Raw genomic sequence first — 57,671 nt, 5'->3', positions numbered from 1 at the left:
GATCTGATGACCACCGAAACTCACAACGATCCGTGGCAAGCCCAGCTTCAAGGTATGGAAACGGCATAGAGCATGATTTCCTATTTAGCAGTCCGAACGGGACCCGAGAAAGGGCGCCAGTTTCCACTTGATCCGGCGCGGCCCATGCACGTCGGTCGCGGGGCAAGTTGTGAAATCATGCTGACCGACCCGGTCAGTTCCCGTTTCCATGCCGTCGTCTTTTACGAAGATGGCAACTGGCACCTACGTGACACGAGCAGCCGCAACGGTACGCTCGTCAACGGACAAAAAGCCGAGAGCGCCCGACTGCTCGACCAATCCGTCATCACCATCGGCGGGACCGAAATGCAGTTGGTCGAACCCGACCTCGACTCGCACGACGATTCGATGAACACGCTCGCGATCTCGAAAGAGATGATGCAGCACGGTAGTTGGCGATTTGATCTGGAACATTCCGAAAACCAACAAGTCGTCGCCGAACACGTGATGGACTTGTACCAACTGGCACTGCATCTCCTCACCGGTGAACAACCTGACGAAGTTCTAATCACGGTCTTAGAACTACTCAAGGATCGCACCGGAGCCGATCTGGTGGGCCTATCCGTTGAGTCAGGCGGCGGACGTCTAAAATGGCTTCGCGTCGTACCCGTCGACAGCAAGTGCACGACGCTGGTTCCAAAATCAATGGCCAAGCGAGTCATCCAAGGCAACGAAGCGCTTTGGATGAACGATTGCAATAGCGATGACACGTCGGTGAAGTCGCACAAAGAATGGTCCGACGCCATTTATATTCCTGTCGCTACCGACGAAACGATTGGGGTGCTGTGTCTTTACCGACGCGAACCTTCGTTCAAAGAATCGGATTTCGATTTCGCTGCCTCGGCGGGTCGTCTGTTGGCGATCGGACTTTCACGAGTTGTCGAACACAGTCAACTTGTGGCCGAAAACAAACGCATGGCCTCGCGGACGGCGGAGTGCGATGAACTGATCGGCGAATCACCGATCATGCAAAGGCTTAAAGCGAAGATTGCACGAGTGGGAAACGCAAACGGTTCTGTATTGATCCGTGGCGAAAGCGGTACCGGCAAAGAACTCGTCGCCCGCGCCGTTCATCGCGCCAGCCCGCAAGTCAAACGACCCATGCTGACGGTCAACTGTGCCGCAATCCCTCGCGACCTGATCGAAAGCCAACTTTTCGGTCACAAGAAAGGGTCCTTCACCGGCGCCGATAAGGACCACATCGGTTGGTTCGAACAAGCACACACCGGAACACTGTTCCTTGATGAGATCGGCGAACTCACTCTCGAAGGACAAGCCAAACTGCTTCGGATCCTCGAAGGCCACCCGTTCTTGCCGGTCGGTGCGACCGAAGAAGTCCTCGTCGATGTCCGAGTGATTGCGGCAACCAATCGAGACCTCGCGGAATTTGTCCGCGAGAAACAGTTCCGCGAAGACCTCTTTTATCGTCTTAGTGTATTCGAGCTACTCGTGCCTCCGCTGCGCGATCGTGGTGACGATTTGGACATGCTGATCGATCACTTCCTCGACCACTACCGACGCGAAAATGGCCGCAGCACTCTCGAGATCTCAAACGAGGCCCGCGTCATGCTGCGGGAATATCCGTGGCCGGGTAACGTCCGACAACTCCGCAACGTTATCGATAGCGCTGTCGTTATGGCTGACGACCCCACCATCGAACGCGACGACCTCGGACTTCGCGATGCGGGGCTCAGTCGACTTGATACGCTGCGAATTGACCTGTGGGAAGAACGGCTAATTCGAAAGGCCCTCAAACGCACCGAAGGCAGCATTCCCGAAGCCGCCAAGTTACTCGGAATCAGTCGAGCGACGGCGTACCGCAAGATCTCTGACTACAACATCGATCGGTAACGCACGTGAAGGCGATCCTTTCGGCTCCCGGTTCCCGCGGAGACGTCAACCCGATGATCGCCATCGGAGCAGAATTGCGTCGCCGAGGCTGGGACGTCGTCATCTCGCTCGCACAACCCTACGCTCACCTTGCCACCGAGGCGGGATTGATCCCCGAGCCCGTGATCACCAAATCGCGGTTCGATGAACTGCTTGCTAACGGAAACGTATGGAAACCAATCCGTGGCGCAAGAACAATGATCGGCGAAGTCGCAGCCGAGTTCCTAGACCTGCACCTCGAAGTGATCAACCGGAATCATCTCGACGGCGAAACGGTGCTGGTCTCACATCCTCTCGATCTGGCTTCGCGGATCTTTCGCGAAGTTCATCCTCATACACCGCTCGTTGATGTTCATCTTGCGCCGTCCATGTTGCGAACCTATGACGATCCACCTCGCATGTCGCCGTTCTGGTGGGAAGTGACTCGCCCTAGCTGGCTCGTTAAATTCGCTTACCGAATGGTGGATGCGGTTGCAGTCGATCCAGTGATCAAGCCTATCGTCAACAAGACACGGTCCACCTACGGCTTGAATCCCGTGTCTCGAATCATCAACGATTGGTGGTTGTCGCCGGACCTCATTCTTGCGATGTACCCCCGCTGGTTCGCACCCGCGACTGAATCGTTTGAACCGCGGTTAGTGCATTGCGGCTTCCCTCTTCAGGACATCGATGTATCTGACGCCGCACTACCAGAATCGCACTCAGAATCGCACTCGAAATCGCAACCAAGATCACACCGTCCCATCGTTTTCACCGCCGGCACGGCCCACCGGCATACGCGACCGTTCTTCGATCGAGCAATCGAGGTTTGCCAACGACTACAACATCCGGGCTTGCTGGTTTCCACGCACGCCGAAAACTTCCCCACGGACCTTCCTGATCTTGTCTCTACCTCCTCGTACGTCTCCTTCGCCAAACTCTTCCCCACCGCCAGCGTCGTGGTGCATCATGGCGGTGCTGGCACCACTTCACAGTGCCTCGCTTCGGGAGTTCCACAAGTAATACGACCGATGGCGTTCGACCAATTCGATCACGCAACTAGGATCGAATCTCTTGGTGTAGGCAAGTGGCTTCGGAATGATCGTAAGCTCACCGAAACGATCGGTTCGCTACTAAACGATAAAGCGACTCTGGCTCGCTGCCGTGAAATTGCAACTCGGGTTCAAGGCGATACACCGATCACAAACGCAGCCAATCGGATCGAGCGCCTGATCAAATAACAACGAATCCTGCGAATTGCTCTAACGCCAGCTCGATCGCGTGAATGAGCAAAACCCAAAATTAGCAATTTGCACCTGAATAAGCACTGCTAGACTCCTCGACCCGCAACCGATCCAACGGACTCACCACCACCGGTCCGACTCGGTTATCAACGTGCGTATAGATCATCGTTGTCTTGACGTCGCTATGGCCGAGCAGGATTTGGATTCGTCGGATGTCGGTCCCCGTCCACAATAAGTGCGTTGCGTAACAATGGCGAAACGTGTGGCTGGTGACATGCTTGGTTAATTTTGCTCGCTCAACCGCGACGCGTAGATGCTGCGGAAACGTGTCGGAATGCAAGTGGTGGCGATGAAACCTGCCTGTCCGCGGATCTTTCGATAAACGCGAAGAAGCAAACAAGTACTGCCAACGAAAATCCGAATGGGCCGACGGATACTTCTTCGCCAATGCGTGCGGCAACCAAACCGATGCCGTTCCATCAGCAAGATCGTGCTCGTGCAACGCACGGCGAGTTTCCATGTAACGCCCTAACGAGCCGACTAACTCTTCCGGCATTGGAACCACTCGACTCTTACTGCCTTTGGACTGGTGAATCTCGATTCGACGATTCTCAAAGTCCAAGTCCTTGATACGCAAGCGGATCGCCTCGCTGATTCGCATCCCGCATCCGTACAACAGCTCCGCGATCACAAGATGCACTCCTTCCAAATTTCCTAGCACCGCCGTAACCTCGCGAACACTCATCACCGTTGGGATCATCTTCCCTTTGTTCGCTCGAATTGCCTCGATCCGACCCATGTCTCGTTTCAGAACTAAATCGAAGAACGACAATAAAGCATGAAAGGCCCCGTTCTGGGTCGACGGGGCAACATTGCCGTCGACCGCCAGATCCGTCAAATGCGACTCGACGTCCGCAGCCGTAATCTTTTGAAAATCGTCGAGACACGTCAAACCGCGAGCGGCCATGAAAGCTTTCAGCTTGCCAACATACGCTCGCTCAGTTCGCAACGCCTTGCCAGCTTTCCGCAACCCGCGCCGGAACGCTTGAATCGCGTCTTGTTCCTTCGGATCAATCAGTCCTACGACGTCATCGATCGAATCGTAACCCTCTTCACGAGCCCGTTCGACCATGATGATCTCTTCCATCTTGGACTGCAGCGGCACAAGATCGTCATCCGGTCGATGCATCACGAGACGACGGTAAACGATTAAGCCTCGGATCACCGCCATGCGTTTCCAAGCGGGAGAGCCCGCGTCGCGTTTGGCTTGCAGGAACGCAATCACATCGGCCGATGTGAATTGCCAATCAGACTCTGGATCTTGATTATGGAATCCACAAAGTTTGCGAAACCAAATCGTTGCCCACTTCAACTCCTGTTCCATCTGCCCAGGCTTAATAAACAACTTGGATGCCATCGGAAACCATCTCCTAACTTAAATCACTCAACGCACTAGCGAGGTGCTAGCGAGCAACATCACTGCGCCGAGTTTCGCATTCCAAACGCGTTGTCGACGGCAATCCTCGCCAACCGGAGGCACAAGTGTACACCACTCTCAACGCCTTAACCAACCCGAAATGGCCATTCACGTTCTCTCCATACTTCAGCTTCGTTTGCACTCTGCCTACATCTCCATAGGCAGCATTCCTACACGCGTATAAGAGGGCTTCCGTCATCAAACACAGTGCCTCGCCTATCACCCGAAACATCAAACTGAGTTCACCCCAAAACTGGCCCTCAACACCAACCGAAACACCGACAAGAGGTGGTAAAAGATCGAAACACCCCAACGCGCCTGAGAACTCCGCCTAGCGTGCCGAAAATTGCTTGCATTTTGCTTGACGCGGGATCAGCCAACCGGTGAGAATAAGTGTCTGGCCGGTGGGTCGTATCAAAATGAGGACTACCACCCACGGTACCGAAGGTCCGCTTGCCGGTGAGAACAAGTGGCATTAACCAGTAAGAACAAGTCAAAACCAAGTATTCCCACCCTCTCCCTCAGGTGAGAAACATAGTTATCCGGCTGACTCGAGTTCATCGTACGCAACGTACATATTTCCAACTTGCTCCCGACGGTTGTTCGTATTCATCGTGCTACCCAACGGGCGGAACGCCGCCTGCCTCGCGTTTGTTTGACTGCCAACAATCGTAGGTCCAACGATCGGTCAATCTCGAAATTCAATGTCCGATCCATCGTATCGCCGTTCCGGCGTTGTTTTCTGCTCGCGCAGATCATGCTCGGTGCCGACCGGCGACGTTCCGTCGTTGTTTTCCCGTGTGGGCCGTCGCTGCCAACCTCAGTCCTCTGCAATTCTGTTAAACTCACTATCCGTCAACTGTAAACGTGCATTGTCGATCGCCCCGAACGCCACTTTCGCCTGATAACCATCGGATGCACACGGAGCGACGGTGGTCCAGTTTTCCGTTTTACAAGAACGCGGTTTCCCGTCGCCCGGTGATCCGCAACGTTATCCGACTGAGGTAATACATGAAGATCAGCGGACTCGCAAACCAATGGAAGACTCGCGACGGTCTTTTCGCCAACTTTGACACTGAACCATATGTCAACGCAGATGGTCGGCTCGACATCCGTGGTCCAATGATAAAGGACCTGCTTACTACCCTCGAGTCACGGAACGGACGCGATGTTTACGTTGGCACCTCCCATTCGTTGCTAAACTTCAACACGCGCGACGTTTCATGCGACTCGGACCGCGTCCCGTCATTCGCTCGCGTCTACATAACATGGGGCTTGCCATCGCACGACTGCTGGGTATTCCGGGTTTCAGCGAGAAAGCTGGATCGTGGGCGGCCGACAGATATCTGGTACGATATCCACTGTGCCCACGTAGCAACTGCAGCGGATCGGATCGTCGATGCACTTGCGTACGCCGACCTACCGCAAACGCGCATCTGACGGATAACCATGGATTGCACCGGAGTCGGGCTTGCGAGCTTTTTTCTAATGGTTGACTTTACACTCCCGACCCGGTGAATGCGGACGTTATCGCACCTTAGTTTTGACCCGCGAAAGTTTCGCCAGCGGCGATGGCTCATCTTTTTGATGGTTGCTGTCACCTAAGGGGCCGAAGGCTGTTCTGACTCAACGCTTTTGATCACTCCGCTTCAGCGTCGACGGTGTGCTTGCACCGATACCTTTATCATTCCGTTCGGTGGCCTACTCGATCACGCATTAACGTCCACGGTTTTCGCCAGAATTCACGCGTCCGAAACCCCTTCACCATACAAGCTTGACCTCGGTCCTGATGTTACACTTTGTTCGTGGTGCCACCTTGTCGAATGGCTCTGATAAGAGCGATAACCAAGGGTTGCACACGGAGCGGGCGTATATCGATGGTTCGCTTCGCTCTGCCAACTCTCTACCCGCCCGGTGAACCCGACCGTTATCCGACTGAGGTGAAATTCTGATGAAACGAACCATAGCTGCGCTATCTATCGCCCTCATTGCCGCGTCGATTGCGCTATCATACGACCACATATCATTTCCGCTTAGCAAGGTCGTCGAAACACCAATTACAAAGGCAGCAATTGCGAACGCTCCAAAATGGGATGATTCTCGTGAGAATCCTCCAGTTTCCGCCCGTAGTGCGATCAGGATCGCAACGAAAGAACGAGACCGAATTGATGCACTACTTAACTATGACCGCAAAGTCTGGTCATGGAAATTGAAGGCGGTTTCGCTCAAGCCATTTGAGACCGGTGGATGGTACTGGCTAGTTCAGTTTGAGCAATTTGGGCCCGACATTGCTGGGATGGTCCCATTCTTACACATTCCGGTTTTGATGGATGGAGAACCTGCGGTCGATAAGGTGCGGGATGGCACATCAGCCGATTTTATGTCTGGACCATAAATTCACGATCGCGGATAACCATCGCATGCAACGGAGGACGGGTGGTTCGTTTTTTCGTCTGCTTGCGAGTCTTTCGCCCGTCCCCGCTGATGCGTAACGTTATCCGACTGAAACCCTCTCTCCCCCAACAGACTGGAAGAATCATGCCCAAAGCATACGACCGTCGCTACTTTGCGTTTTTTGCATTTTTGTTCTTTCTTGCGTTTCTTGGCTTCCTCGGCACAACTCATTACCGTCACCTTGCTTGGCTTGCATCACCAGCCTGTTTTGCATCGCTCTTTTTTCTCATTTTCGTTCCGCGTTCGGCGGATCGTATTCCTGATCGCTTTCGTCTCCATGATCAACGCGACATCTACCGTGCGTTAACGGGACGAATTTAAAACTGCGGATAACCATCGCATGCAACGGAGCCGGGCTTGCGCGTTTTCACAAATGGAGCATCGACCTTCCCGGCCCGCTGATGCGTAACGTTATCCGACAGAATCGCGATGAATGAACCTCGCATCACTATTGCGCGTCCGGTGGACAACCGCAGATACTGCATCGAAATCGCCGGTCTTGGGTCCACGACCCTTGCGTTCTTTATCTTCGCCGCAATGGATTCCGAAAAGTGGATATTTTATCCGTTAGGTATATTTCAGCTTGTTGGCTTGCTTGTGATCCTCTTCCGCCGTCCGAGTCCATCCGTCATCGTGGAACGCAATTCGATATCTTGGTTCGGCTACGGACTTCTTGGGCCGACCTCAAATCTTGTATCCTTTATTGAGATTAGCTCGGTCGAACTGCTCGACGATGGGTCGCGTTCCAAAGTCTTGCTGCATAACCGTTACTCCGGTCCGTGGACTATTGGCGACAATTGCTTCATTGACGGGCAGGCCGTGGTGTCTGCAATTCGCCAGTTTCGCCCGGACATGCCGATTTCCACAACGACGGATAACCATGTGGTTCACCGGAGCGGGCCTTGAAGCGTTTTCGACGTGGATACTTTAACCTTGCCCGCCCGGTGACCACCAACGTTATCCGACTGAAATGCCCCAAAGATTCTGTGTAGCGATCGCCGCTTTCATTGCGCCGCTTTGCGTTAGCTGCGAACAACATCATGCGGCGTCGCGAACCCCAACGTTAAGCACTGTCGAAGTCCGGACGACCGCTGACGCCATCGTTTTTTCGCAACCCGACATCGTCGTGTACAACTGGCAAACCCACACGATAACATTAAGAAGAGGGCTTCGTGCTGAACTGCGTGACCGCTTCAGTTCGCATCTAGTAACTGGCGTTCCATTCTCTATCTGCGTTAATGACACTCCCGTGGTTAAGGGCACAATGACTACGTCTCTTTCATCTGCTGCTTTTGATGATATCGTGCTAAATCTCGACCCAATTGATGCTGTCAACGAGAACCAAGTCAAAATTTCCCTTGGCTACCCCACTGACGCCTGGTTCACTGGTGATGATCTTCGCGCGTCGCCTGTGCTCTATGATGCTTTGGTGTCCCTTTCTAAAATCCGTGACATCAATGACGAAGTGGCAGCCAAACGCGATGCTGACCACTGGTAGCGGATAACCATGGCGTGCACACGGAGCGGGGCTTGCGGCCGGATTTGAAATGGAAAACTTTACTCTCCCCGCCCGGTGACGCCGGACGACTATGAAGTCCGTGGTTTGACCAGTGGCGACTGGCCGCTTTTTGTAATTTTTCTCTACATCGGTCTGTTGGGCATTTCTTTACGTGGTGTTGAGAGCGGGTTGGCTTGGCGGAGGCGGTGGAAACTGCGGCGAGGTGAGAAAGTCCGGCTGGGAACTATTCGACTATTCGAGGTGTCGACGCTGAAGTGACAGGTCACTTGTTTGGTGTGCATCGTCTCATCATTTCTTACAGGCGTTCCAATCGGATTGAATCGTTTGGAATACTCTTGCTTGGGCCAGCCACATGCTTTATCGCGGCGTCTCCCGAGACTCTAGCTCAACGCTGCAGCGTTGGACGCGTTTCTCGGTTGCCAACTCTGGAGAGTAGTCATGGCCAAAGGGGAGTCCTGCTCGGGATGTTTCTCATTTCGCTTGGGTGTCTTTCGCAACTGCCGCTTCGTCAGCTCGCTGCGGTCGGGGCGGTTGTAAAAGGGTGATCGTTAGATGGTTTAATAGGCTGCTCGGGAGCGTCGCATTCATTATCTCGAGGTCAACTTTTTGTTGCAGTGCCTCGGGCAGCGATTCGCGATCACTCCAGAGCGGCCCGGCTCGCAAGACAGCGAGCCTTGGTCGGTGTCATTTCAGTTGAACGGTTTGGGTGCGACGGTTGCCGGTTCGGGTGCTACGGTTGCCGGTTCGGGTTTGGCGTTTGGGCTTCATCGTTAAGTTGGCTTTGCGGTGCGCGACGCCGGATGACTCGTCGCTGTGCACGGGGCCAGGTGGTTTGGGTGGCTTGCGTTTGATCTTCAACTTGCCGTTGTCCTTGGCCTCGTCTTGGGGCAGCAGCTTGCTGGCGTCCCAGTTGGTCTGGTCTCGCATCATCGCCCAAGCGATCACGCCGAGCTTCCGCGCCAACGCGATGCCGGCTTTCTTGCGACGTGTCTTGCTGCCACCGGTGATTCGATCGTAGGTCTTCTTGCTCCACTTGTTGTATCTGAGGCTGCACCAAGCGCACTGCAATAGCATCGTGCGAAGCAGCTTGCTGCCTCGCTTGCTGATGCGTCCGTTGCGGTCGATCTCACCGGACTGATGTTGTTTAGGTGTCAGTCCGAGGTAACTGGAAAGATGCTTTGCGTTCTTAAAGCGATGCGGATCGTCGATGGCCGCGACGATCGCTTCGGCGGTCTTGCGACCCACACCGGGGATCGTCATCAGCCGCACGATGTTGGGATGCTCGGCGGCGAATTCGTCGAGCTTTGCTTCGAGTGATTCGAGCTTCCTGGTCACGTCGTCAAGACGTGAGAGCTGCATATCGAGTTGGCCTCGCCACAACTCATCACGCGTGCAGTCTTCGATCGGCTTGCGGCACGAGTTGATGTGCACCGGTCCTGTGTTCCAGGCCCGCTCGCCGGTGTCGATCTCGATGCCACGGTTGGCGAAGAGGCTGCGTATCGAGTTTTTCAGTCGGTTGATGTCCTTGTCGACACTCTTGCGATACTTGATGAACGCTCGTTGCTCGCGAATGTCTGGCTTTGGCACATGGACCGGCACGAGTCGCCGCAGCAGGGACATTTCGGCGAGCTTGAGGACATCGTCGCGATCGGTTTTTCGCTTGGTGTTCTTCCAACACCACGCTTCGTCGTTGGTGCTGAACACAATGGTCTTCATACCACGAGCCCGGCAAGTTTCGCTGATCCAACCGTTCGGTCCGCAAGCTTCCATGACGACCAGGTCGATGTCGGGCCGAGTCGTCAGCAGGTGCTCGAAATGCGAGCGCCGAGTGGCGATAACCTGGAACTGATGCTGCTGGGTGGCCGGGTCGAAGAAGCAGCAGACACTATTAAACTTGCCAAGGTCGATGGCGCATGTCACCCTAAGAAGTCTCCGTGGTTTGGGGTGTCAACGTGTTAGAAGCGATTGATTGTGATGTCTCGAAAGAGAACGATCACCGCCTGGTCAGCAGCGCGAAAGCATCCGACTCGCCTCAAACCACGGACTTCATGAATTCTTTATCCGACTGAAATCCGACTTCAATGACTATCGACGATCAACGCATTGACGCAATCCTTGTGATTTCTCGGCCAGAGCGTGCGACTGACCGCTCGCGAACGTCTATTCGCCTTGCTGTCGAATCTGCAGATGAGTTCGCCGACTCGTGCGTTGACTCATGCCACATTCTTTGCGGCCTACTTCGCGAGGGTCAGGGCGTTGCATCGCATATCCTCCGTCGACAATTCGATATGACCCTCGAATCGCTGGATGCGGCGATGGTTGCGCGGTCACGCATCGACAATCCAGACGAACTTGTCATCGCGCCCGACGTCAAGATCGTGATGGATTCAACGCTAGACTTTGCGACTCGACTCAATCACTCCTACTTTGGCACCGAACATTTGCTCGCCGGTGTAATTGCGTCTTCCACGCAGTCAGCCATGCTGCTCGAAACGCTCGGGCTGACCCACGACGCTATCGAACATGAAATAATTGGTTTACTCGGACATCTCACGTAGATCCAGGGCGGCGGAAAACCATCGCGTGCACACGGAGTCGGGCTTGCGGCCGTTTTCAAATGGAACAACAAATTCCCGACCCGGTGATCCCGGACGTTCGGATAATGAATCGTGGGTATAGAATTCATAAACATAGAAAAAGAATATTCTTCATGAAGAAGCACAAAATCCATGTCTTGGTCATGCGAAACGCCATGTTGTTTTTCCTGACCGCCTCTCCGCAACTGGCACTGGCTCAAGCCTACGCTCCCTTGGGCCAGCCATCCGAAGAACCAGTTGGCGGTCAGCCTCCAACCGGAGCGAATCGCTCGATAGAGGACTTCGACTATCAGCTCAAATACCAACGTGCCTTCGAAACAGCGGTTTGGTCGATGCCTGCTGTGGTCATCTATCGCATGCGGGATTGGGCGTTCGAGGAACTTGGCGCGGAGAACAACACGATCTTTTCCTATTCTGAAACCGCTGGTCCCAACCTTGAAGTTGCCACGAGCAATAGCAGCACACCTTATATCGGTGGCTACACCGACCTAAAAAACGGACCGGTCTTGCTGGAGGTTCCGGCGTCGGGGGCGGATGGCACCCTTTACGGTCAGGTAGTTGATGCCCGGCAGTTCACCATTGCTGACATCGGCCCCTCCGGTATGGATAAGGGCCAAGCGTCCAAATACCTGTTCACTCCGCCGGGCTACACAGGCGAAGTCCCTGAGGATCACCTCCATGTGGCCTCGCCTAATTACCGCATTGCCTTCGCATTCCGCTCGGTGGTGTTGCCTGGTAAGACCCAGAGGGACGCTTTCGACTACGCGCACCGTTTGAAAATGTATTACCTGTCAGAGGCAGCCGACCCACCGGAACAGAAATTCATCGACCCATCGCACGACCGTTACGCGGGACTGCCCCGTTATGACGAGCGCTATTTCGATGACGTCTATCAAATCTTCAGCGTCGAGCCGGTGCGGGAAGAGGACAAGGTCATGATGGGCATGCTCGCGTCGCTGGGAATCCAACAGGGCAAGCCCTATACCCCCGACGAAACGGCGAAGCGCGCCATGCGGCAGGCGACGATCGACGTGTGGTATCATATTCAAGACTATTTCGACAACCTGCCCGCTGATCGTCTTTACTGGCCCGATCGGCACTACACGTCGCTGCTCATGAGCGACGAAAGGCGCCGTTTCGAATACAACTACCCTGACAGGATCGACACGATACCGCGTGCCGCGCAGTTCGCATGGTGCACCTATGTCCCCGTCCAGATGAGCGATTCGCCCGCAACGCAATACCTTGTTTCCATGGCCGACAAAAACGGCAGTCAACTCGATGCGGGCAAAACCTACAAAGTTGACGTGCCCAAAGACGTCCCGGTGAAACAGTTTTGGGCGTTGACCGTCTACGACCGGGCGACCTTCAGCTTTATCTACACCCCGGACCGCAGAACGACGCTATCCTCGTATGACTTGTCAAAGATGAAGTCGAATTCGGATGGCTCCGTGTCCATCTTCGTGGGTCCCAAGGCACCTGCAGGAATGGAATCGAATTGGATCAATACCGCCGGAAAGCGGCCCATGCCCATGTTCCGTTTCTACAGCCCAGAAAAAGCCCTTAACGACAAGACGTTCAAAATGCCAGACTTCGAAGTGATTGATCCCTGATTTGAAACTGGGAATGAAACGATAGGGCAGCCAAAGTAAACGCCGAACACAACAGTGCACCTGAGTGGACGGCTGGGGACGAAATTGCAGTCAACGTCGCAGGCGGCAACTCGGTGATTTTAGACGTTCTTTGGCCAGCGCACTCAGTCATTAAGTACGTAGCAACCAAAATGAACGCGACTTCATCGACGCCATCACGAATGGACATGATGCTCGATTGGTAGAGCGTCTTCGTTCTTGTGACGGCGACCAGTCGTTATCCGATTGAACCTTAGACGACACATGAGTCACAATCCCTACTCGTCACCCAACGCTACGATCGTCGACAGTGAACGTAAGGGTTCACTTCCATGCACCATCATGTTTTGGCTGTCGTGTGTCCTCTCCCTTGGGATGTTTGCCATTGCAGCAATTAGTGGCTACCAATACTGGGTGTATGCATCGCAAGGGGGAGTCAAGTTGCCGCCGCATATCCTCGCGGTCACGGTTTGCGTGGCGTGCAGTGGACTCGGCATGCTCTACTCCGCAATACGGTGGCGCCGCCAATTGATCCGCGCGGCTTCCGTGTCGTTCGGTTGTTCGTTGCTTGCTTTTTTTGTCGCCCCAAAATTGTTCCGCCTTTTCATCTGACAACAAGCCAATGGCGGTTGCAAATGAGCTGTCCTAGTACGATCCATGATAACCCGGGTTTCTTTACTGCGACGCCGTCTGGGTGATAGGGAATTGGATCTGATGACCCGCTGTGGAATCAGCGGTTACCTGATCACGGCGGTCGAACGAAAAACGGGATATGTGCTGATTCGTAAAGTGCAAAGCAAGCATGCTGGCCGCGTCGTCGAGGGAAAGCGTTTCGACAATAGTCAGTTTTTTCTCGCTACCGAGTGTTTGCAACCGTTATCGAAGATTTGTTCGAACAAGCCGGTATCGAAGCGTATGGATAACCAGTCTCGGCAATTGAACCACTAAATTTCAGTTTTTGCCTACGATCACTTTTACCTTCTTTGTCCGCTTGCGAGTCACCTTCCGCCGTCTGCGAAACTTAGTTGGTATACGAAAGATACAGTTTCAGGATGCGTCCGATTCCCTACCAACCGCCATTCGATGAAACGGCTGGTCATAGAGGTTGGTCCTCCATCGGGCTTCGCGGTGGTCCTTCGATCTCATGCGATAAACGAACATGTCAGATTCGTCAAAGCAGGATCGCTACTATCACAGTGATGAACACACATGCACATGCCAGACTGCTGTAAAATTTGGTGGACCGGATAGTATCGCGATGGATACGATGACTAACACGTGATCACAGTGCGTCAGCGGATCTCCATGGGTTAAGCCCAAGCAGCGGTGGCTCACGGTTTCGCTTGCTGGCAGCTCATCTGCATTGCCCATTAAGCCTGAGCAATCTTTCTTCACATGCTAACGAGACTGTTGCTAATACCCGTGCTGATTGTCATTGCATGTTGCGCTGCTGGCGCGTACGGCATGCTGCACAATCAGGTTTCTTACAGTGTGTCACCTGAGTACTTTACGCAATTTAAGTTCATTCAGTTTGAGATAGATCCGACGCTTCCCAATCGTCTCGGAGCGGCAATCGTCGGTTGGCACGGTGCATGGTGGATGGGTATGGTCATTAGCTATTTGCTTATTCCGCTGGGATTGATCATTCGCGGCGATGCCAACTACTTCTGGGGCATGCTACGCGTGTTCTGTGTTGTAGCTTTTACTGCTATCGCATTTGGGTTAGTAGCGCTTTGCTACGCGTTTGTGGCAGTTGATGCAACGATTGCAGGCGAAATCGTCATCTACGGAAATCAAGTGAAGGACGATGTCGGGTTTGAGAGAGTCGGTTTCGTGCACGACCTGGGCTACATTGGCGGGTACGCAGGAATGGCGACGGGTGCCCTGGCGATCATCTGGGAACGGCGGCGTTCCATCGAACCGATCGTCGAGTCCAGGGCTTAGTCTGATTTGAACTGTTCACTAGCATCACGGCGTGCGTGAAATGTGAGACAAGAATAGAGCCACCAAACCCCGATTTTATGAAGCGATCACGGTCGGTAGAAACCAGAGTCATTTCGGGTGCAACGACTTGCTTTCCCTGACAATTGCAACGAACTATCTGACTTGAGTGTCGAGTTCCTGCTTCAGATTCTCACTCGCGATTCGAACGTTGGGGTTTTGCGAGAGAGATAACCATCCATTTGTGTCGGCATCAACGGATAGATTTGCCCTGGCGAAGTAGTCTCAGGGCGAGCCAGCGTCCAGTTTCGCAAACTAGGTCCTGCACCGCGGTGAAGATTGCGGGAGCTTTGCATTCTTGATTTTCTCTTTGCCCTGCGATGCCAGCCATTGTCCAATGTATCTATCTGCCACGACAGCGTAGCGCTCACTATCAAAACTCATTACCAAACCATCCATGGCACCAATAGAAATTAGCAAACGCATGCTTACACCTCGTGACTGGTTTGGAGTTGCCGTCCGCTGCATGGGCCTGGTGTGCTTCTACCACGCGGTTTCATACTTCTTGTACTTTCTCGACATGCGGCTTGGTCTTTCCGATTCGTTTGGTACGGTCGAGCCCAAGGTCCCAACCGGCTTCCTTGTCTACGTTGCCGCATACGTTGTCTCTGGAACGTTTGTATTGCGAACTTCCGACGCCATCGTTGCGTTCACCTACGGATCAGACGAGCGAGCAACCGAATCGAACGAATGAATGTTTGAATGATTGATTTTCGGTTGTGGCAAAGCGGCTATGGCTCGCCGTTTCGTCTGTCCGAGCGGTAACTCTAGCAGCCTAGCAAGATCTAACGTTCTGTCGCCAAGTGGTAAACTGAGTCGCGTTTATCGTCCTATCGACAGTCTTCTTTCTTGCTGCGTGACCGCGAACATTATTCGACTCGCTTTCATCAATCCAAACTACAACCTCTACGGAATCGCCATGCCAACCGCGCCGAAATGCGAATTCATTCCATACCTGAGTATTTCCGACGCCTCAAAAGCCGTTGATTTCTACACGCGAGTGTTCGGGGTAGAACCCTATCTTCTGCTCAACATGCCGGACGGACGCGTGATGCACTGCGAATTCCGTATTGGAGAGGCACGATTCTTCATCAGCGAAGAACTTCCTGAGCATGGAGGCACGCCCAGTCCCGCACGACATGACTGCACAACAGTCGCGATACACCTTTACGTCATTGATTGCGACGCGATGGTTGAAACGATGGCAAACAATGGCGCCACTGTCTTGATGCCTCCAGAGGACGTTTTTTGGGGTGAGCGATTTGCTCGGGTGCGTGACCCGTTCGGGCACGAGTGGGGAATCACCACTCAACTTCGAGAGATGACTCCCGATGAAATTCAAGCGGAGGCCGCAAAGATGTTCGCTGCCATGAAAGAATAGGAACGACGGCTAGCTATCGGTTGCTCATGCCTGGAATCTAGCTTGGACGATTGAAGATTTCATTGTTAGCAACGTCGATGATTTCGCGATCGTTCTTGTTAAAAGCAAAGACGATTTTGCTGGTCGGACCAGCGGTCCCTACTTGGATAGACCTATCACGAGTGCGGTGCACCCGGGCAGCGAGTTTTTGACTAGACTCGTTTGCTTGTGCGACCAAGCATATTAAAGGATTGTCAGGCTGCCGCGCAACTTGTTTTCAATTGCGATAGAAGATTCTCCGTTCAGCCTTCGCTCATTCTTCATTGCAACGACTGGCCATTACCAAAACGTGCTTGCGTACTTCATTCTGGTGTAGCCTCATCTGCGAAGCCTAAGGACGATCATGCGGATGGAACACCTTTGTTGCCAGAAGCCACATCCGGTGCGAAACGAAATTCGAACTCCCTTTGCGCCTAGCAATGCTCAAATGTCCACCCTGTTCCATCGCCGTGGCTTCCAAGTAAGATTCTCTGGGTATTCAGCAACCACCCATCCTAGACGCTGTCTCGCAAATTGTCAGTGCGGCGGTTGAAATGGGATAGAAAGCATCGAGAAATAGCTATGAAGTCTTATTCGATTCGTCGTATCTCACAATTTTTTATCGCCCTCGCTTTGTTTATCGGCATGGCGACTTCTGCCGTGGCCAACGATGTTTTGATCCGGATTGATGGACAACAACTGACGATTGCGGGTGACGACGATGGCAATTTCCTGACCTTCCGCGTCAATGGCGCCGGCGACCCCTTCATCTTGTCGCTTCGCGGGACAACGATTAACGGGACGTCGACGCGTTTCAATTTGAGCGATGCCGACATTACCTCTGTGGTCATGTTCATGCGTGGCGGCAACGACGTGGTGATCATTCGCAATGTTTCACTGTCGAGCAACGGCAGTGCGACGCCGGTCATGTGGTACGACGGCGGTTCGGGGAACAACCGCTTCGTCGCTCGCGGCGTGGCAGGCGAATCATTCTTTGACGGTTCAGTTCGGTTGGACGGTGGATCGGACAACGATTTCATCGATATCAGCGACTACCTTGTCACCGGCGACGTCGACATCAGGGGGGAACTCGGGCGTGATCGGGTGGACATTCAGGCGTCGCAAGCCTTGGGGCAGCTCAGCATCGTCACGGGTAGAGGACTTTCGTTTGTCGAACTTGATGACGTCGTCGCCGACAGTCTTGTCGTCACCGGCGGCAGGGACATTAACCGTTTCAAATTCTTCAACGTCAGCGCGACGACGATTGAAATTTTGACAGGGATTTCAAGAGACCTTTTGACGATGCAGTCGATCAGTAGCAACAGCGTGTCGGTCGACCTAGACAACGGTCGTGACGACGCCCTGTTGGACTCGTTCTTGGTGGGTGTCTTCATCCTCGATTGCGGCCCGGACAACGATTTCGTTGCCGCGACCAACATTCAAACTTCGATGCCCAGCTCAGGTATGCCCAGCCTCTTGAACGGTAGCTTCGGCACCAGAGATACTCTGCTGATCGACAGCGCGAGTCGGGCGTTTGTCGAAATTGAAAGCTTCGAAATCCAGGACTGACTCCCGCTTGAGAAACGAAACGACTAGAGGGTTCAGGAATAGAAAACGATCATGCCAAACCGAATACAGTTTTTTCGCCGCTCGGCCGCTGTCTTGTCGGCCTTCGGCCTGATCGCCAGCCTGCTGTCTGGCTTCGCCACCGCGCAAGACGGGTCCACCCGGGTGACATCCACCGCGCGTGAGTCGTCGATCGCTCCACTCGATGGCCCAGTACTGGTTGGCAAGCCGGTGACGTTCGAACTTACTGGCAATCCGAGCAACCCACACTGGTATTTCAACGACGCGTTCACTGCTGAAGGCACTTCGGTCACCCACACTTTCGAGCAACCGGGTGTTTACCGCGTTGTCATGGGATCCAAGGAGGGCAACCAATTCAACGAGCACTCCTGTGCCATCGTGCGGGTTCACACACCGGAAACACTGCACCTGCCGCAGGTCCTGCTCGACACCGACGCACGCAACGAAGTCGATGACCAGCACTACATCGCCTACGGCCTGTTCAGCAAACTGGACGTGTTGGGCATCAACAGCGTCCATCACGGTCCACACCGCATCAATCACTTTGGCGATGCTCAGGAGCCGATCAACTATGGCGAGATTCTCTACATCATCGAGCTCAGTCGCATCAGCGGACTGTTGACACATCGAACCGAGAATCAGATGCCCAAGGTGTTCCACGGTGCCAAAGTGCCGTTGTTGGTTCCCGCCACTGGCATGTGGGCGGACACGCAACCTATCCAATGCGAAGCCAGTGAAGCGATTCTGGCGGCGGCTCGCGGCGCTTCGCCCGACAATCCTGTGTGGGTCCTGCCGGTCGGGCCATGCACCAACATTGCCAGCGCGATTCTTCTGGCACGTCTAGAAGGCTTGGACCTAAAGAGCCGAATCAAAATCATTTGGTTGGGCGGCGGACCCGAACGGGTCGATGACAAGAGCTTCAACGGAGGTAGCGACCCGTGGTCGGTCTATGTGACCGCGCAGAGCGGCCTCGATTTTTGGATCATCCTAGAAAACCCTACGGGGGCCAGCATCACTATGGACAAACGCGCCGAGTCGGGCCTCTATCCCGATAACCGACTGGGCCAATACCTGGAAGCGATCACGCCTGCTCACGAAAAATCCCTCTACGACGTGGCGACGATCTCGATGGTCATCGGCAACCACCTGGGGAAGCCTTGGCTGACATCGGTCGAGCCTTCCGTAGTGCTCGGTCCGGATGAGCAGTACCGATGGAAGCGGGGCGACTCGCCAACGAGCGTTCACATCGTTCGCGATATCGACCAAGAAGCGATGAAAACCGATTTCTTTAACACACTCAACGGCAAACCAACCACTGTCCATTAGGGCTCTGCGGGCCAGTAGGAACTTCGCTTGGGGCAGACTCGGGTTTCAGGGTTGATTCCGTGCTGAGGAACCACCGTGAGCCAAAGAAAAATGCCGACCGATGTACAACCCGTTGCTTGTGCCAATCGCGCTTACGCCGGCTGGTTCGATGAGCACGCATGATGGGCCGAGACGCGAACGTTGTCGTTCGCAAATACCAGATGCGCAAATCCGATTATCAAACCCGCATGAGCTATGGCAATGACAATCATACGATCCCAATCGACAAACCACTTCGGCCGGATTGAATGGGCCAAGTAGAGTACCAAACGTATCCTGAATTCATCATGATTCGTGAGATAAAAATACAAGTTGAGCACAAAGGATTCCGAACTACCGATGAGCTCTGCGACGTGCTGTTTCGTTGCTGCTTGCAACACGTCGTCGGCAGCCGACCGGATCGCTATGAACCGCGCGTCCTAAAAACGGCGGCAAAAGAAGTGCAAGCTGATGCTATAGCAAAAACAAGATTACATGTCAGGACAGGCGCAGGACTTACACCGATTAAGTTCCATTAGGTCCGGTGTATTCTCCCGAACAGGCAACGTTTTCGATACACAACGACTCAGAAAGGGTAAAAAGTGTGTACTAGGACTAAGTGTTTGCGTGACATCTGAGGCTCGCTAACCAACCGAGCTTGAAAGCGATGCCAAGTGGTGCTCTAGATGTGACACCGTATTTGTTTCGTGATCGAAAGCCTAATTTCAGGAGGAAGAATGCCAACTTGGATCGCTCTGTTCCGCGGGATCAATGTCGGCGGCCACAACAGATTGCCGATGGTCGATCTAGCTCATACGCTCGAAGTCACTGGATTGCGTTCGGTCCGGACCTACATTCAAAGTGGAAATGTCATCTTTGAAAGCTCTTCAACGTCCAAGCGCAACATTGCTAAACAGCTTAGTGACGCTGTCGAAGACAGCTTTAAATTTCGCCCCGGTGTTCTAGTTCTGAGCGGCGATGAGTTGTCCGCAGCGATCGACAGGAATCCCTACACCGAAGCAACCGTCGACCCTAAAACGTTACATTTCTACTTTTTGGAGACTGTTCCAGATTTGCCTCCTGACGAGGCAATCTCTAAGATGGCTAAGTCAACCGAAAGGTATCGACTGATTGATACGGTGTTTTACTTGCACGCGCCAGATGGTGTCGGTCGATCCAAACTTGCATCGGGTATCGAGCGTCAACTTGGAATACCGACAACTGCCCGGAACTACAATACGGTCGCGAGGTTGGCCATGATGCTTGATGTTGGCTAAGAAAGTCTAAGAACGCACCACATGCACCGGAGATATCTGGTCAGTTTGGAAACTACCGAACAGTCGATTCGCTTTTCACCATTCCCAAGGACTTCGCAATGACACGCCTCTTTCTTGCTACGACGTTCGCAACCTTGTTGATAGTCACCGCATCGAGTGGCGTTGCGGACACGCCTGCGAGCGCTGAGGCGAACCTTGCGAATCGGACTGCGGCAAGTGCAGTATTGAATGGTGAAGATGCGAAGAGGCTTTCCAATGCTGAGCTTGAGTACAGCGCCAGGCTTGCCGAATTCAAGGACGGTCGATCGCCAGCAGATGTGTCGATCCGCGCAAACAAACGACTTCTTCGTGCCGCATTGATGGCTTCGTCCCCGAACGCGATTTCGGACTATGATCAGCGAGCGTCGCTTATTGAGTCGATTGCGGAAGAGAACCTGAAGCTTCGCACATCGACGCAGCGTGATGTGAAGCAGGCGAAAGCTGCACGACTGAGCACGTTGTTATTGGACGCTCTTTCGCCCAATGCTCAATAGCGTGTTTGGACTCTGGCAACTTGCTGCGATTGAAGAAGTTCGTTCGGCACAGGTAGTCGGCCCAGGAATATGTGCGAACTGAACCTCGGTGCTATCCGATGTCGATATTGAAACCCTCACTTTGTTTGGACCGAGCTACACGATATAGATCGAACGGCAAAACGCAGACCGGAACATCCGCCTATGGCTAGCAAACGCAAGGATCCGAACACGAAGTTTTACTACTTCATCGATATCGACCTTTACTCTCGGCAAATTATGTCTTGGGACTCTGACACTCAGAACAACGTTGACTTCAACGAACTAACTAACGGATGCTACCGAGTTTTTCTGAGCAAAGGTCAGTACAGTAAACTAGTAAAGCAACTTGAGGCGGCCCGTTAGTCGACAAGGTCTCGCCCGACTTCGATGGGGCGTGAAGCCCTGGCAACCGCTTCACCATCAGTCGTCAATCGCAACAACATTCGATTCGTAAAGACAGCTCTCCCTCATACCATTCGTTGGCTCAGAACAATGCCCGTAATCACGACACTCGGCTTCAACGGGCGAACGGAAGAAGCGATCAAGTTCTATCGCGACGCAGTCGATGCCGAGATCGTTTTCATGATGCGGTTTCGCGATAGCCCCGATCAGTCACACACGAAATTCGGTATGGAAGAGATGATCTTTCACGCTACGTTTGTGATCGAAGGAACAACGTTTATGGCAAGCGATGTCGGGTACACCGACGGCGGAGCCTCGGCTGAATTCTCGGGGTTTTCTCTCGCCATTGGGTTTGATTCGCTGGAACGGGCTCGACGAGCTTTCGACAACCTAGCCGACCAGGGTCAAACCGTGATCCCGTTGGCCGAATCAGCGTTCACGTCGTGGTACGGGATCGTGATTGATCGGTTCGGTCTTTCATGGAAGATCAATGTCACCCAAGACCCTGCATCATGAAGCGATCGTTTCCTTAGATTTGCGATTGATAACTGCGGCTCGTGCCGGCCTCGGTTGCCCACGTTATGCTTATCAATTGGCAAGTCAGCCCTTGCCGTTTGAAATTTACCGGTGAAGTGGATGACTGAGAGATACCCATGACGATGCAAGAAACACGAACAAGCCGATTGGTATTTCGATGGCGTATTGGATTGTGCGTTGCTGCGCGATTCTTGGCTGCTGTGTGGTTTTTGGCTTCAGTAGCTACCATTGCTACAGCTCAAGACTCGGTACCAGAGTCCGCAAGAACACATCTTCCTTCGTTTCCGGGTGCGGAGGGTTACGGTTCGGTAGCTAAAGGAGGACGCGGCGGTAAAGTGTTTACGGTCACGAACCTCAACGACTCAGGCCCCGGTAGCCTTCGTGCCGCCGTGAAGTCAGACGGTCCGCGCATCGTGGTTTTTGGGGTCTCGGGAACTATTGATCTGAAAAGCAGACTTAGCATCCGCAACCCGTACATCACCATTGCCGGACAAACTGCACCGGGCGATGGAATTGCGATTAGGCGCTATCCCGTCACGATTGATGCGGATGAAGTTGTGATCCGATATTTGAGACTTCGGTTAGGAGATGAGTCAGGAGAAGACGCCGACGCTCTTTCAGGCAGGTATCACCAGAACATCATCGTCGATCACGTTTCGGCCAGTTGGAGCGTGGATGAAACGCTATCGATCTATCATTGCAAAAACGTGACGGTGCAGTGGTGTCTAATCGCTGAAAGTCTTTACCAATCGATCCACGCGAAGGGTCCTCATGGGTTCGGAGGTATCTGGGGATCGAACTACAGCACTTACCACCACAATCTGCTCGCTCATCACTCCAGTCGCAATCCACGGTTTGCATCGGGGTCAGGGTACACGGACTATCGAAACAATGTCGTCTACAACTGGGGACACAACAGTGCCTACGGCGGGGAAAAGCAACAGCAAGGAAACCCAGCTTATGACTTCTCAACCATCAACATGGTAGCGAATTATTACAAACCAGGCCCTGCTACACGCACTGGCTCGGTGGGACATCGGATCATTAACCCCTCTTCACGCGATGGTGTGAACGACCTTGGTCAATGGTATGTGGCGGAGAATTACATGCACGGCAATGCGGAAGCGTCCGCTGACAATTGGTCCGGTGGAGTCCAGCCACAAGGAGGCGATGAACAAATCGAGTCATTGAGGCTCGCTACACCATGGCAATCAATGCCCATCCGGCAGCATCGTGCTGAAGAAGCCTATCGCCATGTGTTACAACATGCAGGCGCGTCTTTGCCCCGGCGTGATTCGGTTGACGCTCGAATCGTAGAAGAGGTTCGCACCGGAACTGCAAAATTTGGCGAGACTTACGGCGGCGGAGGGAAAGGAATCATAGACTCGCAGAATGAAGTCGGAGGCTGGCCGGCCCTGTCATCGGTTCCGTCAAGACCGGATTCCGACGGCGATGGAATGTCAGATGAGTGGGAAATCAATCACGGTCTCGCTCCTCACAACGCAGCCGACGGATCCATGGACACTGACAGCGATGGCTACACGAATATTGAAGAGTTCATCAATGGCACCAATCCGAACGTCTACGTGGACTACACAAGTCCTGAGAACAATATCAGTTCAATAGCAAACTGAACCTAGTCCTCTATCTGCAAGACAAGCATGAATGAGCCGGCCTCTCATCGAACAGGCCCCGAAACACAGCGTCTTCTTCACCGAGCCTTCACGGTCGAGGACGCAGTGGTTGCGTTTGAACTCAACAGCAATCCCGACGTCATGCGATATACCGGCGATACGTCACTTAAAAACGTGGCGGAAGCACGACGTTTTATCGCGAACTATCCGGACTTTGAACGATATGGGTTTGGCCGCTGGGCGTGTGTCCTGAAAGAATCGCAAACCGTCATCGGATTTTGCGGCCTGAAGTACCTTCGAGATCTGGATGTTGTGGATGTTGGCTATCGTTTCTTGCCTCAATATTGGGGACAGGGTCTAGCCACCGAGGCATGCATGGCGAGCCTTGATTTTGGGTTTAGCAAGTTAGGACTAGCGAGGATCTTCGCTTTTGTCATTCCCGCCAACGTGGGCTCCGTGCGAGTACTCGCAAAGTCCGGAATGCAAGTCGACTCAGAGTTCGATTGCGACGGCATCGCTACGCATCGATATGTGAAGCATCGCCCAACGAGCGCTCATTCTTGAATCCTGCGCAGTGGCGAATTCCAAAACTGGGGGCGAATTCCAAAACTGGGGGCGAGCAGCGCTGCGTTAGCTAAGACCTAAGTCGTTCAGACGGGAAAACTCGCATACAAGAGCAAACGAATCTTGCTGAGCGTGCAAACAAATCCGCACACCATGATGGATGTTGACGGACGACAAGACGGTTGCGAGCGCTGACACATTGGTGATTGTTCACAACATGGCTGCCGATTCGAGCGAGGCTTGTTGCAACTTCCCCATTCCGTTGTGCAGGCGTCACTACGTATCGAGCGCTCGCCAATCGGGTTTCGCGACACATCCTATCGAAGTACCGCGAGCGGTGAAATGCAATCTGCAAGACATCGTAAGATTGCTTTTTTTTACCTGCTCCAACGCTGCGTACAGCTTTCCTGGACCACTGGTTTCGATTAGTTTTTCTTCCATTCCCATCAAACTCTCCTCGAACTCTCCCTTTCAAGAAAGGTCCTTTCATGACGAAAACTTGCATTGCCGTGATGTTGTTTTTGACCACGATTCCCCTAATGCTTTGCCAGGGACAGTCCTTGGGGTACAGCCAGAATCGCATCGCGATGAGCTTTGACGGTAACAGCGCTCCGGACAACGAATACAAATGGCCAACGGGAGATCCCGACGATTGGGGCGCACTTCCAGCGTCTTGTGCGATCATCGCAAAGCTAGGTCTGCAGGAACAGCTAGTTCATTGTTCCTACAACAACTTCATCGATGCACCGCCCGGCCCCGATGCTGAAAACCAACTGAAGATCGGCGCCGATGGCGCGATCAAGTACTGGGGCTTCAAGCCTGAAGCTTTCTTCGACGTTACCACTCAACAACGGGAAGCCATTGAGAGCTTGGCGAGCGAGATGGCGAAGTCGACTCAGAGTGATCCCCTGTACTTTATTCATGCTGGACTATCCGAGTTCGTTTACCTGGTGGTTGATGAGGTGGTTCGAAACGGCAACGTTGATTCGCTATCGCATGTCCACTTGGTGTCACACAGTGGGTTCAATGAAAACGAGCGTCGTCGCCCTCATCATCACACTTGGAGCGACGTCCAAGAACTCAGTGGAGGCCGGATTCAGTATGCGAAGATCAAAGACCAAAATCATAAAGAAGATCCGAACCACCTTTGGCACTCCGGGAAAGACTTTTCCGTGTGGCATTGGATGCGCGATCATTCCCAACCAGACGTACGGTGGATGTATTCGAGACTCGAAGCCCACAGTGGTAACGTTGCGGATATTTCCGACTGCGGAATGTTGTTTTACTTGCTGGTAGGTGACGATGACGGTAGCCCGAAGAAGTTCGAAGCGTTCATTGGTGACGGAGTAGCCCTCGTTGGACAAACCGACCAAGGCAACACAAACGGAAAGGTGGCGACCGCCCCAGTTTCGCTCAATGCGCTGAAGGACTTCGATGAGATCACGGTCGACGGTTTCGCACCGGCCTATCGTGACCCAGCGCGAAAAGCTCTCGCGATTGATGCATCAAAACACCAAGGTGTGTACGCGGCCGCGACAACGCGATTCCCGGGAGACAGTGGAGTCTACGATGTCACGTTGGAAGCACTGACGGAGCTCGATGGCGAGAGCACGTACCGGTTGGTGGTCGATGGCAATACAGTGGGAACGTCCCAAAATCCTGCGACCGAAAAAGACTACCAACCTCACCAGCATCATTTCCGCAGTGTCGAACTTAAAAAGGGATCAACCATCCAGATTGAGTTCAACTCCCAAAGCAATGGCAAAGTGCCCGAGGGCGATGCATTCGCGTTTGCTCGCGGTCGATGGCGCCATCTTTCATTCGAGCCGACAAAAACATTTTCGCAATCCACCGTTGCCGGCTCACCCGCAACCAAGGAATCTGCTTTTAACTCACCAGACCAAGCCTTGATAATTATCGAGGCTGAAGACATGGAGCGGACGACGGGATGGCGGCTTGCGAAAGGCGAAGCCGCTTCCGGCGGCAAGTACGTAGTCTATGAAGGAAACAACAGTTTCGCTCGAACGACTAAGCATCGCATCAAAGCTACGTTCAAGGTAGAGAAAGCCGGAAGCTATTCGGTTAAATGGAGCATGCGTCAGCCTGACGATGTGCCCGGTGACCAAGCAAACGATGCTTGGCTCTGCTTTACTGATGCAAAGCAACTCGCACGACAAACTCAACTTACGGGCTTTCACAAGTTTGTGGGTCGTAGCAAAGGCTCCTTTGGCCTCAACGGTCAACTCGATCTAGAAGGTGACCAACCTTGGATGACGGTTGAATTTCCCAAGCCCGGCGAATATCAACTTGAAATCGCTGGTCGGTCCCAAGGCTTTCAACTCGACCGCGTGGTGCTATACCAAGGGATTGATTTCGAGGACTTAAGCAGAACTCTGCAGTAACTGCGAGTTGCGTTCGTCGGGGTTGGCTTACCACAATGAAAGAAATACGGGTCGTCGAAGCGACTCGGAGCTACCCCATCGACTTTGGTGCTTGAGAGTTCGACCAACTTGTTACGAGTCCATGGTTTGGGGTGCGAATCCTTATGGGCAGATTGCCTATTCATTTTCAACACGATCGAACCACTTGTAAGATGAGCTACAACGAGGAAGTCTTTCCCACCGATCCGCCTTTGACCCAGCGTGAAGAGATCAATGCGGCGCTTTTGCGCCGCTGGTTACTGGCCGGATGGGAGGCAAACGACAGTTCGCTTGTTGACGAACACTTTCATCCGCAATGCATAGTCAGCGGATTGGCTCCCGAAGTCATCGAGGGTGTTGACGAAATGCGCGCTACTCACCGAGCGATGTGTGCGAGATTGAACCATCGCAGTGCAACTCTGCATTTTTTGGTCATCCGTGGCGATCAGTTTGCGGTTTCAATGGAATTCGAAGGACGTCAACAAGACTCTGGCATTGACGTTGCTTTGGAATCCGCGTGCTTTGGAACGATGAAGGATGGGCTGATCTACAGGGCACACAACATCATCGACTACACTGGCCTGTACTCAAAGCTCGGCTTGCTTGACACGCGTAAGCTCGCGGAGCACTTCGGCTAGGCATCGTTTATCTATCGAAGCAACGGGCAAGCAATTTGTTTAGCCCAGAATCTTTGTTTTCTATCCCGGTGCTCCATTACCAAGGAACTTCCAAAATGAAACGCCTCTCGATCTTTGTAGCACTGGCCATAGTTTCGTTGCTTGCCGACGCTCGAACCGCATCAGCCGATTTAGTTGTCAGCTTTACCGAAATGGGTGGGAGCGTTGTAACTTCCATCTCCGGGTCGATTGACCTTACCGGCCTTTCAAACGTGGGCGATGTTCCGGAATCGATTTCGGTAAGGCCGTCAAATGGGACGTTTTATGTAGGTTCCACGTCCGGCATTCCCCATGAGCACTATTTCGTCCCTAGTTCGGTTGTCAGGACGGGGCCACTATCCTTTGGCAGTGGTGGGTACACCGCAGCGACATCTGGAAGTGGTGACTTCATTGGCTTCACCGCCAACAGTGGAAATTTCAATATCTATCTACCCGAAAATTACGTCTCCAACACCTTGGTTACAGGTACGGCGAACTACGCTGGCGAAAGCTTCGCATCGTTGGGAATCGATCCTGGCGTCTACACGTGGAACGCTGGTGCCAACCAAATCACTGCAACGATCGCAGCAGTGCCAAAACCATCGTCTGTTGCGTTCTTGATGATTGCAGGGTTGGGTGCAGGCGTTGTTCGTTTTCGACACCGACGTCGAACCGCGTAACGTTTGACCCGGTTGCCCCGGCGTGGTGACTTGCGTGATTATGCTGAAGGGGTGACCGGCTTTGCGCTTACCCCTGACGCACTTTGGCCCCCCTGACGCACTTTGAAGACGTGCTTATCGTCTTCGTTTCGTTGCTATTTTGCTGGGCCGATGAGCGATAGATCAGCGGTGGTATTGGGCGCGATGTCCATTGGTGGACGCGTTGGGTCGATGGCTTTGCCTTCCCAAATCCAACGGCCGTCCTTGAACTCTAAGATTCGCGAGTGACTTGCTTTCGCTAGGGGGCGAGGATCAGCGATGTAAAACTCGCGAAGTCGTGAGGCCGCTTCGGCGTGCTTGGAATCATCAATGATATTGGAGTACTCGTTGGGATCAGCGACCATGTCGTAGAGCTCCTCGCTTCCATCGGCGTAACGAATCAGGCGATAACGTTGATCCCGAATCGCGTAATTGCCCGGGTTGTGTTCGGTTACCGCCGGACGCCGTGATTCCGATGGGTCAACGACTTGCGGTTTCAAACTTACGCCTTCAAGTTCAGCGGGCACTTCCAAACCGGCGAGATCTGCCAGGGTTGGAAAAACATCGAGTAGTTCAGCAGGTTGTTCGCAAACACCGGACTCGATCCCTGGGCCGACGAAGATCAGCGGCACGTGAGTCGATCGCTCCCAAAGGGTATTCTTGCCACTGATGTTCTTCTCACCCAAGTGCCATCCATGGTCGCTCCACAAACACACGATCGTGTTGTCGGCGTAAGGAGATTGGTCTAGTGCTTCGAGCACACGAGCGATTTGTGTGTCCATGAACGTAATGCAAGACAGGTAGGCCCGAACCAAATTGCGGTGTTCGTTGTTATCTTCGAGCCAACTCAAACGCGGTTCAGGTAGTTCCCAATGCAGGTACCAAGAGAACGGTGAGCAGTCCGATCGCTCTACATGATCGATCGGTGGCATGATCAACGTTTCATCGGGATACATGTCCCAATACTTAGGCGTCGTGTGACAGGGAACGTGCGGCAAGAAAAACCCGCAAGCCATGAAGAACGGCTTCGATGATTCCATTTCGCCAATCTGGTCCACCACCCAGGATGCAACTTGATAGTCACCCTTGTCCGATTCTTCGTGATCAAAAACACCCCAATCGACCAACGGATGATCGCCACCGGGTGTTGGTGGAACTAACTTCTTCGGCGGCCCAATGCCTGCGCGTCCAGGTGGCCCAACATGCTGGAACTCGACCTCGATTCCCTCAGGCGTCTTTTGAAAGTAGCCGCCGTGATAGACCTTTCCCGCCGAATAGGTTTCGTAACCCGCACGCGCAAAATGCTGAGGCAGCGTCGTGATGTTTCGGAATTCGTCTACGTTTCGAAACCAAGGCCCCAGTCCATAAATCCCGGTCGACGATGGACGGCGACTCGTCATCAAGCTGGTGCGAGACGAATTGCACAAAGGCGACTGGCAATGTGCGTTTCGGAAATTCATACCTCGCGATGCAAGCTCTGCCATTGCAGGAGTCTTGACCTGGGGATGGCCACCGAGAGGTTCCACCCAATCGTTCAAGTCATCGATGCAGATCATCAAGACGTTGGGACGCTCTGCGGATGACTGACCGTTGGTTGTCTGGCCGCGACATGGCTCAACCAACGAAACGGTGATGGCCATTGCCAGCGGCACGAGAAGCTTGGTGGGATTCATGGCGGGACTCTTGATGAAGGTGAGGCGTGGGATAAAGGAGGGAACAGGCGGGAATCCACCACTTCGCGCGTGAAGATCGAAGCGAAACGGCAGCAACTTGGGCAGTGCCAAGCAGAGCACCTGTGGCTGGCTGCTTGTAGCCTAACGCTTGCCATTGCTTGAATTTGCCTGACTTCGCTCGGCACTGCTAGGCACTGCCCGCATTCAAATGAAAACGTCTTAGGGCGAAAGCTTTGCACGAGCCGCGGTGACTCGTTCGATCACTTCATCTCGCGTCTGGCCGAGCGTCGTCAGGTGTCCCATCTTACGCGATCGCTGAGGGTGATGCTTGCCGTAGAGATGCAAGGCGATCGCGGGAATTGAGATAGCGTCATTCCATCGGGGTGTGACGAGTTGATCCTGATCGTCAAGCCACACGTCACCCAACAAATTGGACATCGCAGCGAACGGACATCGCAGCGTTGTCGACCCCAGCGGCAAGCCGCATACGGCGCGAACGTGCTGTTCGAATTGGCTCGTGTGACAGGCTTCAATCGTCAAATGCCCCGAATTATGAGGCCGCGGTGCTACTTCGTTGATCACGACATCGTCGCCAACGACGAAGAACTCCACACAAAGCAAGCCGACGACACCCAGCGTTTGGGCAGCCCGCGTCGCAACCTCTCGAGCGCGGGTTGCCAAGGCTTCGGTGATCGACGCCGGTGTGACCGATACATCGAGAATGTGGTTACGGTGTTGGTTTTCGAACACGGGAAACGTTGTTGATTCGCCATTGCTCGAGATCGCCACGACCACGGAAACTTCAATGTCGAAGGGCATCCACTGCTCGGCGATCCAACTGGAAGCGGAACTCCAATCGACCTGTCCCAATTCGTCGGCGGAACTGATTTTGTATTGCCCCTTGCCGTCGTACCCATCGCGGGCTGTCTTCACGACCATGGGCCAACCAAGCGTTTCGCTGGCGGCCAGCAACGATTCGTTATTCGAGACTTCGACAAATGGAGTCACGCGAAGTCCGGCGCCGGCGAGTGTCGATTTTTCCAGAAGACGGTCTTGGGCAATTTCAAGGACACGGTGAGCCGGGTAGGTGGGAGCGTGATCAGCGCACCGCTCCATCGTCGCCGCTGGAATATTTTCGAATTCCAACGTGATGACGTCACACATGGAAGCGAAGGACTCCACAGCCGTTTCGTCATCGAGTTTGCCAACGACGGTGTGATGGGCGACCTGGGCTGCAGGCGTATCGGAAGACTCACAAAACACCACCACTCGGTAGCCCATGGACGCTGCGGCCATTGCGAACATACGGCCAAGTTGTCCGCCGCCCACCATACCGATCGTCGCGCCAGGATTAACTAACCGAGCTTGCGCGTGCCGCGATTCACTGTGATGCGATTCACTGTGATGCGATTCACTGTGTTGCGTTGACGATTGCTGACTTGAGCGACTCATGCCAAATCACCTGACTCTAGGACCGCGTCGGTTTGGGATTGGACAAAGTCAGCGAGGCGCATCTGCAACTTGGCGTCCGAGAGTGCCAGGATACGAGCAGCCAGAATGCCCGCGTTCTTGGCGCCGGAAGTTCCAATCGACATCGTGGCAACAGGGATTCCACCAGGCATTTGCACAATCGACAGCAGCGAATCGAGTCCCTGCAGTGCTCGGCTTTGCACGGGCACCCCGATCACTGGCAAGTTCGTTTCGGATGCCACCATGCCGGGTAAATGCGCGGCGCCTCCGGCACCAGCGATGATGACCTTCAAACCCCGGTCCGCAGCGCCAGCGGCATAGGCGACCATGCGAGCAGGTGTTCGATGTGCGGAAACGACGTACTTTTCATGAGCGACGCCGAGAACTTCGAGTGCCTCGCAAGCGTGCTTCATCGTGTCCCAGTCGTTCTTGCTGCCCATGATGACGCCCACGAGCGCGTCCGTGTCGGGAAAATCAGTGGCAGGATTAGACATCACAATCTCGGGAAACAGGGGGGTGTTGGCGAGGCCAATGTTTGTACGCTCAACGAGCAGAGTTGGAAAGAACGCAGAACCGAATTCACTCTCTTTGTCCGCTCAAACTCAACCTCGCTTGGCGTCTGTGCGGGCTGCATGCATCATTCGGTCGTCGTGTCCGCGTAGTGATCATCAAAACGCAATGGCCATAAAAACTTGGCCCCGAAACACATCGAAAGATTGCCCCAGCGACACTCTGGATCGTCGCTTGAAGTTTGTTGCAAACGTTAATGTGCCATTTCAACTTCTTCGACCTCTTCAGCTTCTTCGATACTCTCGCGGACTTCTTCGCTAGCCGTCCAATAGAAAATGGTTCCGATGATGGCCATTACCACTTTGACCATTTCAAAAACGAGTGCGACCAACGTTCCTGATGCATTGGTTGGTACAGCGGGCACGATTTTGTAAAGCTGATCGATCGCGGCTTCCAGAACACCGATGCCGGCGGGAGTGATCGGCAAGGTCGAAGCGAGCATCCCAATCGGCACAATGATGAAGTGGTCGGCCAGTGCGGGCGGTGACGTGTAGAGCCCTTTGGCCACCAAATACATGCTGATCACGAGCGAACCTTGAACGCCGAGGCTCATGATCACCGAAACGGCGAACGCAATCGGGTGATGATGGAACATCCGCAACGGCGGGCCGATCGTGGCGACAAGCTTGCCGATCGCCGGAAGACCGCTGCCCCACGTGATCAACCGATCCACGCCACGACCCCCGAGAATCAAAATCGCCAAAACGACTGTCCCCAAACCTATCAAGATGGCGGTCGCCCACTTTATTTGTTCCATTCCGAAACTGCCGTCGGCCACTGCTGCTGAGGCGTCGGAATTCGAAGCGGCGGCGCCGGGATTCAGCATCAACCCGCCAGCGACCAGTAAAAGCAGTCCGTACATGCCACAACCGCGGTCGACCAGAACCGAGGCAACTGCTGCGACTCGCTTCCCCGGTCGCCGTTTGGCCAAGAAAATTGCTTTAAATAGATCTCCGCCAACGCTGCCGACGGACACAAAGCTGAGCAAAAAGCAAATCGAACCAAGCCGCTGGGCTTCCAGCATCGTCAATTCAATGCCCTGGCAGCGGACCAGCAAGCACCAGCGGGCGAACGAGAGCATCATTGCGAAGATCGAAACGACCAGCGCCGCGACCAGCAAGCCATATTGCTTGGGTTGGGCGGACAATTGATGCCACTGTTCCGGCTCGATACGCCACACCAAATAGCCAATGATGGCGGCGGGCAACGCGAATTTGAGTGCCGTTATCAGTCGCGTCTTGCTGGTTGATTGCATGGACAGGAGGATAGTTTGCAGCAAAACGCTTGCCAACCTTGCCAAAGAACAGAATGTTCCGTATTCTTCCGTTCCACAAACCATTTTTATCACCGCTAGCCAGGTAGGCTGAGGCGGGATTTCCACTGACTATCACGATCTGACCAGGTTTTTGCCATGACCATGGACCGCAGCCTCAAGGTGCAAGCCGGGGCCATCAAGACTCGCAACGTTCTGACGCGAGCCGAACGAGTCGCCCAAATGAAGAATCTGGGCAAATTCGACGAAGAAGCCAGCCTCGTTGGGATGCCCAAGACGCGAGTCGTCAAGGTGTCGCTGAAGCGTAAGAAGAAAGTTAAGAAGGCTGAAGAGGACGATAAGGCTACTAAGAAGAAGAAGTAGTCCCGTCGATCTTCCCAAGATCCACCAAACCGACGCCGCTCGATCACGGGCCGCGTCGGTTTTTTTGTTGCCCGCGAGTTGTCCCGACAGCTTGCCTGCGGGGTTTCAGGTAAGTCGCACGGTGAACCCGATCGGCAGATCCGGCCGTTCACAACCGACAACCGACGCGAAATTCGCCATGGATTTCCCGCTTGGAATCGAAAACGTAGGACAAATTGCGGTGCCAATGAAAACCAATACGCCTTAGGATGGTAGCTATGCTAGGAGAGCCCATTCGCAGATCGGCGGTGGGACAGCATGCCGTTTTGATTCGCAGAAGCATCGCCCGTAGAAGCATCGCCTCTTCCATCCCCCACACGTGTAGCACCCCATGAGCGAAGCTGTCGCCGACACTGACGAAGTCGCCCCGAACGATGCCAGTCGATTTAACGAAGATACCATCGTCGATGTTCCTGATACCGGGCTGGATCCGCAACGCATTCCGTTGCCCGAAGCGACCCAGCCCCTGAAGATCCTGTGGTCCTATGTGGCGGTGCTTTCAGTCGTCCATGTTTTGGCCCTCGGAATCTTCATTCCTTACCTGTTCACTTGGTCGGGTTTGATCCTCGGCATTCTCGGTCACTTTACCTTCGGAATGCTCGGCATCACGATTGGTTACCACCGGCTCCTCACGCATCGTGGCTTCACTTGCCCGAAGTGGTTGGAACATTCGTTAGCGATGATGGGAATGTGCAACCTGCAAGATTCACCAGCTCGCTGGGTCGCAATTCACCGGATGCACCATCAACACAGCGACCGTCAACCCGACCCTCACTCGCCGCTGGCCAATTTCGTTTGGGGACACGTGGGCTGGGTCGTTTGTCGCCACCGAGACTTAGACAAGACCAGTCACTACGAACGCTATGTGCGAGATCTACTACGTGATCCGTTTTACCTCAGACTTGAGCGTCACGACGGGTGGTTCTTCGTCTACCTATTCCATTCGCTCCTGATCACAATGGCGGGCGCAGCGTTTGGATACTTCGTGGGTGGCAGCGGATCCGAAGTGATTCGCTATGCAGCCAGTTGGACCGTTTGGGCCGTGGCTGCTCGCACGGTGTTCGTTTTGCACGGAACTTGGTCCGTCAATTCGCTCTCGCACCTGTTTGGCTATCGCAACTACGAAACTCGCGATCACAGCACCAACAATTGGTTGGTCGCACTCATCAGCCACGGCGAGGGCTGGCACAACAATCACCACGCTCAACCGCGATCGGCCGCTCATGGTCATCGCTGGTGGGAATTTGACATGTCTTGGCGAGTGATTCAGTTTCTCGAGATGATCGGCTTGGCCAAAGACGTGGTGCGACCTAAGTCGAATCGCTAAACCAGCGCATCACTGGTCCCACCAGTGTTTCGTTCTGGCATGGTGAATACGAACCTAGCTCCCGATCGAAAAGTAGCTCCCGACCTGTAGTAGCCCCCACCTGAAGGCAAACCGTGTCCTGCAGGCAAAACCCTGCTCTGCACGCAAACGCAGATCGGCAGATAACCGCTAAACGGCAGGCAACCGCCGATCGGCGGGCAATCGCTGAACGGCAGGAAAAACAGGGCTTCAAGACACGGCGAGGGCTACCGCTACCTGACCTGCGTTGCGGCGACTCCAAACACTCGGCGAAATTCTTTGGTCGCGAGATCTTGAAGGTTACCGTCGAGCATGGTGATGGCGATTCGATACGTTTGGAACGATTCGCCCTGTTGGCCATCGCGGTATTGCCGGCGTGCCAATCGCACCAGCGCTTTGCCGCGCTGCGTCTTCGCCGCCCGCGAACTTGGATCGATTTGGACAACCGCTGACGAATCGGTGCCTCGAATGGCTCGATCCATCGCATCGAGATCTATGATCGTCGCTGACACTGCCGCACCGTGGTGCGACATGGCTCCGCCAAAGCGATGATTCAAACCGCGTCGGCTAGACGAGGTCGACGCCCGCGACACGCCGCCCAAATACGTGGAACCTTGATCGGGAACCAGCACACTGCCCGAATACGTGAAGGTCTCGATCGAAGGTCGTTGAACCACTTGTGCCGAGGCATCGGTCGCCATGACGGCAACAGCAACTAGAACAACCGTTGCAGTGACGAATGTTGAAGAGACGACCGCTGAAGAGACGACCGTTGCAGCGCCGCGGATGTGAGCGTTCATTCCTGCTTCACTTTTTCAGGAAACACGTTCTTAAATTTCTTGACCTTCGTCGCCACCACCGCTCGACAATAGCCGGCCGTTGGATTGCGACGATAGTAGTCTTGGTGATATTCCTCGGCCGGGTAGAACTCGGTCGCAACTTCGAGTTGCGTCACGATCGGCTTACGATACTCATGAGCATCGGTGAGCTCCTTGATGACGCGTTCGGCGATCTGTTTTTGTTCGGCGCTGTGAATAAAGATCGAACTGCGATACTGAGGCCCCTCATCGGCACCTTGCTTGTTCAGCGTGGTCGGGTCGTGAGTCTTGAAGAAGACCTTCAAGATTTCTTCGTAGGTAACCTTCGTTGGATCGTAATAGACCTCCACCGCCTCGGCGTGTCCGGTGAGCTTCCCGCACACCTGTTCGTAGGTTGGGTTGGGCACCTGCCCACCGATGTAGCCTGAAACCACATCGTTCACGCCTTCCATATTTTCAAAAACGGCCTCGGTACACCAGAAGCAGCCACCGGCCAACGTGGCGACCGCCTCTTTGCCTTGCGAGAGAGCGTCACTATTGGCCGAGCCTTCACTTTGGGCCGTCGCGATGCTGCCGACCGAAGCGGTGACGATTGCCAACGTTGCCACGATTCGCGGAATCAGATTTCGGGGGAAACTGGACATGAATCATTCTTATGGGGTGGGAGACAGTGGGAAACGATCTCGGTGGGTTGTGTACTGACCATCCGTGGTACACCATTTTACGTCTGCGTCAAAATAGCGTCGACCGACAACCTGTATCATACCGCGAGTACACAACAAAAGTCAGGTTTGGCGGTTGCGGTGTGCTGGAGAGAAGATGTCTCAATCTGTCGAAAATCCGCTGAATCGCTCGTTTTGGGCGTCTCCACGCGAGCAATTAAAGCTGGCAATTCGCGGCGTCGCCGTGGCGGCGTTTTTCGCCTTTGGCGCGGCCATCATGCCCGAGAAGTGGATGGTCGAGACGTCCGAGTTTCTTGGCTTTGACCCATTCCCCGATTCACCGTTGACCTTTTACCTAGCCCGCCACCTCAGCCTGATGTACGGCTTTGTCGGAGTTTTGCTTTGGATTGCAGCGTCGGATTTCGAGCGATACCGCCCGTTAATACGCCATCTCGCCCGACTGACAATTATCTTTGGGGTGATGCAAGGCGTGATTGACGCGATGGCGGGTTTGCCAGCGTGGTGGTCGATTGGCGAAAGTGGGTCGACTGTGCTGGGCGGTTGCTTGCTGGTGTGGATGGAACGTCGCAGCGATTAGTCGCATCACGTGCCTCCGCTCGCCCAATTCGGCCGCTGTCCTTACCATGGTCAATCGTGAACTCTCGAAAGTCCCCGCAGTTAAACTCCATGAAAAACTTCTTCAAAGATAAGCTCATGAGCGTCTTTTCGTCTCCGGAAAACCAACGTCCCTCGTCCGACGCTGGTCAACCCGCTCACGCTGGCGCTGGCAACCCTGGTCAACGTCCTGCGGCAGCGGGTGGATCCGGCGGTCGCCCAACATCTGGACGACCGGCACCGGAACGTTTGCCGGAACCATCGGTGATTCCAGAAAATGGCTGGCATTGCGGTCACTTCTTTTACCGCTTTCGACGTGACGCGATGACGGGTGTGCTGAATGAAGCGGAACGATCTGCTTTTCTTGCGGCCCTCAATCCATCGGATGCACCCGAGCGAATAGCAACCTACTGGACCAGCGGTCATCGAGCTGACTTTGCGGTGATGGTGATGGATCCCGATCCGGCCAAAGTCGATTCGATTCACCAGTCCATCATGGCTCCTGGCATTGGCCGATACATCGAACCCACTTGGTCGTTCGTGTCGATGAGCGAAGTGAGTGAGTACGTTCCCTCGGTGCAAGAGTTCAAGAAACGTTTGGTGCGAGGTGGCGCGGATCCTAATTCACCGGAAGTCGCCGCGAAGGTGTCGGCGTATGAACGTCGTTTGCCGATGATGAACGAACAACGGTTGCGGCCCGAGTTTCCCGACTTGCCGGCGGCCTGTTTTTATCCAATGAACAAGAGTCGCGTCCCGGGAGCGAACTGGTTTACCGAAGCTTTCAGTGCGCGAAACGCAATGATGGCCGAGCACGCGCAAAGCGGGATGGCATTCGCTGGCAAAGTCAGCCAATTGATTTCAGTCGGCGTTGGCGTTGACGACTGGGAATGGATGGTGACACTGTGGGCACGTAACCCGGAATACTTGAAAGAGATCGTTTACAAGATGCGATTTGACGAAGCCAGTGCCAAGTACGCTGAGTTTGGGCCGTTCTACGTTGGCTACAAAGCCACACCGCTGGAAATTCTCGAACATTGCCAAGTCGTCGGAAAGTAATTCCGCCCATCCGTAGCAACTACGCCCGTTGCAACTACGCCTGTGGCAACCACATCCGAAGCAACTACGCCCTCTGTGATCACTAAGCCCGTCGCTGGCGGCGCCACAAGTCATGAACTTTCGGCGTGGCATGCTTCGTTGCCGATCGACTTGACGACTTTTACGACCGCTAAGCTCACCCACCCCGCCCCCATCCCTTTTTCATGACCTCTCTTTACCCCATCATCAGCAGTGTCATGGGGGTGTTCCTGGTGATGGCCGTTGGTGCGATATGCCGTCGCACGGGTTGGTTGACTCCGCAAGCCGACCGAACGTTGGCATCGCTGACGGCGAATGTGACCTTACCGGCTTATTTCATTCACAAAATTCTCGGTAGCGAAGAATTCGGCTCGCTGACAACCGCTTGGCCGCCACCGCTGTTCGGTTTCTTTTCAACCGCGGTCGGGTTTGGAATCGGACTTCTCTTTGCCCGAGTGGTGGGTCCCCGCGTGGGCCTGGACAGCGACGCCAAGCAGCGTGCGTTTGCGTTGTGCGTCGGCATCTGTAATTACGGATACATCCCGCTTCCGTTGGCTGAAAAGTTCTATCCGGAAGTCCTGCTCGAGCTGATCTTGCACAATGTCGGAGTCGACTTGGCGTTATGGAGCGTCGGGATCATGATCATCAGCGGTTCCGGTGGTGGTCAATGGAAGAAGGCAGTCTTTAGTGCTCCTCTGCTCGGCGTGGTGTTCGCGTCGAGCATGCGACTACTCAGCTTTGATCAGTACCTTCCCGATCCCATTTTGACAGCGATCGGAACGCTCGGTGATTGCGCGATTCCGTTGGGCCTACTTCTTGGCGGTGCGATCATTGTCGACTTCATGGGAACTTCCGGTGGACTAGGTTCATGGAAGGTGATCGCGTCGGGAATATTCTTGCGGCAACTGGTCATGCCCGCCCTGATGCTCACCGCCGCCATGCTATTGACCAGTTCGGTGGACCTCAAACGCGTGATGATTCTGGAAGCCGCGATGCCGGTCGCAATCTTCCCCATTGTTCTGGTACGACTTTACGAGCGAGATACCAAGACCGCGATTGAGGTAGTCTTATCGACGTCGATCGCCGGCATCGTCTTGATCCCAGCGTGGCTCGCCATCGGAGCATGGTGGCTAGGTCTGTAGCTCCAACAAGCAACCCCAAACCGAGGACGCGATCAAGAGTGCAGGGGTGGTCGGATTCAGGTCGACGGTTCCGATGTATCACTCGGCGATTCATCTCGCCCGCCGCTTGATTCGATTTACAACGCAAATCGTCAATCGGCCTTGGCGATAAGACTTGGAAGCACGGTCAGATTGACGATCGTTCCCACCACCAACGTCGCGGCGACCAAGACACCGAATGTTGCTGTGGGAACAAACTCGCTTGTGGCCAATCCGCCGAACCCAATCACCAACGCCAGAGTCGCGAAAATCATCGGCACGCCAATCGCCGCCGAGGCATGAGTGGCTGACTGCTTCGTGCTGCGGCCTCTGGCGATCATGCGGCGGTACGATGCTAAGAAATGCACGCTTCCGTCAATCGACAATCCAATGGAAACAGCCGCGATCATTGCTGACCCCATGTTGACCTTGCTGCCGAGCAAACCAATCGCGGAAATCACCAGCAAAGCAGGAAGCAAATTGATAGCCAGCGCAATCGTCGCTCGCTTGATTGAGCGACCCGAGACGACGAGCAACAACCACACCAACACGGCGGAAGCGAAAAAGCATCGCCAACCGTCGTCGATCAACCCGTCGATCAGTCGCGCCATCAACACGTAGTAACCGGTCACCTTCGCCGTTTTGCCGACCTCGCTGGCGGCGACAACTCGTTCGACTTCGGCAATCAATTTCATTTTCTGATTCGCGTCGAGATCCTCCTCGCTGCGAATCATTAATCGCAATCGTCGAGTTTCTTCATCCAATGGTTCCGTCATCAAGGCTTGGTAGAACACGGGCATCGTTTGTTGCATGCCAGCCAAACGAGTCTTGGCCGCCAAGAGTCGCATCAACGTCACTCGGGAAAGCACCGAATCGGCATCCGCAAGGCTTAACACTTTCGACAATCTCGCACCGTCGACGTCGACACGCCGGAGTTCATGTTCCAACTTCCGTACTTTCTTCAAGAACGAAGATCCCACTTCCGCAGGAGCGTCGATCAACACGTCCCATACGCCGGCCCCACCGAATTCGTCTTCCACTCGCTCGTAAGACTTCACCAGCGAACTGTCGTCCCTGAAATTCTTTAGAAAGCTCGTTTCGGTTTCAACTCGTTGCCACCCCAGCGCGATGAACACGGACATCGCCAGGCACGCGATCGCAATCCAGGTGAAGTGCTGAACGGAAAACTTCGCCACGATCAAGCATCCGCGATGGATGGCTCGCTGCAACGGCTCAAGAAAAGAACGTCGAATACGAGTAAACGGACTCGAAAGCAATGCCATCGACGGTGCACTTAACAAAAGTGGTCCGATCAACGCCAAGCCCAACAACACCGCTGTCGCAGCAATCGCAATCATGATGCCGAACTGACGAACCGGCAAAATCCGGGACACGCCCAACGCGGCAAAGCCAGCGGCGTCGGTTGCGCAGGTCAATGCGATCGGAAGCATCAGCATCGAAAGCGCCGTAAATGCGGCTGTCCTGGAACTGCCTTGTCGTCTGCGAACGATGCGGAAACGTACACCGATGTGCAACACCGATGTGACCGTGATGACCGTCGTGATCGCGGCCAAGATCGTGCTGACCAAAGACAATTCGGTTCCCATCCATTGCATCGTGGCTTGGGTCATCGTGACCGCCCAACCGATCACGACAATCGACAAAGCGACCAGTCGCAAATCGAGCAGTGACACCAAGACGACAAGTGAAAGCAACGAAAGTGTTAGCGTCGCGAGCCAAACGCCATCTCGTTCGATCAGGGCAAAGGCTTCCTCGATCAACACCGGCTCGCCCACAAGATCGATGTCATCAATCAGCGTTAGGTCGATTGCGTTTTGTTCATCAGCCGTAGTTTCACTGGTTGATGAACGATCCGGATTGGTGTCATTTGACTCAAGGCCACTCACCACATCGCGCATGCCCTGAATGGCGGCTTGAGTGTTGCCAGGATCGAGCATCGCGACGACGGCGCCGTGAGCGTGGTCTGGGGAATGCGTGTATCCCACAAACATTTGGTCGAAGCCACGTGAGATCGGATCGCGACGATTGAGCAGCGGCTCGGAACCGGTCAAGAACGAGCCGGGACGGATTTGCTTAACCGCGGCGTTCAGGACCGAGGGCGACAGCACGCCGGTCACCCCTTCGACCGCGGCAACTTGGGCGGTGATCGCTTGATTGCGAGCGATACCGTCGTCGGACCACAAATCCGCGTCGTGATAGACGAGCATCACGACGGCGTTGCCACCGAACTCGGATTGAAGTTGCTGGTAACTTTGCAGCGTTGGGTCGCTGGGGTCGAACATCGCCGTGATGGATCGATCGAATTCCAGTTTCTGAGCACTCGGCCAAGCGACCGCGAAGGTCAACAACGCCAGGACTATTCCGATCCAGCGATACTGGATCAGCCACTCGGCAATACGCTTTTGATAGTTCAACATACGACTTTTCTCTCCCGCCGGGCGGGAGGCGTAAGGTATGCTGCTCGCACCAGTCCGTCGAGAATGGTTCGCTGGCCGATACTCTTGAGCCAACCGAGACTTATCAACCCGTCGAAATTGCTTGGCAAGCCGAGATCGCCCCGAAAGCCGTGTATGAACCGCATCGTTGTCATCCTGTTTGTTGCGACCGTTTGTGTTCGCGGTTTGATTGGGTTGGCTTCTTTTTCAAGCCTTAGCGACGATCCCGACGCCTATCGAGCCATCGCCGAGACTTTGCGCAGCACTGGAGTGTATGGTCTGGTTGGCAGCGACGGTCAACCGCACCCAACAGCCTTTCGTCCTCCGCTGTATCCTATCTTGCTGTCGATGCTGGCCACCGGCGGAGCCGTTTTACCAATCGCGGTTGTGCTTTTGCATAGCTTGATGGCTGGCGTTACGGTCGTTGCCACGTACCTTGCCGCTGGCTATTTCGTACAGGTCGGTGCGGATCGTGGCGGAGAATCCGATCGGGACTGGATGATTCCAATCGTTGCATCGGCCCTCGTAGTGATCGACCCGATCTTGGTGCAGCAGTCTCGGATGGTGATGACCGAAACGCTTGCGGCGATGCTGGTGGCGATCGTTCTTTGGTGGATTGGTCGCGAAGCACAACGACGCGAAGACGAAAGCCACCGGCTCAACCGACTCGATCTGTCGTCCGCCGCGGTACTGGGGGGACTCCTTGGACTCGCGTTCCTGTGCCGACCAACGTTCCTTGTCTGGGCGGCGTTCGTGGTGCTTGGCTACGGGATCTTGGGTGCTCGGCGTAGCATTCCCACCATGATACCGATTCGGTTTGCCTGGAAAACCGCGGCGACGATCGGGTTAGTCTTCGCCATTCCGCTCTGCTTGTGGACCGCGAGAAACGTCGGACAGATGGGGCATCCGATCTGGGGAACTTCGCACGGTGGGTACACGCTGCTGCTTGCCAACAATCCAAAGTTCTACGATTACCTTCGATCGGGCAGTTGGTTCTCGGCTTGGCAGACCGATTCGTTTTTTGATGCTTACGCGCATCGCTACGATGGCGACATTCGGACCGAACAATTCTGGGACACCGATTGGACTGACGTGCCGGTTCGCTCATTGAGCAACGACCAGCAAGATCAGGGAAATCTGGGAGATCAGGGAATGTCGAAGGTGACTGAAGTCAACGATGACCGCATGCTTTACGAGGGAGCCAAGGCGGTCATCCGGCGTCATCCCGTCATGTTTGTTTATTCCTGTGTCGTTCGGACCTGCCGTTTGTGGGCTCCGTTTCCGCACTTAGTCGCGGGACGATCTGTTCTTTTGAGCCTCATCGCGGGGCTGTACTACGTCGCGTTCTTTGTTGCGGTGATTGTGGGTGTCAAAGCGATGAGGCATCGTTATCGACATCCGATTGCTTGGACCAGCTTCGCGTTGGTGCTGGCGCTAACCATCGTCCATTCGGTGTATTGGACCAATGCTCGCATGCGAGCTCCCGCCACACCCTGCCTAGCGATCTTCGTTGCCGTCGCGGTTTGCCAACTGCCTCAACGGTGGAACCTGAAAAAACGACTCGCTTAACCAAGCGGCGCCGCGAGCTGGTACGGCGGGTCACTCCAGCTCAACCGATGCGACCAGTTCGCCGATCAATGGGGCGACCAGTTCGCCAATCAATGGGATTGCATCACCTGAGGCCATTTCGAGGGGCCTACGCCCAGCCCACCGGCCAAGGCATCTACCTGTTCAAGGCTGCCTAGTCGGGTTAGCTGCTGAGCGATATAATGAAGTGAAACACACCCAAAATCCGCATTTTCCATTTGTCGAAGGGACATCCATGTCAGTCGGAGAAGGTTTAGAGAACGTTGAAATCAAGGTATCCAAGGACGATCTTGATGAGGACGGCTTTGCCACGCTTTGGAACATTGCCTCGGCTTCGTGCGACGGTGATCAGGAACTTACCCGAGCTTTGGCTTCGGCGTTCCTAGGATTCTTGTGCAAAAAGGAATGTGACTTTGTCGTGACCAGCACCTCAGGCGCTGAGTACTTGGACAATTGGTTCGAAAAAGACAACAAGATCTTGTATCAATGGAAACCTGATAGCGAGATGGTCGACGTCGTCGCTCAGCACGCGGAAGTGCCGTTCTTGGCGTTCCGTAGCTACATGGAAAACCAAAAGTTCAAGGCTACCGCGAACTACAGTCCCCGTCGATCTGATCGCGTGGAGTGGTTCCAAAACAAATGGTGCGTGGGTTAACCATTCATCAAAGTGTTGTGCGGTTAATGCTCGCTGCGGACTGCGGTTCGAGTGAGCATGCGGGCGTTTAGCTAGCCCGATTTGCACGATCTGAATGCACGTCCTAACGGAGTCAGGCAGCAAGCGGAATGATTTCCGTCGCCCAGGATGCCAAGCGCCCTTTCGACACCATCGAAGCTCCATCACCTACCCGCACTGATTGACGAGTCGGCGGGCATCTGCGCGCGATTAGCCGAGATTTCGCCGGGCGAAACGCTCGCGTTCTCTGGTGTTTGGGGATGCCTTCGCGGAGTCTTCGCAGCGGCAGCAGCCCGCCAGAATTCCAGCATCTTGATGATCGTCCCGCACGCCGCGGATGCCGACATCGTCGCCGGTGATGCGATTGCTTTTGGCGTTGAAGATGCAATCTCGCTGCCTCTTTCCGCCGCCGATATTACCGCGGCCGCCATCCGCGACGAAGACTACGCCGAGCGTTTGCAGGTGCTTCAGCGTTGGGCCTCGCACCCATCGGGCTCTCCGAGTCCTTTGTTGGTAACAGCCTTCATCGGTGGTGCCATGCAGAGGGTGCCGACTCCCAAAACACTCGAAGACTCTACCCGGCGTATCGCGGTTGGCGACGAAGTCGACCCCGAAGAAATCCGTCGCTGGCTTGCCGAAGCTGGGTTCGCTTCCACGACCGCGGTTCAAATGCCCGGTGAGTTCGCGACGCGCGGCGGCCTTCTGGATATCTATTCCGCCGATCAACCGCTGCCCATTCGAATTGAATGGTTTGGTGATGAGATCGAGTCGATTCGGCGGTTCGACATCGGTTCCCAACGCAGCATCGAAGCGATCAGTCACGTTGAGATCGCAGCGGTGGGAGTGTCAGATTCGGATGACGAAGACGCTCATGTCGACGATGAATCGCTCGGTTCGATTGCCGATTACTTGCCCGACGATACTTTGGTGGTGATTGTCGACGCCGACGATGTTAAGAAAGCCGCCGATGATTTGGTGCGCCGAAGTGGCGAGCGCGGCAACCTGATTCCGCACAACAAGCTACTCAAGTCATTTGCCAAGCATCGCATCGTCACGGCAACCATGCTCGCGGGCGGCCCTCGCAAGAAGATGGTCGATCTCAATTCCACCGGCGCCGATGCGTTTGCCGCTTCGCTAGATGAAACCCGCACCCGAATCGACACGGTCGCGGCGGGACATGAAGTGATCTTGGTCGGCGACACGCCCGCCGATGGCGAACGTTTAACGGAACTGCTGCACGACACCGAAGCATCACGGCAAGGTCGAATTCACCTCGATATCGCCCAGATCAGCGGCGGTTTCCGACTCACCAAAGCCAATGTGCTTGTGCTTACCGGCGCAGAGCTCTTCCATCGCTCCCCCGTGCGGCGCGGACGATCGCGTTCACGCGGGAAACCGATCGGCAGCTTGATGCAGCTCGATCCGGGCGACCTGGTCGTTCACCTGTCCTACGGCATCGGGCTTTACCGCGGTCTTAAGCACATCGAAAAGAACGGTCAACACCTCGAACACTTGACCATTGAGTTCGACGGCGGCACGAAGATCTATGTGCCCGCGTCCCGAATTGGGTTGCTGCAACGCTATGTCGGTGGGACAAAAACTCAACCTAAACTCGCCAAGATCGGCGGTCAGTCCTGGGAACGTCAGAAGAAGGCGGCGGAATCGGCAGTCACGGACATGGCCGTTGAGTTGATCGAAATGCAGGCCCAACGTTCATCGCTTCGAGGCATCTCGTTCGATGTCGACAATGAATGGCAACGTCAGTTCGATGCGAGTTTCCCATACGTCGAAACGCCTGACCAAGCGACCGCGATCGCGACGCTAAAGGTTGACATGGAATCCAATCGACCGATGGATCGATTGATATGCGGTGACGTCGGCTTTGGCAAAACGGAAGTCGCGATGCGGGCGGCATTCAAAGCAGTGACCAGCGGTTACCAAGTCGCCGTGCTCGTGCCCACCACTGTTTTGGCCGAGCAACACTATCACAACTTCCGCGAACGCATGGCAGAGTTCCCGGTTGATATCGCCAAGCTAAGCCGTTTTTGCACAGCGTCTCAGCAACGGCAAACGGTCAAAGAGCTCCGGCGTGGCAAGGTCGACATTGTTGTCGGTACACATCGTCTGGCTAGCCAAGACGTCGACTTCAGTCGCCTTGGCCTAGTTATCGTCGACGAAGAACAGCGTTTCGGTGTGGCTGTTAAAGAGCGACTCAAGACACTGCACTCGAACGTCGACGTGCTCACGCTATCGGCGACTCCGATTCCTCGCACCCTGCACATGGCTTTGGTTGGCGTTCGCGATATTAGCAATTTGGAAACGCCTCCCGCCGAACGACGAAGCGTGGAAACCGTCGTAGCTCGCTGGGACGACGAGTTAATACGCATGGCGATCGTGCGTGAACTCAACCGAGGCGGACAAATCTTCTTCGTTCACAATCGTATCGGCGACATGGATAGCGTTGCCGCCAGAATCAAGTCGATCGTTCCCGAAGTTCGCATTCAGTGTGGGCACGGACAAATGGGCGAAGGCGAACTCGAACAAGTCATGGTGGACTTCATCGAGCATAAGTTCGATTTGCTGCTTGCGACCACGATCATCGAGAGCGGCTTGGACATCCCTAACGCCAACACGATTTTCATTGACGATGGTGATCGGTACGGGCTCAGTGACCTGCACCAACTGCGGGGTCGAGTCGGTCGCTACAAACATCAAGCGTATTGCTACCTGCTCGTCGATGAACACAAGCACCTTTCGCCCGAGGCAACGAAGCGGTTGCGGGCGATTGAAGAGTTTTCGCAAATGGGTGCGGGTTTCGCAATTTCGATGCGCGACTTGGAAATCCGTGGTGCCGGCAATTTGCTCGGAAGCCAGCAAAGTGGACACATCGCAGCGGTCGGTTACGAGTTGTATTGTCACCTTCTCGAAGACGCCGTTCGCCAATTGCAAAAGCTACCGCCCAAGTTGTCGGCGGATGTTGATATTGATTTGCCGGTCGAAGCGTATTTACCCGAAGGCTATGTTCCGGACTTGCGACACAAGATCGACCTTTATCGCCGGATCGCAAAGATAAACAACGCCAAAGAAATTGGGGACGTTCGCGAAGAGCTAGTCGACCGTTTCGGTGCTTTACCGCCTCCGGTGCAACGGATGTTAGAACTTGCAGAATTGCGTCTCGATGCTGCCGCGTGGTTGATCGCATCAATCACCAACAACGACCGGTTCATCGTTTTGCATTACACCAATCGGCAACGCATGGAACAGTTGGCAAAGTCTAGCTCGATTCCGATCCGCATTGTTGACCATGCCAAGGCGTACATTCCAACTCAAGCGTACAACATGAGTGTCGATGAAGCCGGCACCAGTTGGCTGCAACTTGCTCGCGCAGCACTTCACTTGGGCTGACCTAGAACACTTGCGCTCACCTACGTCACTTGAGTTGATGCCGAAGGCGAGCGTTTTTGATCATTAAACCGCTCGCAACGATACGCAACGTCTCCGGCCAGTGCCCAGCCAACGCATAACGAACTGGCGACTCGTTCTAACCCCAGTCGCAACCAGCGTATTGGTGCGATTAAACCTGCTTTAAGCCCAACGTTTTGGCCCAGTGTCCGTCTTTGGCAATCAAACGCTCGTCGTTTCCGTTTGCACCAGCGGCTTCGCAGAGTCCCAGGTACTCGTTGAGTTCGTCCTGAACTTCTTCCTGCACCAGAGCGTTAATCGTCGCTGGCGTGATATCTCGCAGAACGTTGTAACCCAAACGTGCTGCGGATGATTGAACGAGCGTTGCCTCGATTCGGTAAATCACTTGATTGCACCAACTATCCATCGACACGGCGCTAGCGCCAAGCTGGACCAACTTGGCGGCGTCCGAAGGCGTTAAGTCACCTCCATGGATCCACAGCGGAATCACGTTGCCCGATTTGGCGATTGCACGGGAGGCGAAACGCGTTGCTGCGGCCATCATCAGCCCGTCGAAGCCAACGTCATCACATCGCAAGATCACACCGTCTGGGTTCTGCGACAACACCAGAGGCAATTCAGCCGCGATTCGATGCGGATTCATGGACACCATCACCGCCGCCTTCGGCGCCAGCGCGTGCAGTTGATCAATCTTGGCATTCAAGTGATCTAACGAAGGGACGTCGGGCGGGAACGTCGCCGCTGGCACCCAACCACCGCCAGCCAGCGGAGCATCGTCGGCTGTCGCTTCCCAACGTTGAATCTGCTTTGGCGAATAAGCGAACCGTCCGTTCTCGTCGCGTGTGGTAGCCAATCGCAAGTCCACCACCGAAACGTGATCAAAGTCGTCCGCCAACAATCCGTATCGTTCGGGACGATAGGGAATCATGCGGTGGCGTGGAACCTGAACTTCCGCTGAATGAAACGAGGCCGGTGAACTCTCTTCGGACAAATCACGCAATAGCGCCGAGACAACCACTCCCATGTCAGCGATGATGCCGGCGACAACATCCGCAACCACCGCGGGAATGCGATGCCAAGGTGGATCCAACCAAAACGCCGGCAAAGGCAGATTCACCACCGATTCATCACTGCGTCGGATCGTGACCGCGGTGCCTGTGCCAGCATCAGCCGAAGTCCCCGTCCACAACTTGCCCGTGGGAGGCGGCATGAAAATCAGTGGTGCGAGTCGATCATTCATCAAAGCAGATAAGTCGGAAAGAATTCAATGGAAGAAGAAAGTGAACGGAACGGCGAGGCCACCAGAAATAGACGAATGGAAACCATGGCAACTTGCTGAGTCCGCGTTGCCATGAATGTTGGCGAGCATTTTCGGGTGTGGTTAGACATGCGAACTTTGATCAGCGCCAATGCGGGTTCACTTCCCCCCGGCCAGCCATCTCGGCCGCCAACATTGCTTCGGGAACGATTCGTCGGAAGTCTTTGGAGTCGCCTCGAATGGAAGCGTTGATCAGCAGCAACCCCAACCGCAGTGTTTCGCGTTTCCGCAGCGGAGCCTCGGTGACGCCCGGTGCCAGACTCTTGTACTTACCGCGAACAAACACCGTCACATTGTTCATCGCGTCGCCTAAGTTGTGTCCCGCGTTTCCGCCAATCACCAACATGCCTCCCAATGCACCGATGCCACATTCATCACCCACATCGCCGCGAACGAAGATACCACCGCCTCGCATCGCTCCGCCACAACGGTGACCGGCGTTGCCATAGACGGCCAACGTTCCGCCACTCATCGCAGCCCCCGCTCCATCACCGGCATCACCACGAACGCGAATCGTTCCGCCAATCATTCCTTCGGCGACTCCGTGTCCGACTCCGCCGGTGGTACGAACATCGGCTTGGCTACTAAACGCGAATGCGTAATCACCGAGCGAGCCTTCCACTTGCAAACGCACCGGATGATCTAAACGCATCAGTGCGTTGTGTTGCCCGTTGGCTCCCGTGATCGCAACGTTGACCAGATCTTGGTCGTCGGCCGACGCGGGAATCTCATGAATCGCTTCGCGCAGTTCAGCCAGACTCATCTTGTCCATGGCGAACTGATGTTGCACCGAAGCTAACAAATCACCCAGTGACGATCCGCTGATCTTCGTTGCGGATTTGCTCGATTCAGATGACGACATCTTAGTGCTTTGATTCCCCTCACCACCGATCGCATTGCAGTAGACCTGCGATCCAGAGACGAGGAAAGGAAGAATAGACGAGGGCAGAAGTAGGTCGCCAGGAGATTGCGGGCTATGCCAGCACGCCCCGGACGATGGCTTCCATTCTAACCGCTGCGTCCTGCCCTGCGGCGAGAACTTCCTGGTGGTCGGCCACATTCGGGCGATCGGGGTCCGCCACATTGCTCACCATCGATAAACCCAGCACTTTCATGCCCAATTCACCAGCCGCCAACACCTCTGGCACCGTACTCATCCCGACGACATCGCCGCCGATCTTTCGCATCATTCGGTACTCAGCCCGCGTTTCGTAGGTCGGTCCCAAGGTTGCCAGGTAACATCCAAACATGACGCTGAAATCGGCTCGCATGGCTGCAACACGAGCAGCTTCCATCATGCTTTCGTCATAGATCGGGTGGCGACTCGATTGACCCAACCTCGATCGGCCGCTGGCATTGAACGCAAAGGTTCCGCCCATCAAGTTGATGTGATCGCGGATGATCATGATGTCGCCGACCTTTAGCTTGGGATTTACACCACCAGCAGCGTTGGAAACGATCATCCGAGTCGCGCCCAAGGCCTGCATCACGCGGACCGGATACGCGGTCTCGTCATTGGACCATCCTTCGTATCGATGAAAGCGTCCCGCCATTGCGACGACCGAAACCGACCCAAGCGATCCAAAGATCATTTGCCCGCGATGTCCGCCGGCGGTGGAACGTACGAAGTCCGGAATGTCGTGATAGTCGACCGCAAGAGGATCTTCGATCAGATCAGCCAAACCACCGAGCCCACTGCCCAAAATGATCGCCACTTCCGGGGAACGTCTATCGCCGAGAAGTCCGTTTAGATAATCGACAGCGTGCGTCAGTTTCATTTTGGTCTCACAGCGGGTTGTTCACGGGAGCAACAATGCAACGAACCGAGGCCCCACACTAAGTCTCGACAATCCACGCGAGTGATCTGAGCACCCGACACGTCAGCCAAAACTTCGGCTGCCTCATCGTCGGTACTCGCACCAAACGACGGCATCAAGATTTGGTCGCGACCAAGTCGCAAGTAGTTGCAATAACTTTCGGGCACTCGCGTTGAATCAATGAAACGAGGTGGCGGAATGCGCAAAGGGTGGACCGTGACCTGGGGGTACGTTGACGCGCCCCACAATTCAAGCTGCTTCAAGTTTTGTCGCAGTCCATCGTGGTTGGGATCATCTTCGTCAGCCACCGCGACCACCAGATTGCGTTTATCGATGAAGCGAGCGACCTGGTCGATGTGTCCGTCGGTGTCGTCGCCATCGAGTCCGCCGCCATCAACCCAAACAATTTCGGTGACGCCGAGTTGCTCGTATATTTCGCGACAAACCTGTTCTTTGGTCCAACCCGGATTGCGGGAATCGACCAACAGGCATCCGGGCGTCGTGAGCATGCGGTGATCGCCATCGAAATCAACGCTACCGCCTTCGAGTGTCAATCGACTCGACACGCACTTCATTCCAAGTCGTTCGGCAATCCTTGCGGCTGCCTTGTCGTCGTCGTCCCAGGGCGGATACTTCCCACCCCAAGCGTTGTAACGCCAATTGACCGCGTGCAGTTCACCCGTGGAACGCGAGGCGACAAAGGTGGGACCGTAGTCTCGCATCCACGCATCGTTGGTCGGCACGTTGAATAGATCGACCGCGTCGATGCCTTGCGTCATCTCGGCGGCGCGCTGAGCGACATTGCCGCTGGCCAGAACTCCGACGCGCGCGTGGGGAGCGATTTTGCGGATCAGATCCAAGTAAACCAATTCAATCCGATCGAACCGCGGCGTTCCGTTCTCGCTGCCGGGCCAAGTATCACGGTTGTGAGGCCAAGCCAACCAAACGCGCTCCACCGGTTCCCAGTCCGCGGGGACTCGATTGTCAACAGAAGATGGCATGGATGCCTGACCTGTGAATACTCGCCCGATCGCGTTGCGACCAAGCCGGAACGTCCATCTCGAAAGGTTCAGCGTGAATAGACCAGCCGAGATAGTTCGGCTGGGGAGGGTTTAACGTCGTCCGGCTGAAGCGCAACCGACCACCCAGCCTACTCAGGCTTGATTTCTTCTTTGACGCGTTGAACGAAGTGCGGCGATTTCCCGCCCTTGCTCAACTCCGTTGCTCGCTTGCGAGCTTCGCTTTCTTGATCAAATTCAAACACAGCAACGCGTTTGAGATTTTGGCTGAAGACGCCCCAATAGAGACGCAAGCGGACATCCGCTGCGCTCTTGGCTTTGCGTTTGCCGGACTTTTTCTTCGCTTTCGCTTCCGCGACGAGTCGTTCGGCAGCTTCGGCCTCGGCTGCTTTTGCTTTGCGACTGACGACCTGACGGGCCATGAGCAGTTGTGGGTTTGAGAGGGTTCAAGTAGAAACGGCCACCCTTCCGCGGTGGCGACAACAAGATAACTTAACAAACGACTTCTTACCTGCGAAGCCGGGGACAGCCATAGAATTATTCGCGGTTCTAACCGTTAAGGGACGCGTATTCGGAAAGAACCCTACAATACGGTGGGTTTCATCGGCCATTTGGCGATAAAATCCTTAAAACCGCTATCGTTTTCGACGTTCAAGGACCAGAATTTCGTTGAATCCAACACCGTTGGCGACAACGATAAATGGATTCCTTAACATCACTTTCGGATGCAGCGTTCCTCTGATCATTGACGCACCGTTCCTATGCCTGAAGTATCCATCGTCGTCGCGTGCTACAACGCGCAGCCTTTCGTGGCGCAGGCGATGGATTCGATCATTCACCAAACGTTCGCTGATTGGGAACTAATCGTCGTCAACGATGGTTCCACCGATGGCTCAGGATCGTACCTTCGCGAGCTTGCCCAGACTGATTCTCGCATCATCCTGATCGAACAAGAAAACCAAGGCCAACAAGCGGCCGCCAACGCTGGCATTGCCGCCGCATCCGCACCGCTGATCGCTCGCATGGATGCCGACGACATTTGCGAACCGGATCGCCTAGCCTTGCAAGTGGCTTATCTGAAAAGGCATCCCGAAGTGGGATTAGTGGGCGGCCAGATTCGACGCCTCGGTGAACGTAGTGCGGGGTTGGCATCGAACTTTCCGCTCGATCATGATTCCATCGTCGCGGCACTTCGCAAAAATCACCACGCGATCTGCAATCCGACGATCCTGTTTCGCAAGTCGCTGTTTGATTCCATCGGCGGTTATTGGAAGCATGACATCGCGGAAGATTGGGACATGTTCCTAAGGATGGGCGAAGTTTCGCGATTGGCGAACCTGGACACGATTTTATTGTCTTATCGATTCCATACCGGCAGTATCAACGGCCGCCGTATCGTCGAGGCTCAGCTTTATAACGAGTATGCTGCAGCGACGTCGTGGCAGCGAGAACGACACGAAACGGAAAGTACGTTCGAAGAATTCCTGCAATCCCATCGTTGCAATCGTTGGCCGTCATCGTGGATGTTTGTGGTCGATTGCCTTTCTATCGGTCAGTACCGAAAAGCGATCGCTGAACTTTATGGTCGTCGCAAGATCCGTGGATCGGTTCGCTTGGCATGTGCTTTGATGATGTCGCCCGGTCGTACGCTGCGTCGATTGGGCAATATGGCCGCTAAAAAAATACATCGTGCGGAAACCCCGGGGGCACGTTCACCTGTCCCCACAACCCCGTCGCCCGTGAAGACGTTCGCACCGGCGTTCGACCATTCGCCTTCTAGTTCCATTGAAACCACTGCTGACGTGTAGCGCCGCGTCTCAATCACAACCCACCGGCACGACTGACGTTCACGAAGCATCATGGAAGATCTCTTCATCAATTCGCGACTGACCATTCCGGCGGCACAACTTTCTTGGTCCGCGGCACGCAGCGGAGGCCCGGGCGGTCAAAACGTTAACAAGGTGAACTCCAAAGTCACGCTGAAGTGGTCCGTCGAGCAATGCGAAGAAATGGACGAACATTGGCGACGTCGCTTTTTGTCTCGCCATTCCAATCGCATCAACAAAGCCGGCGAGGTCGTGCTGCAGAGCGAAAAGTATCGGGATCAAGTTCGCAATTTGGCGGACGTTCGTCAAAAACTCGTTGACTTGTTGCTAGAGTGCCAATCGGCACCCATCAAACGCAAGAAAACTCGTCCCACCAAGGGAAGTCAGCGGCGGCGTTTGGACCAAAAAAAACAGAACAGCCAAAAGAAGCAAGGCCGAGGCGGTTCGTGGAAAAGCGAGTGAGGAATTGCCAATGCTTCACGTTCAATTCGTGGCTGCTATAATTGGTTGTTATACTCCTTGGAATCGCTGCCTTTGGCAAAACTGCTCGTAACCTGTCAGCCGTTTTTTGGAATCCTGTTCACACCAAGTCGCTCGGCAAAGTACCTTTAGATTGGGGTGAGTGCGATTGAATGCTCGTACGAATCGGACCAAGGCTCGCTGGCGAACTTGATACGCGGGTGAACTTGATACCCAAGTGACTTTGATACGCGGGTGAACTAGGTGAACTTATCCGGCGGGTGAACGAAACGAACTTTGATTTGACGAACACAGCAGCCTAGCGAACCGGACAGCGCGGATAGCTGAGTTGTTTTTCGCTCAGGACGAGCAAACTATTTCCTGACTTATCTTTTCATAGCAGACGAACGGATTGATGAAACGACATCCCCATATCGACGACTTGCTGGCAAAGTGGAAGTTCGACCCCGAAACCCTGAATGTCCGCATGACCAAGGGCAAAGATGGTCGAGACGTCTTGCAGATGCGAGTCGACATGGGAATCCTGCAACTTGAAACGACCGGGCGTCCCGACGGGGAATCGATCGACGAGCATGAATCGATGCTCGAGAAACTGCAACACGTTCACCTGAACGATCCCGCTTACGTCTTGACCGAAGACGAGTGCGGCGAAGTCGATCGCGAATTCATGCAGTTCTACCACCGACGAATTTGCTGGTTGCGGCTCCAGTATTACAACCGCGCGGTGATGGACGCCGATCACACGCTTCGCTTGATGGACTTATCGAGTGTCATGAGTCCCGACGAAGAATGGTCTCAATCGCACGAACAATATCGACCATTTGTGCTGTTCCATCGTACGCAAGCCGATGCGCTCGGGCACTTGGAAGAGGAAGACGGCGAGACCGCCGAAGATGCCGTTCAAGCGATTAACGCTGGACTGGAAATCATGCGCGCGTTTTTCATCAAACACGAAGCCGAAGAACACTTCGACGAAGACGAACTGGTCACGCGTTTGGTCGACCTTCGCGAATCGCTGCGAACCGAATACCACGTCGGGCAAACGCTAAAGGAAAAACTCGCCGAAGCGGTCGAGCACGAACAATACGAACTCGCCGCCCAACTTCGCGACGAACTTAGCCGTCGGCACGAAAACTAGTCGGCGCGGGCATCGCGGTTCGCTTTGCTGTAATGATTCGCCGTATTGGTTTGCCGTACTGATTTGCTGCGGTCTCGCTCTTCGTAGCCCTTCCCCCTAGTCGCTGCTCTTGCCTGATCCATCACGCTTCTCGCTGATCACCCCCGCCCCGTTGGGTTCGTCGACGTGGCTGCTGAATCTACGGACCTTTGCCGTTGCGGGCCAACTCGCAACGATCATCGCCGCTCGCGTTTTCACCGACGTGGAACTACCGTACCAGTCGCTGTTTCTGTTGGTGTTGTTAACAGCGGTCACGAACGTGGCCTACGGGTTCACCCTGCGTTGGCCCACCCAGCGACACGCCCGGTTTCAAGACGATCAATCCTCGGGCGTTCGGCACGGTCTTGCTTTGGGGTTGATGGTCCTGGATTTGATCACCCTGACGTTGATGTTGCACCTTAGCGGCGGCGCGGGCAACCCGTTCACGTTCTTCTACTTCGTGAACCTCGCCGTTGGCGGTGTGATGATCCGCCCTCGAGCTGCTTGGATTCTGACGGCGACCGCGGTCATCGGCTACACGTGCTTGCTGTTTCTTTCTCGATCCATCCCAGCACTCAGCTTTCCCTTAGATGTGGAAACCATGCCCAGTGCGATTAGCCATCTGCAGCGGGTCGGATTGCTGTTTGCGTTCACCACTTGCGCCAGTGTGGTGACGTACTTCGTCACGCGGACCGCCGGTGAACTTCGTGCACGCGAACGGCAACTGCTGATCGCCCAAGCTGAACAGGCCGCTTCGCATCGACTCGAGGGATTAACAACGTTGGCCGCCGGAGCCGCGCACGAACTCGCGACACCACTTTCGACGATTGATGTCATCGTGCGAGAACTTTCGCGTCACCTCGAAGACGTTGCCAAGCCCGAATCGGTCGATACTGATCTGCGATTGATCGACGCTCAATTGGACATGTGCCGTCAAATCCTGCAGCGGATGCGATCGGCGGCCGGTGATTCGATGGCCCAGCGATGGGACCGCACGACGGTCGGCGACCTGATCGATACAACGCTTGAAGGCATTCGTGATCCCCACCGCGTGGATGTCACCGATGGGACCGAGGCGGTTGAATCAACCGCCCTTTGGGTTCCGCAAGAAGCCGTCGCCCAGGCCGTTCGCAATCTGATCCACAATGGTTTAGACGCCAGCGGCAATGAAGGCCGTGTGCTGCTATCCTCGCAAGTCAGTGACGAGACATTGCAGTTGACGGTGGTCGATTCTGGCGACGGAATGAGCAGTGAAGTGCTCCATCGGGCCAGCGATCCGTTCTTTACCACCAAAGAACCTGGTCGCGGGATCGGGCTGGGACTCTTTCTCACCCGCAATGTGATCTCGCAACTCGGCGGAACCTTAAACTTCAATTCCAAAGTTGGACAAGGCACCACCGCCACGGTAACCATTCCGCTCAAACGCGATCCAGATTCGCAATCGCACGACTAGCCATGTCGGTGGGTCCGACCGACTTGCCACCGCACGACCTGGATTGTCAGCCACATCGCCGTAAGCATCGTTGCGAAGATCGTCACGAGTATCGCCGTGAACATCATCACGCACATCGCAGTGAGCTTCTTCGCTGGCTAGGTCGTGAACGTCTGCGTGAACTTTCGCGAAATCCAGCCGCCGATTGCCTCGTTGTTGGCTCGTATCGGCCGCAATAGATTCCGTTTGACTTACCGATCGTGTAGACTGTCATGGATCACGATTCCAATGACGAGGAGCTCTGCAAGTGGACAACGACACCAACGCTTCGACGACTGTTTACGACGCCACCATGGTGGGTGCCGACAGTATACTGTTGGTCGACGATACGTTCGTCCTTCGTGAGCGTCTTGCCCTGGCAATGCAACAACGGGGCTTCCGCGTTGAAACCGCTGGCACGTTCGATGAAGCGGTGGAGGTCTTTCGTCACCGTCCGACCGACTTGGCGGTGCTTGATTTGCGAATGCCCGGCCGCAGCGGCTTGGACCTGTTGCGTCGTTTGCTGCAAATGAAGCCTGACACGCGGATCATTATGCTGTCGGGTTTCGGCAGTATCCCGGCGTCGATTGATGCGATCCGTGCGGGCGCGGTGAATTTCCTGAGCAAGCCTTCCGATACCGACGACATCCTGGGTGCCTTCGTGCGAGGCGAAGAACCCACCGTGCCCGATGGAGCACTCGCCTTTCCGGCACCCAGCTTGGCACGCAACGAGTGGGAACACATTCACCGAGTCCTATCCGACTGCGGCAACAACATCTCCGAAGCCGCTCGGCGGTTGGGCATTCACCGCCGCTCGCTGCAACGCAAACTTCGCAAACGAGCCCCCGAAGACCCGGCGATACCACAACCTCTCGATGACCAGGATATCGACGATAACCTAGACCAAGACGACGAGTCCTAGCGGCAAGGACACCATTACCGTTTTCGAGCGACCCATGTTTCCGGCGAGTCCAACATCAGTGGCTCGTGAAAGACGGTTAGCTGATCTCCCTGCTCTTGGATCCACGCGTTTAACTCCGACGTCAAACTTTGCTGCACGTCAGCCAGATCGGAATTGCCTGCGAGGTTGTTGAGTTCGTGTGGATCGCTTTTCAGATCGAACAGCTCGAATTCCGGACGACCGTAGTATCTGGCAAGCACTTTCGCGGCGTGCTCATCCGTCTTCGCCGCCTGTGTCCATTCTTCGAAGTAGTCACCGGAAGTCGTTCGCCGCAGCAGATCGATGTGGGTCGTGAATGCGAACTCGGGGTGAGGATTCCAAATCAGTTTGTAACGGTCCGTGCGAACACTGCGACTCAGATAGACGTTCATCATTCGGTCACCGCTGTGCACGGTAAAGATTCGATCGCGATGAGAATCGGATTCACCGTCTAGAACCGCTTTGAACGATCGTCCGTCCAACTTCTCGGGAACGTGACCGCCACCGATGTCGATCAACGTCGGCAACAGATCAATCCAA

General features: G+C 54.6%; 51 protein-coding genes (1 of these 51 cut by a window edge). 36 read left to right on the top strand and 15 right to left on the bottom strand.

The genetic code is table 11. The features are described from left to right. Positions 1–72: 72 nt before the first annotated feature. Together Pla22_RS16105 and Pla22_RS16100 are read left to right on the top strand one after the other, a co-directional pair. Positions 73–1,890 carry a sigma 54-interacting transcriptional regulator gene (locus Pla22_RS16105; protein WP_146515849.1) on the top strand — a complete coding sequence of 606 codons (1,818 nt, stop codon included), beginning with the start codon at positions 73–75 and terminating at the stop codon, positions 1,888–1,890. 5 nt (positions 1,891–1,895) lie between these two features. Beyond that, entirely contained in the window at positions 1,896–3,149 is a 1,254-nt protein-coding gene (locus Pla22_RS16100) for a glycosyltransferase (protein ID WP_146515848.1), read from the top strand. A gap of 61 nt (positions 3,150–3,210) precedes the next feature. Here the strand turns inward: Pla22_RS16100 and Pla22_RS16095 are convergent, their stop codons facing one another. After that, a complete protein-coding gene (locus Pla22_RS16095) occupies positions 3,211–4,569 on the bottom strand; it encodes an integron integrase (protein WP_207310398.1) in 1,359 nt (452 codons plus the stop codon). Between the two features lie 2,011 nt (positions 4,570–6,580). Between Pla22_RS16095 and Pla22_RS16090 the strand changes: the two genes are divergently transcribed. The 4 genes from Pla22_RS16090 (at position 6,581) to Pla22_RS16075 (ending at position 8,581) form a co-directional block, all read left to right on the top strand. Further along, a complete protein-coding gene (locus tag Pla22_RS16090; RefSeq protein WP_146515847.1) occupies positions 6,581–7,024 on the top strand; it encodes a hypothetical protein in 444 nt (147 codons plus the stop codon). Between the two features lie 143 nt (positions 7,025–7,167). After that, entirely contained in the window at positions 7,168–7,404 is a 237-nt protein-coding gene (locus tag Pla22_RS16085) for a hypothetical protein (RefSeq protein ID WP_146515846.1), read from the top strand. 108 nt (positions 7,405–7,512) lie between these two features. After that, the gene (locus tag Pla22_RS16080; RefSeq protein ID WP_146515845.1) at positions 7,513–7,989 is read left to right on the top strand and encodes a hypothetical protein; all 477 of its coding nucleotides are present in this window, start codon (positions 7,513–7,515) and stop codon (positions 7,987–7,989) included. A 64-nt stretch (positions 7,990–8,053) separates the two neighbouring features. Next, positions 8,054–8,581, top strand: a complete 528-nt coding sequence (locus Pla22_RS16075) for a hypothetical protein (RefSeq protein ID WP_146515844.1) — start codon at positions 8,054–8,056, stop codon at positions 8,579–8,581. Between the two features lie 705 nt (positions 8,582–9,286). Here Pla22_RS16075 and Pla22_RS16070 read toward each other — a convergent pair. Next, positions 9,287–10,522, bottom strand: coding sequence for an IS110 family RNA-guided transposase (locus Pla22_RS16070; protein WP_146515843.1), 1,236 nt, complete (start codon positions 10,520–10,522; stop codon positions 9,287–9,289). 161 nt (positions 10,523–10,683) lie between these two features. Between Pla22_RS16070 and Pla22_RS16065 the strand changes: the two genes are divergently transcribed. The 17 genes from Pla22_RS16065 (at position 10,684) to Pla22_RS15985 (ending at position 27,885) form a co-directional block, all read left to right on the top strand. After that, complete coding sequence (locus tag Pla22_RS16065) at positions 10,684–11,160, top strand: Clp protease N-terminal domain-containing protein (protein ID WP_146515842.1); 477 nt, start codon at positions 10,684–10,686, stop codon at positions 11,158–11,160. A gap of 152 nt (positions 11,161–11,312) precedes the next feature. Further along, a complete protein-coding gene (locus tag Pla22_RS16060) occupies positions 11,313–12,812 on the top strand; it encodes a DUF1214 domain-containing protein (protein ID WP_207310397.1) in 1,500 nt (499 codons plus the stop codon). Positions 12,813–13,544: 732 nt separating this feature from the next. Further along, entirely contained in the window at positions 13,545–13,778 is a 234-nt protein-coding gene (locus Pla22_RS16055; RefSeq protein ID WP_146515841.1) for a hypothetical protein, read from the top strand. A gap of 447 nt (positions 13,779–14,225) precedes the next feature. Beyond that, positions 14,226–14,774 (top strand): hypothetical protein, encoded by a 549-nt coding sequence (locus tag Pla22_RS16050; protein WP_146515840.1) that lies wholly within the window; start codon positions 14,226–14,228, stop codon positions 14,772–14,774. Between the two features lie 454 nt (positions 14,775–15,228). Then, complete coding sequence (locus Pla22_RS16045) at positions 15,229–15,525, top strand: hypothetical protein (protein ID WP_146515839.1); 297 nt, start codon at positions 15,229–15,231, stop codon at positions 15,523–15,525. A 225-nt stretch (positions 15,526–15,750) separates the two neighbouring features. Then, the gene (locus tag Pla22_RS16040) at positions 15,751–16,212 is read left to right on the top strand and encodes a VOC family protein (RefSeq protein WP_146515838.1); all 462 of its coding nucleotides are present in this window, start codon (positions 15,751–15,753) and stop codon (positions 16,210–16,212) included. 600 nt (positions 16,213–16,812) lie between these two features. Next, positions 16,813–17,799 carry a hypothetical protein gene (locus Pla22_RS16035; RefSeq protein ID WP_146515837.1) on the top strand — a complete coding sequence of 329 codons (987 nt, stop codon included), beginning with the start codon at positions 16,813–16,815 and terminating at the stop codon, positions 17,797–17,799. A gap of 51 nt (positions 17,800–17,850) precedes the next feature. Further along, positions 17,851–19,143 (top strand): nucleoside hydrolase, encoded by a 1,293-nt coding sequence (locus Pla22_RS16030; RefSeq protein WP_146515836.1) that lies wholly within the window; start codon positions 17,851–17,853, stop codon positions 19,141–19,143. A gap of 755 nt (positions 19,144–19,898) precedes the next feature. Then, positions 19,899–20,438 carry a DUF1697 domain-containing protein gene (locus tag Pla22_RS16025; RefSeq protein WP_146515835.1) on the top strand — a complete coding sequence of 180 codons (540 nt, stop codon included), beginning with the start codon at positions 19,899–19,901 and terminating at the stop codon, positions 20,436–20,438. Positions 20,439–20,536: 98 nt separating this feature from the next. Then, positions 20,537–20,971, top strand: a complete 435-nt coding sequence (locus Pla22_RS16020) for a hypothetical protein (RefSeq protein ID WP_146515834.1) — start codon at positions 20,537–20,539, stop codon at positions 20,969–20,971. 183 nt (positions 20,972–21,154) lie between these two features. Continuing rightward, positions 21,155–21,355, top strand: coding sequence for a hypothetical protein (locus Pla22_RS16015; protein WP_146515833.1), 201 nt, complete (start codon positions 21,155–21,157; stop codon positions 21,353–21,355). Positions 21,356–21,484: 129 nt separating this feature from the next. Beyond that, on the top strand, positions 21,485–21,910 hold the full coding sequence (locus tag Pla22_RS16010; protein WP_146515832.1) for a VOC family protein: 426 nt from the start codon (positions 21,485–21,487) through the stop codon (positions 21,908–21,910). Between the two features lie 137 nt (positions 21,911–22,047). After that, the gene (locus Pla22_RS16005; RefSeq protein WP_207310396.1) at positions 22,048–23,565 is read left to right on the top strand and encodes a pectate lyase; all 1,518 of its coding nucleotides are present in this window, start codon (positions 22,048–22,050) and stop codon (positions 23,563–23,565) included. A gap of 27 nt (positions 23,566–23,592) precedes the next feature. Further along, on the top strand, positions 23,593–24,129 hold the full coding sequence (locus Pla22_RS16000) for a GNAT family N-acetyltransferase (protein ID WP_146515831.1): 537 nt from the start codon (positions 23,593–23,595) through the stop codon (positions 24,127–24,129). 488 nt (positions 24,130–24,617) lie between these two features. After that, positions 24,618–26,531 (top strand): hypothetical protein, encoded by a 1,914-nt coding sequence (locus Pla22_RS25725; RefSeq protein WP_242632097.1) that lies wholly within the window; start codon positions 24,618–24,620, stop codon positions 26,529–26,531. Between the two features lie 191 nt (positions 26,532–26,722). Continuing rightward, a complete protein-coding gene (locus Pla22_RS15990; protein ID WP_165440706.1) occupies positions 26,723–27,187 on the top strand; it encodes a nuclear transport factor 2 family protein in 465 nt (154 codons plus the stop codon). Between the two features lie 95 nt (positions 27,188–27,282). Beyond that, positions 27,283–27,885: a hypothetical protein gene (locus Pla22_RS15985; protein WP_146515829.1), complete on the top strand. Its 603-nt coding sequence runs from the start codon at positions 27,283–27,285 to the stop codon at positions 27,883–27,885. A 134-nt stretch (positions 27,886–28,019) separates the two neighbouring features. On the opposite strand, the gene Pla22_RS15980 is transcribed toward Pla22_RS15985, so the two are convergent. From Pla22_RS15980 to Pla22_RS15965, 4 genes are all read right to left on the bottom strand, one after another. Then, on the bottom strand, positions 28,020–29,576 hold the full coding sequence (locus tag Pla22_RS15980; RefSeq protein ID WP_242632096.1) for a sulfatase: 1,557 nt from the start codon (positions 29,574–29,576) through the stop codon (positions 28,020–28,022). Positions 29,577–29,795: 219 nt separating this feature from the next. Further along, on the bottom strand, positions 29,796–31,028 hold the full coding sequence (locus Pla22_RS15975) for a 5-(carboxyamino)imidazole ribonucleotide synthase (RefSeq protein ID WP_146515828.1): 1,233 nt from the start codon (positions 31,026–31,028) through the stop codon (positions 29,796–29,798). Continuing rightward, entirely contained in the window at positions 31,025–31,540 is a 516-nt protein-coding gene (gene purE / locus Pla22_RS15970; RefSeq protein ID WP_242632095.1) for a 5-(carboxyamino)imidazole ribonucleotide mutase, read from the bottom strand. The genes Pla22_RS15975 and purE overlap by 4 nt, the downstream gene beginning before the upstream one ends. A 269-nt stretch (positions 31,541–31,809) precedes the next feature. Further along, the gene (locus tag Pla22_RS15965; protein ID WP_146515827.1) at positions 31,810–32,871 is read right to left on the bottom strand and encodes a lysylphosphatidylglycerol synthase transmembrane domain-containing protein; all 1,062 of its coding nucleotides are present in this window, start codon (positions 32,869–32,871) and stop codon (positions 31,810–31,812) included. Positions 32,872–33,027: 156 nt separating this feature from the next. Between Pla22_RS15965 and Pla22_RS15960 the strand changes: the two genes are divergently transcribed. After that, positions 33,028–33,252 (top strand): small basic protein, encoded by a 225-nt coding sequence (locus Pla22_RS15960; protein WP_146515826.1) that lies wholly within the window; start codon positions 33,028–33,030, stop codon positions 33,250–33,252. Between the two features lie 370 nt (positions 33,253–33,622). Further along, complete coding sequence (locus tag Pla22_RS15955) at positions 33,623–34,618, top strand: acyl-CoA desaturase (protein ID WP_146515825.1); 996 nt, start codon at positions 33,623–33,625, stop codon at positions 34,616–34,618. A gap of 251 nt (positions 34,619–34,869) precedes the next feature. On the opposite strand, the gene Pla22_RS15950 is transcribed toward Pla22_RS15955, so the two are convergent. Both Pla22_RS15950 and msrA read right to left on the bottom strand, forming a co-directional pair. Continuing rightward, on the bottom strand, positions 34,870–35,436 hold the full coding sequence (locus Pla22_RS15950) for a hypothetical protein (RefSeq protein ID WP_146515824.1): 567 nt from the start codon (positions 35,434–35,436) through the stop codon (positions 34,870–34,872). After that, a complete protein-coding gene (gene msrA, locus Pla22_RS15945) occupies positions 35,433–36,098 on the bottom strand; it encodes a peptide-methionine (S)-S-oxide reductase MsrA (RefSeq protein ID WP_146515823.1) in 666 nt (221 codons plus the stop codon). The genes Pla22_RS15950 and msrA overlap by 4 nt, the downstream gene beginning before the upstream one ends. A 175-nt stretch (positions 36,099–36,273) precedes the next feature. Between msrA and Pla22_RS15940 the strand changes: the two genes are divergently transcribed. The 3 genes from Pla22_RS15940 (at position 36,274) to Pla22_RS15930 (ending at position 38,947) form a co-directional block, all read left to right on the top strand. Beyond that, positions 36,274–36,714, top strand: a complete 441-nt coding sequence (locus Pla22_RS15940; protein ID WP_146515822.1) for a hypothetical protein — start codon at positions 36,274–36,276, stop codon at positions 36,712–36,714. A gap of 266 nt (positions 36,715–36,980) precedes the next feature. Next, entirely contained in the window at positions 36,981–37,787 is an 807-nt protein-coding gene (gene hemQ, locus Pla22_RS15935) for a hydrogen peroxide-dependent heme synthase (protein WP_146516553.1), read from the top strand. 203 nt (positions 37,788–37,990) lie between these two features. Beyond that, a complete protein-coding gene (locus Pla22_RS15930; RefSeq protein ID WP_146515821.1) occupies positions 37,991–38,947 on the top strand; it encodes an AEC family transporter in 957 nt (318 codons plus the stop codon). A 131-nt stretch (positions 38,948–39,078) separates the two neighbouring features. Here Pla22_RS15930 and Pla22_RS15925 read toward each other — a convergent pair whose 3' ends face one another. Next, on the bottom strand, positions 39,079–41,403 hold the full coding sequence (locus tag Pla22_RS15925; RefSeq protein WP_146515820.1) for an efflux RND transporter permease subunit: 2,325 nt from the start codon (positions 41,401–41,403) through the stop codon (positions 39,079–39,081). 153 nt (positions 41,404–41,556) lie between these two features. On the opposite strand from Pla22_RS15925, the gene Pla22_RS15920 reads away from it, so the two are divergent. The 3 genes from Pla22_RS15920 to mfd all read left to right on the top strand — a co-directional run bounded on the left by Pla22_RS15920 (position 41,557) and on the right by mfd (position 47,086). Further along, positions 41,557–42,990, top strand: a complete 1,434-nt coding sequence (locus tag Pla22_RS15920) for a hypothetical protein (protein WP_146515819.1) — start codon at positions 41,557–41,559, stop codon at positions 42,988–42,990. 253 nt (positions 42,991–43,243) lie between these two features. Beyond that, positions 43,244–43,663, top strand: a complete 420-nt coding sequence (locus Pla22_RS15915) for a hypothetical protein (RefSeq protein WP_146515818.1) — start codon at positions 43,244–43,246, stop codon at positions 43,661–43,663. 147 nt (positions 43,664–43,810) lie between these two features. Then, positions 43,811–47,086 (top strand): transcription-repair coupling factor, encoded by a 3,276-nt coding sequence (mfd, locus tag Pla22_RS15910; RefSeq protein WP_146515817.1) that lies wholly within the window; start codon positions 43,811–43,813, stop codon positions 47,084–47,086. Between the two features lie 169 nt (positions 47,087–47,255). On the opposite strand, the gene Pla22_RS15905 is transcribed toward mfd, so the two are convergent. From Pla22_RS15905 to Pla22_RS15885, 5 genes are all read right to left on the bottom strand, one after another. Continuing rightward, complete coding sequence (locus tag Pla22_RS15905) at positions 47,256–48,344, bottom strand: hypothetical protein (RefSeq protein ID WP_146515816.1); 1,089 nt, start codon at positions 48,342–48,344, stop codon at positions 47,256–47,258. Positions 48,345–48,504: 160 nt separating this feature from the next. After that, positions 48,505–49,284, bottom strand: coding sequence for a tributyrin esterase (locus Pla22_RS15900; protein WP_242632094.1), 780 nt, complete (start codon positions 49,282–49,284; stop codon positions 48,505–48,507). Between the two features lie 112 nt (positions 49,285–49,396). Beyond that, positions 49,397–50,200 (bottom strand): purine-nucleoside phosphorylase, encoded by an 804-nt coding sequence (locus Pla22_RS15895; protein ID WP_146515815.1) that lies wholly within the window; start codon positions 50,198–50,200, stop codon positions 49,397–49,399. Then, positions 50,197–51,240: an agmatine deiminase family protein gene (locus Pla22_RS15890; RefSeq protein WP_146515814.1), complete on the bottom strand. Its 1,044-nt coding sequence runs from the start codon at positions 51,238–51,240 to the stop codon at positions 50,197–50,199. The genes Pla22_RS15895 and Pla22_RS15890 overlap by 4 nt, the downstream gene beginning before the upstream one ends. 149 nt (positions 51,241–51,389) lie before the next feature. Continuing rightward, the gene (locus Pla22_RS15885; RefSeq protein ID WP_146515813.1) at positions 51,390–51,680 is read right to left on the bottom strand and encodes a hypothetical protein; all 291 of its coding nucleotides are present in this window, start codon (positions 51,678–51,680) and stop codon (positions 51,390–51,392) included. 339 nt (positions 51,681–52,019) lie between these two features. Between Pla22_RS15885 and Pla22_RS15880 the strand changes: the two genes are divergently transcribed. The 5 genes from Pla22_RS15880 (at position 52,020) to Pla22_RS15860 (ending at position 57,113) form a co-directional block, all read left to right on the top strand. After that, on the top strand, positions 52,020–53,066 hold the full coding sequence (locus Pla22_RS15880; RefSeq protein ID WP_146515812.1) for a glycosyltransferase family 2 protein: 1,047 nt from the start codon (positions 52,020–52,022) through the stop codon (positions 53,064–53,066). Positions 53,067–53,117: 51 nt separating this feature from the next. Further along, entirely contained in the window at positions 53,118–53,546 is a 429-nt protein-coding gene (arfB, locus tag Pla22_RS15875) for an alternative ribosome rescue aminoacyl-tRNA hydrolase ArfB (protein ID WP_146515811.1), read from the top strand. A gap of 412 nt (positions 53,547–53,958) precedes the next feature. Beyond that, positions 53,959–54,702: a UvrB/UvrC motif-containing protein gene (locus Pla22_RS15870; RefSeq protein WP_146515810.1), complete on the top strand. Its 744-nt coding sequence runs from the start codon at positions 53,959–53,961 to the stop codon at positions 54,700–54,702. A 109-nt stretch (positions 54,703–54,811) separates the two neighbouring features. Then, entirely contained in the window at positions 54,812–56,173 is a 1,362-nt protein-coding gene (locus Pla22_RS15865) for an ATP-binding protein (protein ID WP_242632093.1), read from the top strand. A gap of 286 nt (positions 56,174–56,459) precedes the next feature. After that, complete coding sequence (locus Pla22_RS15860; protein WP_242632092.1) at positions 56,460–57,113, top strand: response regulator transcription factor; 654 nt, start codon at positions 56,460–56,462, stop codon at positions 57,111–57,113. A gap of 14 nt (positions 57,114–57,127) precedes the next feature. Here the strand turns inward: Pla22_RS15860 and Pla22_RS15855 are convergent, their stop codons facing one another. Next, positions 57,128–57,671: the final stretch of a sulfatase family protein gene (locus tag Pla22_RS15855; protein ID WP_146515809.1), read on the bottom strand. Its footprint extends 839 nt past the window's final position; only the last 544 of its 1,383 coding nucleotides appear in the window; its start codon lies beyond the right edge, outside the window; the stop codon is at positions 57,128–57,130.

Source organism: Rubripirellula amarantea (assembly GCF_007859865.1).
Taxonomy (GTDB): Bacteria; Planctomycetota; Planctomycetia; order Pirellulales; family Pirellulaceae; genus Rubripirellula; species Rubripirellula amarantea.
The sequence above is the reverse complement of the archived record's forward strand: the minus strand, read 5'-3'. Positions and strand labels throughout refer to the sequence as shown.

Coding starts and splice junctions, on each gene's coding strand:
- Pla22_RS15975 (WP_146515828.1), bottom strand. CDS start 31,028: ATGAGTCGCTCAAGTCAGCAATCGTCAACGCAACACAGTGAATCGCAT.
- Pla22_RS16090 (WP_146515847.1), top strand. CDS start 6,581: ATGAAACGAACCATAGCTGCGCTATCTATCGCCCTCATTGCCGCGTCG.
- purE (WP_242632095.1), bottom strand. CDS start 31,540: ATGTCTAATCCTGCCACTGATTTTCCCGACACGGACGCGCTCGTGGGC.
- arfB (WP_146515811.1), top strand. CDS start 53,118: ATGGAAGATCTCTTCATCAATTCGCGACTGACCATTCCGGCGGCACAA.
- msrA (WP_146515823.1), bottom strand. CDS start 36,098: ATGTCCAGTTTCCCCCGAAATCTGATTCCGCGAATCGTGGCAACGTTG.
- Pla22_RS16010 (WP_146515832.1), top strand. CDS start 21,485: ATGCCCGTAATCACGACACTCGGCTTCAACGGGCGAACGGAAGAAGCG.
- Pla22_RS16000 (WP_146515831.1), top strand. CDS start 23,593: ATGAATGAGCCGGCCTCTCATCGAACAGGCCCCGAAACACAGCGTCTT.
- Pla22_RS15960 (WP_146515826.1), top strand. CDS start 33,028: ATGACCATGGACCGCAGCCTCAAGGTGCAAGCCGGGGCCATCAAGACT.
- Pla22_RS16030 (WP_146515836.1), top strand. CDS start 17,851: ATGCCAAACCGAATACAGTTTTTTCGCCGCTCGGCCGCTGTCTTGTCG.
- Pla22_RS25725 (WP_242632097.1), top strand. CDS start 24,618: ATGACGAAAACTTGCATTGCCGTGATGTTGTTTTTGACCACGATTCCC.
- Pla22_RS16085 (WP_146515846.1), top strand. CDS start 7,168: ATGCCCAAAGCATACGACCGTCGCTACTTTGCGTTTTTTGCATTTTTG.
- Pla22_RS15925 (WP_146515820.1), bottom strand. CDS start 41,403: ATGTTGAACTATCAAAAGCGTATTGCCGAGTGGCTGATCCAGTATCGC.
- Pla22_RS15950 (WP_146515824.1), bottom strand. CDS start 35,436: ATGAACGCTCACATCCGCGGCGCTGCAACGGTCGTCTCTTCAGCGGTC.
- Pla22_RS15920 (WP_146515819.1), top strand. CDS start 41,557: ATGAACCGCATCGTTGTCATCCTGTTTGTTGCGACCGTTTGTGTTCGC.
- Pla22_RS15930 (WP_146515821.1), top strand. CDS start 37,991: ATGACCTCTCTTTACCCCATCATCAGCAGTGTCATGGGGGTGTTCCTG.
- Pla22_RS15905 (WP_146515816.1), bottom strand. CDS start 48,344: ATGAATGATCGACTCGCACCACTGATTTTCATGCCGCCTCCCACGGGC.
- Pla22_RS15985 (WP_146515829.1), top strand. CDS start 27,283: ATGAAACGCCTCTCGATCTTTGTAGCACTGGCCATAGTTTCGTTGCTT.
- Pla22_RS16055 (WP_146515841.1), top strand. CDS start 13,545: ATGACCCGCTGTGGAATCAGCGGTTACCTGATCACGGCGGTCGAACGA.
- Pla22_RS15940 (WP_146515822.1), top strand. CDS start 36,274: ATGTCTCAATCTGTCGAAAATCCGCTGAATCGCTCGTTTTGGGCGTCT.
- Pla22_RS15915 (WP_146515818.1), top strand. CDS start 43,244: ATGTCAGTCGGAGAAGGTTTAGAGAACGTTGAAATCAAGGTATCCAAG.
- Pla22_RS16020 (WP_146515834.1), top strand. CDS start 20,537: ATGACACGCCTCTTTCTTGCTACGACGTTCGCAACCTTGTTGATAGTC.
- Pla22_RS16060 (WP_207310397.1), top strand. CDS start 11,313: ATGAAGAAGCACAAAATCCATGTCTTGGTCATGCGAAACGCCATGTTG.
- Pla22_RS15870 (WP_146515810.1), top strand. CDS start 53,959: ATGAAACGACATCCCCATATCGACGACTTGCTGGCAAAGTGGAAGTTC.
- Pla22_RS16095 (WP_207310398.1), bottom strand. CDS start 4,569: ATGGCATCCAAGTTGTTTATTAAGCCTGGGCAGATGGAACAGGAGTTG.
- Pla22_RS15885 (WP_146515813.1), bottom strand. CDS start 51,680: ATGGCCCGTCAGGTCGTCAGTCGCAAAGCAAAAGCAGCCGAGGCCGAA.
- Pla22_RS16045 (WP_146515839.1), top strand. CDS start 15,229: ATGGCACCAATAGAAATTAGCAAACGCATGCTTACACCTCGTGACTGG.
- Pla22_RS16075 (WP_146515844.1), top strand. CDS start 8,054: ATGCCCCAAAGATTCTGTGTAGCGATCGCCGCTTTCATTGCGCCGCTT.
- mfd (WP_146515817.1), top strand. CDS start 43,811: ATGCCAAGCGCCCTTTCGACACCATCGAAGCTCCATCACCTACCCGCA.
- Pla22_RS16105 (WP_146515849.1), top strand. CDS start 73: ATGATTTCCTATTTAGCAGTCCGAACGGGACCCGAGAAAGGGCGCCAG.
- Pla22_RS15980 (WP_242632096.1), bottom strand. CDS start 29,576: ATGAATCCCACCAAGCTTCTCGTGCCGCTGGCAATGGCCATCACCGTT.
- Pla22_RS16025 (WP_146515835.1), top strand. CDS start 19,899: ATGCCAACTTGGATCGCTCTGTTCCGCGGGATCAATGTCGGCGGCCAC.
- Pla22_RS15900 (WP_242632094.1), bottom strand. CDS start 49,284: ATGTCGTCATCTGAATCGAGCAAATCCGCAACGAAGATCAGCGGATCG.
- Pla22_RS16040 (WP_146515838.1), top strand. CDS start 15,751: ATGCCAACCGCGCCGAAATGCGAATTCATTCCATACCTGAGTATTTCC.
- Pla22_RS16065 (WP_146515842.1), top strand. CDS start 10,684: ATGACTATCGACGATCAACGCATTGACGCAATCCTTGTGATTTCTCGG.
- Pla22_RS15895 (WP_146515815.1), bottom strand. CDS start 50,200: ATGAAACTGACGCACGCTGTCGATTATCTAAACGGACTTCTCGGCGAT.
- Pla22_RS15890 (WP_146515814.1), bottom strand. CDS start 51,240: ATGCCATCTTCTGTTGACAATCGAGTCCCCGCGGACTGGGAACCGGTG.
- Pla22_RS16005 (WP_207310396.1), top strand. CDS start 22,048: ATGACGATGCAAGAAACACGAACAAGCCGATTGGTATTTCGATGGCGT.
- Pla22_RS16035 (WP_146515837.1), top strand. CDS start 16,813: ATGAAGTCTTATTCGATTCGTCGTATCTCACAATTTTTTATCGCCCTC.
- Pla22_RS16015 (WP_146515833.1), top strand. CDS start 21,155: ATGGCTAGCAAACGCAAGGATCCGAACACGAAGTTTTACTACTTCATC.
- Pla22_RS16080 (WP_146515845.1), top strand. CDS start 7,513: ATGAATGAACCTCGCATCACTATTGCGCGTCCGGTGGACAACCGCAGA.
- Pla22_RS15965 (WP_146515827.1), bottom strand. CDS start 32,871: ATGCAATCAACCAGCAAGACGCGACTGATAACGGCACTCAAATTCGCG.
- Pla22_RS15880 (WP_146515812.1), top strand. CDS start 52,020: ATGCCTGAAGTATCCATCGTCGTCGCGTGCTACAACGCGCAGCCTTTC.
- Pla22_RS15955 (WP_146515825.1), top strand. CDS start 33,623: ATGAGCGAAGCTGTCGCCGACACTGACGAAGTCGCCCCGAACGATGCC.
- Pla22_RS15990 (WP_165440706.1), top strand. CDS start 26,723: ATGAGCTACAACGAGGAAGTCTTTCCCACCGATCCGCCTTTGACCCAG.
- Pla22_RS16050 (WP_146515840.1), top strand. CDS start 14,226: ATGCTAACGAGACTGTTGCTAATACCCGTGCTGATTGTCATTGCATGT.